Annotated in this window: 55 protein-coding genes and 2 tRNA genes (2 of these 57 cut by a window edge); 48 read left to right on the forward strand and 9 right to left on the reverse strand. The window is 34.0% G+C overall.

Going from position 1 to position 57,671, the window contains the following annotated elements; translation table 11 throughout:
• From gdhA to MLC35_RS04035, 3 genes are all read left to right on the forward strand, one after another.
• On the forward strand, nucleotides 1–321 hold the 3' end of the coding sequence (gene gdhA, locus MLC35_RS04025) for an NADP-specific glutamate dehydrogenase (RefSeq protein ID WP_347400469.1). 1,029 nt of this gene lie to the left of the window's left edge; the window shows 321 of its 1,350 coding nt (coding positions 1,030–1,350); its start codon lies off the left edge, out of view; it ends in the stop codon at nucleotides 319–321.
• A 67-nt stretch (nucleotides 322–388) separates the two neighbouring features.
• Nucleotides 389–2,173: a mechanosensitive ion channel family protein gene (locus MLC35_RS04030; RefSeq protein ID WP_230973245.1), complete on the forward strand. Its 1,785-nt coding sequence runs from the start codon at nucleotides 389–391 to the stop codon at nucleotides 2,171–2,173.
• Nucleotides 2,166–2,360, forward strand: coding sequence for a YwbE family protein (locus tag MLC35_RS04035; protein WP_151900733.1), 195 nt, complete (start codon nucleotides 2,166–2,168; stop codon nucleotides 2,358–2,360). Before MLC35_RS04030 ends, MLC35_RS04035 begins: the two co-directional genes overlap by 8 nt.
• 124 nt (nucleotides 2,361–2,484) lie before the next feature.
• Here MLC35_RS04035 and MLC35_RS04040 read toward each other — a convergent pair whose 3' ends face one another.
• Genes MLC35_RS04040 through MLC35_RS04055 form a run of 4 tightly spaced genes read right to left on the reverse strand, consistent with a single transcriptional unit; the run spans nucleotide 2,485 to nucleotide 6,181 of the window.
• Nucleotides 2,485–2,991 carry a phosphatidylglycerophosphatase A family protein gene (locus MLC35_RS04040; protein ID WP_151900732.1) on the reverse strand — a complete coding sequence of 169 codons (507 nt, stop codon included), beginning with the start codon at nucleotides 2,989–2,991 and terminating at the stop codon, nucleotides 2,485–2,487.
• An 8-nt stretch (nucleotides 2,992–2,999) separates the two neighbouring features.
• Nucleotides 3,000–4,190: a sulfate adenylyltransferase gene (locus MLC35_RS04045; RefSeq protein WP_151900731.1), complete on the reverse strand. Its 1,191-nt coding sequence runs from the start codon at nucleotides 4,188–4,190 to the stop codon at nucleotides 3,000–3,002.
• On the reverse strand, nucleotides 4,168–5,055 hold the full coding sequence (locus tag MLC35_RS04050) for a response regulator (protein WP_151900730.1): 888 nt from the start codon (nucleotides 5,053–5,055) through the stop codon (nucleotides 4,168–4,170). The genes MLC35_RS04045 and MLC35_RS04050 overlap by 23 nt, the downstream gene beginning before the upstream one ends.
• Before the next feature lies 1 nt (nucleotide 5,056).
• Nucleotides 5,057–6,181: a bifunctional 2-C-methyl-D-erythritol 4-phosphate cytidylyltransferase/2-C-methyl-D-erythritol 2,4-cyclodiphosphate synthase gene (locus MLC35_RS04055; protein WP_346388520.1), complete on the reverse strand. Its 1,125-nt coding sequence runs from the start codon at nucleotides 6,179–6,181 to the stop codon at nucleotides 5,057–5,059.
• A 218-nt stretch (nucleotides 6,182–6,399) separates the two neighbouring features.
• Between MLC35_RS04055 and thiC the strand changes: the two genes are divergently transcribed.
• Together thiC and MLC35_RS04065 are read left to right on the forward strand one after the other, a co-directional pair.
• Complete coding sequence (thiC, locus tag MLC35_RS04060) at nucleotides 6,400–7,800, forward strand: phosphomethylpyrimidine synthase ThiC (protein WP_346388521.1); 1,401 nt, start codon at nucleotides 6,400–6,402, stop codon at nucleotides 7,798–7,800.
• A 210-nt stretch (nucleotides 7,801–8,010) separates the two neighbouring features.
• Entirely contained in the window at nucleotides 8,011–9,168 is a 1,158-nt protein-coding gene (locus MLC35_RS04065; protein ID WP_346388522.1) for an Mrp/NBP35 family ATP-binding protein, read from the forward strand.
• A 54-nt stretch (nucleotides 9,169–9,222) separates the two neighbouring features.
• On the opposite strand, the gene MLC35_RS04070 is transcribed toward MLC35_RS04065, so the two are convergent.
• From MLC35_RS04070 to MLC35_RS04080, 3 genes are all read right to left on the reverse strand, one after another.
• Nucleotides 9,223–11,070, reverse strand: a complete 1,848-nt coding sequence (locus MLC35_RS04070; protein WP_434637921.1) for a GGDEF domain-containing protein — start codon at nucleotides 11,068–11,070, stop codon at nucleotides 9,223–9,225.
• Nucleotides 11,071–11,506: 436 nt separating this feature from the next.
• Nucleotides 11,507–13,321: a glutamine--fructose-6-phosphate transaminase (isomerizing) gene (glmS, locus tag MLC35_RS04075; RefSeq protein ID WP_434637923.1), complete on the reverse strand. Its 1,815-nt coding sequence runs from the start codon at nucleotides 13,319–13,321 to the stop codon at nucleotides 11,507–11,509.
• Between the two features lie 9 nt (nucleotides 13,322–13,330).
• Complete coding sequence (locus MLC35_RS04080) at nucleotides 13,331–15,844, reverse strand: HD domain-containing protein (protein ID WP_434637925.1); 2,514 nt, start codon at nucleotides 15,842–15,844, stop codon at nucleotides 13,331–13,333.
• 262 nt (nucleotides 15,845–16,106) lie between these two features.
• Here MLC35_RS04080 and MLC35_RS04085 point away from each other — a divergent pair, with 262 nt between their 5' ends.
• The 6 genes from MLC35_RS04085 (at nucleotide 16,107) to MLC35_RS04110 (ending at nucleotide 22,243) form a co-directional block, all read left to right on the forward strand.
• Nucleotides 16,107–16,394 (forward strand): putative quinol monooxygenase, encoded by a 288-nt coding sequence (locus MLC35_RS04085; RefSeq protein WP_151900724.1) that lies wholly within the window; start codon nucleotides 16,107–16,109, stop codon nucleotides 16,392–16,394.
• Between the two features lie 3 nt (nucleotides 16,395–16,397).
• Nucleotides 16,398–17,573 carry a class II aldolase/adducin family protein gene (locus MLC35_RS04090; RefSeq protein ID WP_151900723.1) on the forward strand — a complete coding sequence of 392 codons (1,176 nt, stop codon included), beginning with the start codon at nucleotides 16,398–16,400 and terminating at the stop codon, nucleotides 17,571–17,573.
• Between the two features lie 173 nt (nucleotides 17,574–17,746).
• Nucleotides 17,747–18,256, forward strand: a complete 510-nt coding sequence (locus tag MLC35_RS04095; protein ID WP_434637928.1) for a transposase — start codon at nucleotides 17,747–17,749, stop codon at nucleotides 18,254–18,256.
• Nucleotides 18,257–18,533: 277 nt separating this feature from the next.
• Nucleotides 18,534–20,096 (forward strand): autoinducer-2 kinase, encoded by a 1,563-nt coding sequence (lsrK, locus tag MLC35_RS04100; protein ID WP_434637930.1) that lies wholly within the window; start codon nucleotides 18,534–18,536, stop codon nucleotides 20,094–20,096.
• Between the two features lie 81 nt (nucleotides 20,097–20,177).
• Nucleotides 20,178–21,215 carry an aminofutalosine synthase MqnE gene (gene mqnE / locus MLC35_RS04105; RefSeq protein ID WP_346388529.1) on the forward strand — a complete coding sequence of 346 codons (1,038 nt, stop codon included), beginning with the start codon at nucleotides 20,178–20,180 and terminating at the stop codon, nucleotides 21,213–21,215.
• Between the two features lie 254 nt (nucleotides 21,216–21,469).
• Nucleotides 21,470–22,243, forward strand: a complete 774-nt coding sequence (locus MLC35_RS04110; RefSeq protein ID WP_434637933.1) for a glycosyltransferase family 2 protein — start codon at nucleotides 21,470–21,472, stop codon at nucleotides 22,241–22,243.
• A 549-nt stretch (nucleotides 22,244–22,792) separates the two neighbouring features.
• On the opposite strand, the gene MLC35_RS04115 is transcribed toward MLC35_RS04110, so the two are convergent.
• Nucleotides 22,793–23,764 (reverse strand): IS30 family transposase, encoded by a 972-nt coding sequence (locus MLC35_RS04115; RefSeq protein ID WP_434636706.1) that lies wholly within the window; start codon nucleotides 23,762–23,764, stop codon nucleotides 22,793–22,795.
• A 176-nt stretch (nucleotides 23,765–23,940) separates the two neighbouring features.
• Between MLC35_RS04115 and MLC35_RS04120 the strand changes: the two genes are divergently transcribed.
• A tRNA-Phe gene (locus MLC35_RS04120) sits at nucleotides 23,941–24,016 on the forward strand.
• Between the two features lie 98 nt (nucleotides 24,017–24,114).
• Nucleotides 24,115–24,663, forward strand: a complete 549-nt coding sequence (locus MLC35_RS04125) for a Uma2 family endonuclease (protein ID WP_151900717.1) — start codon at nucleotides 24,115–24,117, stop codon at nucleotides 24,661–24,663.
• A 138-nt stretch (nucleotides 24,664–24,801) separates the two neighbouring features.
• Here the strand turns inward: MLC35_RS04125 and MLC35_RS04130 are convergent, their stop codons facing one another.
• A complete protein-coding gene (locus MLC35_RS04130) occupies nucleotides 24,802–25,050 on the reverse strand; it encodes a ComEA family DNA-binding protein (RefSeq protein ID WP_434637935.1) in 249 nt (82 codons plus the stop codon).
• A 371-nt stretch (nucleotides 25,051–25,421) separates the two neighbouring features.
• On the opposite strand from MLC35_RS04130, the gene MLC35_RS04135 reads away from it, so the two are divergent.
• The 35 genes from MLC35_RS04135 to MLC35_RS04305 all read left to right on the forward strand — a co-directional run.
• Nucleotides 25,422–25,778, forward strand: coding sequence for a MarR family EPS-associated transcriptional regulator (locus MLC35_RS04135; protein WP_151900715.1), 357 nt, complete (start codon nucleotides 25,422–25,424; stop codon nucleotides 25,776–25,778).
• A 133-nt stretch (nucleotides 25,779–25,911) separates the two neighbouring features.
• Complete coding sequence (gene pseB / locus MLC35_RS04140) at nucleotides 25,912–26,898, forward strand: UDP-N-acetylglucosamine 4,6-dehydratase (inverting) (protein ID WP_434637937.1); 987 nt, start codon at nucleotides 25,912–25,914, stop codon at nucleotides 26,896–26,898.
• 1 nt (nucleotide 26,899) lies between these two features.
• Nucleotides 26,900–28,027 carry a UDP-4-amino-4,6-dideoxy-N-acetyl-beta-L-altrosamine transaminase gene (gene pseC, locus MLC35_RS04145; protein WP_434637939.1) on the forward strand — a complete coding sequence of 376 codons (1,128 nt, stop codon included), beginning with the start codon at nucleotides 26,900–26,902 and terminating at the stop codon, nucleotides 28,025–28,027.
• Between the two features lie 3 nt (nucleotides 28,028–28,030).
• Nucleotides 28,031–28,741 carry a pseudaminic acid cytidylyltransferase gene (pseF, locus tag MLC35_RS04150; protein ID WP_434637941.1) on the forward strand — a complete coding sequence of 237 codons (711 nt, stop codon included), beginning with the start codon at nucleotides 28,031–28,033 and terminating at the stop codon, nucleotides 28,739–28,741.
• Nucleotides 28,738–29,670: a UDP-2,4-diacetamido-2,4,6-trideoxy-beta-L-altropyranose hydrolase gene (gene pseG, locus MLC35_RS04155; RefSeq protein ID WP_434637943.1), complete on the forward strand. Its 933-nt coding sequence runs from the start codon at nucleotides 28,738–28,740 to the stop codon at nucleotides 29,668–29,670. Before pseF ends, pseG begins: the two co-directional genes overlap by 4 nt.
• A 1-nt stretch (nucleotide 29,671) precedes the next feature.
• Nucleotides 29,672–30,313, forward strand: coding sequence for a formyltransferase family protein (locus MLC35_RS04160; protein ID WP_434637945.1), 642 nt, complete (start codon nucleotides 29,672–29,674; stop codon nucleotides 30,311–30,313).
• Nucleotides 30,300–31,325 carry a pseudaminic acid synthase gene (gene pseI, locus MLC35_RS04165; RefSeq protein ID WP_434637947.1) on the forward strand — a complete coding sequence of 342 codons (1,026 nt, stop codon included), beginning with the start codon at nucleotides 30,300–30,302 and terminating at the stop codon, nucleotides 31,323–31,325. Before MLC35_RS04160 ends, pseI begins: the two co-directional genes overlap by 14 nt.
• A complete protein-coding gene (locus MLC35_RS04170; protein ID WP_434637949.1) occupies nucleotides 31,315–32,973 on the forward strand; it encodes a hypothetical protein in 1,659 nt (552 codons plus the stop codon). Before pseI ends, MLC35_RS04170 begins: the two co-directional genes overlap by 11 nt.
• Nucleotides 32,973–34,850 carry an asparagine synthase (glutamine-hydrolyzing) gene (gene asnB, locus MLC35_RS04175; protein WP_434637951.1) on the forward strand — a complete coding sequence of 626 codons (1,878 nt, stop codon included), beginning with the start codon at nucleotides 32,973–32,975 and terminating at the stop codon, nucleotides 34,848–34,850. Before MLC35_RS04170 ends, asnB begins: the two co-directional genes overlap by 1 nt.
• A complete protein-coding gene (locus MLC35_RS04180; protein ID WP_434637953.1) occupies nucleotides 34,851–36,347 on the forward strand; it encodes a lipopolysaccharide biosynthesis protein in 1,497 nt (498 codons plus the stop codon). It begins immediately after the preceding gene.
• Nucleotides 36,331–37,098: an HpcH/HpaI aldolase family protein gene (locus MLC35_RS04185; RefSeq protein WP_434637955.1), complete on the forward strand. Its 768-nt coding sequence runs from the start codon at nucleotides 36,331–36,333 to the stop codon at nucleotides 37,096–37,098. Before MLC35_RS04180 ends, MLC35_RS04185 begins: the two co-directional genes overlap by 17 nt.
• Nucleotides 37,095–37,862, forward strand: coding sequence for a 3-deoxy-manno-octulosonate cytidylyltransferase (kdsB, locus tag MLC35_RS04190; protein ID WP_434637957.1), 768 nt, complete (start codon nucleotides 37,095–37,097; stop codon nucleotides 37,860–37,862). Before MLC35_RS04185 ends, kdsB begins: the two co-directional genes overlap by 4 nt.
• Before the next feature lie 16 nt (nucleotides 37,863–37,878).
• Complete coding sequence (locus MLC35_RS04195; protein ID WP_434637959.1) at nucleotides 37,879–38,001, forward strand: hypothetical protein; 123 nt, start codon at nucleotides 37,879–37,881, stop codon at nucleotides 37,999–38,001.
• Nucleotides 37,973–38,170: a hypothetical protein gene (locus MLC35_RS04200; RefSeq protein WP_434637961.1), complete on the forward strand. Its 198-nt coding sequence runs from the start codon at nucleotides 37,973–37,975 to the stop codon at nucleotides 38,168–38,170. The genes MLC35_RS04195 and MLC35_RS04200 overlap by 29 nt, the downstream gene beginning before the upstream one ends.
• Before the next feature lie 280 nt (nucleotides 38,171–38,450).
• Nucleotides 38,451–39,305, forward strand: coding sequence for an FkbM family methyltransferase (locus MLC35_RS04205; protein WP_434637963.1), 855 nt, complete (start codon nucleotides 38,451–38,453; stop codon nucleotides 39,303–39,305).
• Between the two features lies 1 nt (nucleotide 39,306).
• Nucleotides 39,307–40,236, forward strand: coding sequence for an NAD-dependent epimerase/dehydratase family protein (locus MLC35_RS04210; protein WP_434637965.1), 930 nt, complete (start codon nucleotides 39,307–39,309; stop codon nucleotides 40,234–40,236).
• Nucleotides 40,226–40,840 (forward strand): CatB-related O-acetyltransferase, encoded by a 615-nt coding sequence (locus MLC35_RS04215; protein ID WP_434637967.1) that lies wholly within the window; start codon nucleotides 40,226–40,228, stop codon nucleotides 40,838–40,840. The genes MLC35_RS04210 and MLC35_RS04215 overlap by 11 nt, the downstream gene beginning before the upstream one ends.
• The gene (locus MLC35_RS04220) at nucleotides 40,837–41,757 is read left to right on the forward strand and encodes a phosphoglycerate dehydrogenase (RefSeq protein WP_434637969.1); all 921 of its coding nucleotides are present in this window, start codon (nucleotides 40,837–40,839) and stop codon (nucleotides 41,755–41,757) included. Before MLC35_RS04215 ends, MLC35_RS04220 begins: the two co-directional genes overlap by 4 nt.
• 66 nt (nucleotides 41,758–41,823) lie before the next feature.
• Nucleotides 41,824–42,711, forward strand: a complete 888-nt coding sequence (locus MLC35_RS04225) for an NAD-dependent epimerase/dehydratase family protein (RefSeq protein ID WP_418641222.1) — start codon at nucleotides 41,824–41,826, stop codon at nucleotides 42,709–42,711.
• The gene (locus MLC35_RS04230; RefSeq protein ID WP_418641223.1) at nucleotides 42,712–43,374 is read left to right on the forward strand and encodes a cyclase family protein; all 663 of its coding nucleotides are present in this window, start codon (nucleotides 42,712–42,714) and stop codon (nucleotides 43,372–43,374) included.
• Entirely contained in the window at nucleotides 43,367–43,984 is a 618-nt protein-coding gene (locus MLC35_RS04235) for an HAD family hydrolase (protein WP_434637972.1), read from the forward strand. Before MLC35_RS04230 ends, MLC35_RS04235 begins: the two co-directional genes overlap by 8 nt.
• Nucleotides 43,981–45,492: a hypothetical protein gene (locus MLC35_RS04240; RefSeq protein ID WP_434637974.1), complete on the forward strand. Its 1,512-nt coding sequence runs from the start codon at nucleotides 43,981–43,983 to the stop codon at nucleotides 45,490–45,492. Before MLC35_RS04235 ends, MLC35_RS04240 begins: the two co-directional genes overlap by 4 nt.
• Complete coding sequence (rfbF, locus tag MLC35_RS04245; RefSeq protein WP_151900693.1) at nucleotides 45,489–46,265, forward strand: glucose-1-phosphate cytidylyltransferase; 777 nt, start codon at nucleotides 45,489–45,491, stop codon at nucleotides 46,263–46,265. The genes MLC35_RS04240 and rfbF overlap by 4 nt, the downstream gene beginning before the upstream one ends.
• Nucleotides 46,266–46,267: 2 nt before the next feature.
• Nucleotides 46,268–47,368 (forward strand): CDP-glucose 4,6-dehydratase, encoded by a 1,101-nt coding sequence (rfbG, locus tag MLC35_RS04250; protein ID WP_151900692.1) that lies wholly within the window; start codon nucleotides 46,268–46,270, stop codon nucleotides 47,366–47,368.
• The gene (locus MLC35_RS04255; RefSeq protein WP_151900691.1) at nucleotides 47,356–47,763 is read left to right on the forward strand and encodes a WxcM-like domain-containing protein; all 408 of its coding nucleotides are present in this window, start codon (nucleotides 47,356–47,358) and stop codon (nucleotides 47,761–47,763) included. Before rfbG ends, MLC35_RS04255 begins: the two co-directional genes overlap by 13 nt.
• Nucleotides 47,753–48,658 carry an NAD-dependent epimerase/dehydratase family protein gene (locus MLC35_RS04260; RefSeq protein WP_434637977.1) on the forward strand — a complete coding sequence of 302 codons (906 nt, stop codon included), beginning with the start codon at nucleotides 47,753–47,755 and terminating at the stop codon, nucleotides 48,656–48,658. Before MLC35_RS04255 ends, MLC35_RS04260 begins: the two co-directional genes overlap by 11 nt.
• Before the next feature lies 1 nt (nucleotide 48,659).
• Nucleotides 48,660–49,460 (forward strand): glycosyltransferase family 2 protein, encoded by an 801-nt coding sequence (locus MLC35_RS04265; protein ID WP_434637979.1) that lies wholly within the window; start codon nucleotides 48,660–48,662, stop codon nucleotides 49,458–49,460.
• Nucleotides 49,453–50,271, forward strand: coding sequence for an SDR family oxidoreductase (locus MLC35_RS04270; RefSeq protein WP_434637981.1), 819 nt, complete (start codon nucleotides 49,453–49,455; stop codon nucleotides 50,269–50,271). Before MLC35_RS04265 ends, MLC35_RS04270 begins: the two co-directional genes overlap by 8 nt.
• Nucleotides 50,268–51,410 (forward strand): glycosyltransferase family 4 protein, encoded by a 1,143-nt coding sequence (locus tag MLC35_RS04275; protein ID WP_434637983.1) that lies wholly within the window; start codon nucleotides 50,268–50,270, stop codon nucleotides 51,408–51,410. The genes MLC35_RS04270 and MLC35_RS04275 overlap by 4 nt, the downstream gene beginning before the upstream one ends.
• Entirely contained in the window at nucleotides 51,411–52,301 is an 891-nt protein-coding gene (locus tag MLC35_RS04280; RefSeq protein WP_434637985.1) for an NAD-dependent epimerase/dehydratase family protein, read from the forward strand.
• On the forward strand, nucleotides 52,298–53,107 hold the full coding sequence (locus MLC35_RS04285) for a DNA ligase (protein ID WP_434637987.1): 810 nt from the start codon (nucleotides 52,298–52,300) through the stop codon (nucleotides 53,105–53,107). Before MLC35_RS04280 ends, MLC35_RS04285 begins: the two co-directional genes overlap by 4 nt.
• Nucleotides 53,104–53,991, forward strand: coding sequence for an MraY family glycosyltransferase (locus MLC35_RS04290; RefSeq protein WP_434637989.1), 888 nt, complete (start codon nucleotides 53,104–53,106; stop codon nucleotides 53,989–53,991). Before MLC35_RS04285 ends, MLC35_RS04290 begins: the two co-directional genes overlap by 4 nt.
• Before the next feature lie 238 nt (nucleotides 53,992–54,229).
• Complete coding sequence (locus tag MLC35_RS04295; protein WP_434637991.1) at nucleotides 54,230–55,960, forward strand: polysaccharide biosynthesis protein; 1,731 nt, start codon at nucleotides 54,230–54,232, stop codon at nucleotides 55,958–55,960.
• 55 nt (nucleotides 55,961–56,015) lie between these two features.
• Nucleotides 56,016–56,090 (forward strand) — tRNA-Asn (locus MLC35_RS04300).
• 45 nt (nucleotides 56,091–56,135) lie between these two features.
• Nucleotides 56,136–57,671: the 5' portion of an STT3 domain-containing protein gene (locus MLC35_RS04305; protein ID WP_434581408.1), read on the forward strand. Its footprint extends 633 nt past the window's final position; 1,536 of the gene's 2,169 nt are visible here — the first part of the coding sequence; the start codon lies at nucleotides 56,136–56,138; its stop codon lies off the right edge, out of view.

Raw genomic sequence — 57,671 nt, forward strand, 5'->3', positions numbered from 1 at the left:
AGTGTTTCTGAGGGTGCGAATATGCCATCGACTCCAAATGCTATTGCTTTGCTGCAATCGCATAAAGTATGCTTTGCACCGGCTAAAGCGGCCAATGCAGGGGGTGTGGCTGTGAGTGAATTTGAGATGAGTCAAAATGCTTCTATGAGTAAATGGAGTTATGAAAAGGTGAACTACAAGCTTCAGGAGACGATGCAGATGATCTGTAAACGGGTGGCGCTTACGGCAAAAGACTATGGAGTAGAGGGGAATTATGTTGATGGTGCAAATATTGCAGGATTTAAAAAAGTAGCTGATGCTATGATAGCTGAAGGTATATAATAAAGGATTTCCAATTAAAAAAGTTCAATTAATTTTACTGGCTTTTGTTTTTATATTTGCCGGGACATTGAGTGCAAAGGTAAAATACTCAGAGTTTATAGATGCACAGTTACAGCTGGTGTATCAAATGAATGATGCAAATCTCTCCCAGGAGCAGATAGAAAATTTACTGCAAAAACAGGAGTACATGTATGATCAGGAACTCAATACTATCATCTCAAACAAACAGCAGTATATTGAGAATGTGCAGGATTTCAGCAAGGAAATATTTTCACTGAAAAAAATCATTGCGATTAACAGACGGCTGGGTAACGGATATGCCGTAATCAGAGATGAGGCACAGTTGAAGTCGTATGAAATTGTCAAAAATCAGAATATATTGATTAAAAATGTACTTTTGTCGTTGGATGTACCGAATATTCAGGATTTTGAAGAAAAATTAAATGTTTATACGGCACAGAATCAAGAAGCCCTGAGTAAAATTACAGCAAAAGACTATAAACATATTTTGGCACTCAAAGATCCTTCTCCCATCTTAAAAGCGGCAAAAAAAAATATAGAGGAATACTATGCGCTGCAGGAGATAAACAGTGATTTTATAGCCTTTTTATACAAAGCAGAGAATAAACTCTACCGACTGAACAAATATGTCAAATACCATATAATCAAGCCTGTTGTTTTTATTAACTCCTTTACGGTGGTGAAAGCTGTAGATGGGTTTTTAGAGTCGTACGGACTGAGTGTTGTGAAGCTTATTATTATCTTTTTGCTGATTTTGGTAATTTATGTTTTAAGAAAAGTTTTTTATATCGCATTGCAAAAACTGTTTCTTCAAATAGACTTTTTAAGCAGATACTCTGAACAGATTCTTGAGAAACTGCGTAAAAGTATAGAGATCCTCATCCTGATTATTAATGTAAACATGGTCATATATGTTTACAATAATTTCAGCTCCATAGAGGAAGTAAGTCGTATATTTAACATGATATACGGCTTTTATTTTACATATATTATTTATATTATTGTCAATACGGCAGCCATTATCAAGCTCAATACTTTTGAAAAAGAAAAATCAAATATAAAAAGCGAACTGATTAATGTCGGATTGAAAATTATCAATTTCTTTATTGTTATTATCGGTTTGCTGATTGTTCTGTATTTTGCCGGTGTTGACTTGACCGCTGTACTTTCTGGTCTTGGAATTGGTGGTTTTGCGGTTGCTTTTGCAGCAAAAGATACAATTTCAAACTTTTTTGGAACACTCTCTGTCCTTTTCAGCGATGTATTTTCACAAGGCGACTGGATAGAAGTTGACGGCAAAGAGGGTGTTGTTGTTGAAATCGGTTTGCGTGTGACAACACTAAGAACCTTTGATAATGCTCTTATTGCCATTCCAAACGGCACCTTTGCATCCAAAGATATAAAAAACTGGAACAAAAGAAAACTTGGACGCAGAATAAAGATGAAACTGGGTGTAAAATATGACTCCAGACAGGAAGATATTAAAAATGCCATCAAGGAAATCAGAGAAATGCTGCAAAATCATCCGAAAATTGCAACAAAAAATACAAAATATGAGCATGAGATTGAGTATGGACATATAGCAAAACTTGTTTCTAAAGATGATCTTGAAGGTGTCAAAAAGACACTGCTTGTGTATCTTGACGAGTTTGCAGATTCAAGCATTAACATACTTGTATACTGTTTTTCAAAATCAGTGGAGTGGGAAGAGTGGCTGAAGACGAAGCAGGATGTTATGGAAAAAATAATGATAATTTTTGAAAGAAACTCTTTAGAATTTGCCTTTCCGTCTCTCTCAATTTATAATGAAACAAAGGATGAACATGAATAAGGGTACGAAAAGAGCAGATATCAAACAGGGTGCTTCTGTTGCCATCGTTTTAAAGCAGGATCAGGAAAGCGGCTATTTAACAGACGGGATTGTCAGAGATATTCTTACAAAATCTGCAACACACCCTCACGGTATTAAAGTCCGTTTGATGAGTGGCGAAGTAGGACGGGTAAAGGAGATATATTGATTTTTCGCAACACGGACTTTAGTCCGGGCTGAGAGTGGAAAGACTATTGTAACAGCCGGCACTGAAGTACCGGTTCCGAGAAAGTATTGATTTGCTTAACTTAATGGCATTGACGGGGGATGTTTTATATCATTTTACTGATGTAGAGCCATCCCTGCCAAAGCGCAGCTGAGGAGATTCCGGCCGCAAAACCTGCAATAATATCATCTCCCATCACGCCGACGCCGCCTTTTGCTTCACGGTCTATTCTCCCTATAATAGAGGGTTTTGTTATATCAAAATATCGAAAAAGAACAAAAGAGAGAAGTGCCTGCACCAAAAACCCATTTTGAAGATCCGTTATCTCAGTGCTTGCAACACCGACAGCGGGTGCAACACTGAGTGCAAACCACATCCCGGCAAGTTCATCTATCACTATTCTTTGGTCATCATGATTGCCTGTTTCATCTTCATATTTGTTAATAACTTTAATGGCTATAATCGAAATAAGCAGTGCCGCCAAAAAAAGTGTAGTTGCATCAAAGTAGACAAGTATTGCCATACCAAGCGGCAGTGAAGCCAGTGTTCCCATAGTTCCGGGAGCTTTAGGAGAGAGTCCGCTGTAGCCTAAAGTGAGAAAAAACCAGTTCATTGTTTTCCTTATGTCAGTGATGTTGTTTGATAGAGTTTCATTAACTCAAGATAAAAATCTTTTTCTGTATGTTCTTCAAGCAAACCTTTTACCGGAAAAGTGTCATAATAGAGTTTTTCAAGATTTTTAAACCTGTTCGGAAAGAGTTTAGAAAGTAAAAATGATGAAATTTCTTTCCGTATAAGAACAGCAGGAGGTAAAAGTCCTGCCTCCAAAAGTGCCAAAATTGAGTCCGCATGGTAAGAGATCTGATGATGCTGTCCGTGAGGACAGGTATTTTTGCTCACAAGCGTTTTGCACTCATCACAGTACACATACTCACTTGCAACGGTAATCTCGATATCTATGCCTGTAACTTTGTCTATGATCGATTTGTTTGAATTACAGTCATAAAACATGCCTAAACCGGCATGATTACGGCCAATGGTCAGTCTGTCGCAGCCATAGTTTTTTGCGACAATTGCATCGACAATAATTTCATTGTAGCCTGCAAAGATATAGCTGTTTTCAAGAGGAATAATAATTACCCGGTTTTTAGGAAGAAAATTATTGATAAAATACTCTAATGCTTCTTTTCGTACTTCATACTTTAAATTTGCATTGTCATAAGGTTTGAGTAAAAATATAACAAGCAGATCGGTACTTTCAAGTGTTTGGCGAATCAGCCTTTCATGGGCACGGTGAAGCGGGTTGACTCCCATCATCAAAGAGGAGGTGTGTTTTGCTCCTATGAGTTCTTTTGCTTTTTGGATTTTTATTTTGTTTTTGTGTTTTGTTTTACTGAGAATGGTATAGTTTCCGCTAAGTGCCCAGGTGCCTATTCTTTTAATGGTGGCCATGACACCCGGATGGGTGAGGTCATCAGTGCCGTAAATATGCTTTACCCGTTCCTTGGGATTAATTTGAAAAGTTTCTTCGACACACAGCACAGCAAACTCTTTACCATTGCAGATAATAGTAACTTCTTCGCCCGGCTCCAAGGTAGGAATGATTTTTTCATTTTTTTTGCCCGAAGGAGCCAATATAAAAGGGAAGGGAAAAGACTGACCGTTTACAAGACCGGTTTGCAGGACTTCCTTGGATTCCTGTTCATTCATAAGTTTTGTTACAGGGGCCAAAAGGCCTTCTGTAACGAGTTCAAGAACAGAAGCAGCCTCTTTGTCTATATAAATTGTTTTATTTTTTCTTGATGATGTCATATTTTTTTCTTTTTTCCCATAAACTCTTGCGGCTTATCCCAAGTTTTTTTGACAATTCTGTATCCGGATATTTGTCTTGATAGTTTAAAACAATAAATTTGACATAATCTTCTATTGGCAGGATTTCTCCTTTGTCAAAAACATTGCTGTCGCTTTTTATCTCTATAACAGGGTAGGCGACTTCCTCAATTTTATCACTGCTGGCGATAATGGCTTTTTTCCCCTGTATCAGGTCACAAAAACGTTTTTTATCACTTTTTTTGAGTGCCTGATAATCAATGATATATATAATTGAATTTTGTGGCAGCGAAGCTATCTCATTTAATGCTTTTGAATCACTTAATGATAAAAAATGTATGGGAAGATTTTTCTTTTGGGCATATTCAAAGGCGAATGCATCCGCATATTTTTGAAAATTGGATGATACGAAAAGCGGCAACTCAATTTCATCCAAATTCTGTTCATGTTTTGTATTGGAAAATGTGTGTGCAAGATATTTTTCATAGGCTTCAGTGCGTTTTTTGAGTTTTTCATAATCCTGATAATGGTCAATTTTCCGTACAAGCTCTTCAATCATGAAAGGTTTGAGGATATAGTCCTTTGCCCCGGCACTCAGTGGTTTTGAAACCGTGTCATTGCTAATGTAGGAAACCATTAAAATAACGATAGAGTTCTTAAATGTTTCTATAAGCGGGTTAAAATCCTGTCCGTTGATGTTTGTCGAGAGTAAAACAACATCATAGTTGTTGCTCCCGATGGCATCTCTGGTGGATGTACACATTTCACATGTGTGACCAAGTTCACCTAGTTTTGTTGCAATACTCTGGGCTAAATACACTTCATTTTCTATAATTAATATCTTCATGTTATCCTATTATCTTCCAGTTAAAATATTTTAAATTTGCATTGGCAATGACTCCAACACCTTCACTTCTGCCTATAAAACCAAGTTTCTCTGTGGTTGTTGCTTTGACATTGACTCTTGCTTTGTCGATTTTGAGTATTTCTGCAATAGTTTTTCTCATTGCATCTTTATAGTTTGCAAGTCTTGGTTTTTGTGCGGCTATTGTAATGTCTGCATTGACAATTTCAAAACCGTAGTTATAGATTTTTGTCACGACTGTCCGTAACAGTTCTTTTGAATCTATACCTTTGTAGGCACTGTTGTTGTCCGGAAAAAGCATGCCTATATCACCCATGCCTGCAGCCCCTAAAAGGGCGTCTATAAGTGCGTGCAGAGCAACGTCTCCGTCACTGTGGGCTTTAAATCCGTAATCAGCATCTATCTCTACACCACCAAGAAACATTTTTCCTTTTTCGTCAAAAGCATGGACATCAAAACCGTTGCCGCTTAAAATGTCACTTGATGGTGCTTCGAGGCATGGAAGCCTGTTTAAATCATGGGTAAAAGTTATCTTGCAGGCATCTTCATCCCCTGCAACAAAGGTGCGGGTTCCTCCGTAGGCAACAATGGCACTGCTCTCATCTGTAAATTCAGTAGGTGTCTGCAGGGCTTTTTGAAGTATTTTAGTGCGGGAGAGTTGGGGTGTTTGGATTTTTTTGACTTTGTCTCTGTCTATTGTCGTATTTTCATATACTATGGTGTCTGTTACGGGTAAAAAAGGAACGATACAGTCAGCTTCTTCTTTTTGCGCAAGTATTCTTTGAAGCAAATCTTCGCTGATACAGGCTCTTGCTATATCACTGACAAGAACATATTCACTCTTTACATGTAGTAAGGCATTTTGCAAAGAGTCTTGTCTGGAACTGCCTCCTTTTACAAAAGAGTAATCGGCATAGTTTTGCATAAAGGCAATATCTTCTTCGGATGAAACAATAATAATTTTTGAAAAAAGCCCGCTGTGAGCAAACCTGTCTGCTACAAACTGCCATAAAGGTTTGTGCTGTATCCGCAACCACTGTTTTTTTACAGAGGTGTCAAAGCGACTAGAACTACCGGCTGACAATAGTACAAGCGTTAAATCAGACAAATAGTCTCCTACATATATAAAAGTGTTACGAAATTATACACATAGAAAGCTTTTTTTTATCTTGAATGTGTAAATTTGTCATTTTTATGTTCACATTTTTTGACTAAGCACTTACATAAATAATCTCATCAATTGTTTCACTTTATGTTAGATTAACTTTATTTGATTATATTTCCATCATATATAAAGAATGAAAATATAATATTGAGGAGTAACTTATGAGATCTTCATGGGTAAAAGAGCGAGAGGGTGATTCTGTAAGAACACAGATGCACTACGCAAAGAAAGGCATCATCACACAAGAAATGGAGTATGTTGCAAAAGTAGAAGATTTGTCTCCTGAACTGGTTCGTAGCGAGATAGCACGCGGTAGACTGATTATACCGGCAAATATAAATCATACTTCATTGGAACCAATGGCTATCGGAATTGCAAGTAAATGTAAAATAAATGCAAATATCGGTTCTTCTGCCATTGCCTCTGATGTACAGGGTGAAGTAGAAAAGATGGAGGTCTCTCAACACTATAAGGCAGATACAGCAATGGATCTCTCAACCGGCGGCGACCTGGATGAAATCAGAAAAGCTGTTATTGCTTCTTCAAAGATTCCTATCGGAACAGTGCCTATTTATCAGATTTTGCATGATGTCGGGAATAAAATCGAAGATTTGACTATAGAGGTTATGCTTGAAGTGCTGGAACGTCAGGCAAAACAAGGGGTTTCTTACTTTACAATTCATGCGGGTTTCCTGCTTGAGACTATGCCTAAAGTTGCAAAACGCAAAATGGGTATTGTCTCTCGCGGGGGATCTTTAATGGCTGCCTGGATGATGCATTATCACAGAGAAAACCCTTTTTATACGGCATTTGATGATATTTTGGATATCTGCGCAAAGTATGATGTTTCTCTTTCATTAGGAGACTCTCTTCGTCCCGGTTGTCTGGCAGATGCGTCTGATGAAGCACAGCTTGGTGAACTCAAAGTGCTTGGAGATTTAACGCTTCGTGCCTGGGAAAAAGATGTGCAGGTTATGATTGAAGGTCCGGGACATGTTCCAATCAACCAGATTGAACGTAACATGAAGATACAAAGAGAACTCTGCCACGAAGCGCCTTTTTATATTTTAGGTCCTTTGGTTACTGATATTGCAGCGGGATATGATCATATCTCTTCTGCAATCGGTGCGGCTGTCGGCGGATGGCACGGTGCAAGTATGCTTTGTTATGTAACACCAAAAGAGCATCTTGGTCTTCCAAATGCCGATGATGTCCGCGAGGGAATTATCGCTTATAAAATTGCGGCACATGCTGCTGATATCGCCCGTGGCCGTAAAGGTGCACGTGATGTTGATGATGCTATGAGTGATGCACGTTATACATTTGACTGGGAAAAACAGTTTGAATTGGCACTTGACAGCGAACGCGCTCGCGAATACCATGATGAAACACTGCCTCAGGATGTATTTAAAGAAGCAGAATTCTGTTCTATGTGCGGGCCTAAATTTTGTTCATACAAAATTACACAGGAAATTATGGACAACCCTGAGGGAATAGAAAGAATTATTCAAGACAACAAAGATAAAGAAGCGGCAGAGGCTGAAGCAGAAGCTTTAGTTTAAAGTCTGGCTTAAAAAGAAATTGATTTTAAACAAGACAATATTTATCTTATTTAGATATAGTACACTTTTAAAGCAAAAATTGTCAAAAAGTTTAAATAGTCGGCACTATCCTTTAGGGTCAATGCCAATAAGTTAAGCGACTCTTTGGGAACCCGTACTTTAGTGCGGGCTGAGAATGGCAAAAAAATTAAATAAATTAAAGGAAAACGAATGACTGAAGAAATTGTAAAATCGGCACTCTCAAAAGTTATGTATCCAGGATTCACCAAAGATATCGTAACATTTGGTTTTGTAAAAGATATAGCAATAAAGGGAAATGATGTAAGTTTCACTGTTGAAATTACATCATCAGCTCCGGAAGTAGCACAACAAATTAAAGATGAAGCTACAGAAGCTTTAAAATCAGCAGGTGCAGAAAATGTTACTGTAAATATAAAAGCACCGCAAATGCCAAAAGAAAGTTCGTCTCAAGGCAAAAACATCGCACCGCAAATCAAAAACTTTTTGATGGTGAGTTCAGGCAAAGGCGGTGTCGGAAAATCAACTACTGCTGTAAATATTGCAATTGCACTTGCGCAACAAGGCAAGAAAGTAGGTCTTTTGGATGCTGACATTTATGGTCCGAATATCCCTCGTATGTTAGGTATTTCTGATCAAAAACCGGAAGTAACCGGAAATAAAGTACTTCCGATGAAAGCATACGGTATTGAAGTTATGTCTATGGGATCACTCATGGAAGAAGGACAGTCGTTAATCTGGCGCGGTGCTATGATTATGAAAGCGATAGAACAGTTCTTACGTGATATTTTATGGTCAGAACTGGATGTTTTAGTGATTGATATGCCGCCGGGAACTGGTGATGCACAGCTTTCACTTGCACAGGCTGTTCCTGTAACTGCGGGTCTGACTGTAACAACACCACAGTCTGTTTCACTTGATGATTCACGCCGTTCACTCGATATGTTTAGAAAATTAAACATTCCTATAGCCGGAATTGTTGAAAATATGAGCGGATTTATTGCACCTGATACCGGTGTTGAGTATGATATTTTCGGAAAAGGCACATCTCAGCCAATGGCGGATGAGTTTGATACGAAAATAATTGCCGAAATCCCAATTGAGCCGGCTATCCGTACCGGTGGAGATGAAGGAAAACCAATTATTTTTGCAGACCCGTCATCAGAAACAGCAAAACGTTATATGAAAGCTGCTGAATCTATCTGGAGTACAATTGAAGAGATCAATGCAAACGGCGGAGTGGACAATCAGTCTGTTCAGCCGACAACACCACCGGGTGTAAGTGCATGTTCAACAGGTGCTGCTTCTGCACCTAAAGAGCAAAGCGGCGGCGGATGCGGCTGTAGCTAAAAACTTATAAACAAGCAACGCTTTTTGCGTTGCTTAAGCTTCCTCTATATCTGTTTATCGTAAGTGCTCATCCTCTGACATCTCCGGTTTATACTCAACAATTTTATTTCTTCCTGTCGTTTTTGCCACATACAAAGCAGTATCTGCGTATTTGATACATTTCCAAATAGTATCACCGTCTTTGGGAAATTTGGATATACCTATACTCATGGTTTTTTGTATGGTTTTTCCGTTGCCGACATCAAAAACAAGTTTTGAAAATTCAGAGTGAATTTTTGAAGCGATCATTTTTGTTCCTTCATCTGTGGCATTGTGCAGCAGGACAACAAACTCTTCTCCGCCGTATCGAATAGCCAGGTCTGATTCTCTGATACTGCTGCGGAGTACTTCTCCTATTTTGGCAATGACTTTGTCTCCTACATCATGCCCGTAGGTGTCATTGACTTTTTTAAAGAAATCAACATCAAGCATTAAAACACTGTATGTTGTATTGTCCCGTTTTGCCTGATTTGCAAAAGTGTCTATAAATTCTTCGAGAAATCTTCTGTTATAAAGTCCTGTCATTGCGTCTCTGAGAGAGGTGTCACGGAGTTTGGACATTAAAATTTTACTCTCTATAACCGGTTTAGCCGCTTCAAGATAGTTTTCAATACTTTTAATAAAACTATTGACTCTGTTTAATTCATTTTTTTCTTTGGTTGTAATAGAAATGACAAGAGAGTTTTCATCATTAATGGTAAAAGGAATACATATATATTCCAATCCTTCACAACTGCATTCTCGGCATAAATTGACAAATTCACTTGAGATTACTGCCGTATTTGTTCTGTGTGCTCTGCATAATGATGCATCTTCATCCACTTTGTCATTGCAGACACTTTTGCCGTTGGAGATGTAAATAAGCTTTCTTACAGCCTTGAGTGTATCTATTTCATAAAATGCAAAATGCGAAAGTTCATATTTATTACTCAGTACATCTACAATTCTTTGATAGACTATCTCTTTTGTAAGATCATGCTCAATCGTCTTTTTAAATTTATATATATCTGAGAGTTCTCCGATGATTGTTTTTGCCTCTTGAAGAGGATCACTTGAAGAGACACATCCCTGGGGAATAAATGTTGCAAGGTTGTATTTTATGTCGCCAAAGGTCTCTTGCATTTTTCTAAAGAGCGTATTAAGCTGATCGACAATGTTTTTGGCATCACCTTTCACTTTTGTGGTAAATTCATAGGAAAAGTCTCCCTTGTAGGCTTTTCTTATTCCTTTTTGCATATTGGAGAAAAGCTCCATATAGGGTGTTACATAATGGTTGATCAGCAGTAATACAATGACAATGAAAAGAAGATTTATTCCAAGTATTTTCAAAATGGTAAACATCCCTGCATTACGCATATCTGTAATGTCAAACTCCATACTGATGGCTCCGAGTGTATCTCCTCGCTGAACATTGTGACAGGAGAGACAGTTTGGACCGTTTGCAACTGTGGCTTTATAGGGAATAGTAATTCTAAGCATAGAGTTTTCAGTCGATTCTGAAATTTTTTGAACCATCTTTCCTGTTTTTAAAACTTCTTCATCAATCGCATCTCTTGCTGTTTCACTGTTAAAGCCTTTTCCATATTGTTTGATGACTTTATCAGATCGGACAATCCACAAGTTTTTTATTTTATCATTGTTGGAGCTGATTTGGTTGAGGAAATAACTTCTTTTGTCCATAATGCCGTTGACCATATGTGCTGTCAACCCATCTTTGACGATAGCTGCAGCCATTGTAGCTTTTTGTGTGGCATCTTTTATGCTGTATTCCCTGAAATTTAAAGAGACATTTACGATAGTGGCCAGGCCAAGACCCAAAAGCATTAAAGCGACAAAGAGTAGGAGTTTTGATTTTGTTTGCATAGTGTTCACTTATAATAGGATTGTTTTTAATATATTAGCCAGAAACAAATTAATTTAAAGTGAAAAATGTTATTTTTGTCTATAAGTTACATTTTAGTGATAAAACAGAGGTTTCGAAGAACCAATGCAGTGCGGGCTGAGAGTGGCAAAAAAGTAACAACAGTCGGCACTGAAGTACCGATTCCGAGGAGTCACTATTTTTCGGAACCCATCCTTTAGGGTGGGCGAGAGTGGCAAAAAAGTTCAAAGAGTCGGCACTGAAGTACCGATTCCGAGGAGTCACTATTTTTCGGAACCCATCCTTTAGGGTGGGCGAGAGTGGCAAAAAAGTTCAAAGAGTCGGCACTAAAGTACCGATTCCGGGAGTCACTGCATTCCGGAACCCGTACTTCAGTGCGGGCTTGCAGGCAGAGAAAGTACCGATTTCAAGAAATATCTATTCTACCGTAACACTTTTTGCAAGGTTTCTTGGCATATCAACATCATTTCCAAGACGAATCGAAATTTCTAAGGATAAGAGTTGTAAAACAACCATCATTTCAAAAAACTCCAGCATATAGTGTTCATGTTTTTTTGTCTGGATGAAGTCATCCGCCTTGTCAAATTCCAAAGGACTGATGGCACAGATAGTAGAATCTCTTGCACTCAGCTCCTCAGCATTGCTTTTTGATTTTTCATAAAGCATATGCTGCGGCAGCAGGGCAATGGTGAAGAGTTCCGGATCGGCCAGAGCAATAGGTCCGTGCTTCATCTCTCCGCTTGGATACCCTTCGGCATGGAGATAAGAGATCTCTTTGAGTTTTAAAGCACCCTCAAGGGCCAATGGAAAAAAGACATCCCTGCCGATAAAGAAAAAACCGTGTCCGTGCAAGTAGCGTTTTGACAACCGTTTGATGCGTTCATGCAGGGTATCACTGACTTTTACACTTGCAGGAATGCTGCGCAGATGGTGTATATGTTGTGCTATTGCAGCTTTGGTGAGTGTTTTTTTGCTTTGTGCTACATGTAAAGCAAGCATCCAAAAAACCGTGACCTGAGTTGCAAAGGCTTTTGTCGAAGCCACTCCTTTTTCAATGCCTGCCCGCGTGAGTATCGTTTTGTCGGCAATGCGGACCATGGAAGAGTTGTCAACATTACATATAACAAGCGTTTTTAATCCTGCTTTTTTGGCCATTTTGAGTGTCTCAAGTGTATCTGCAGTCTCACCGCTTTGTGATATAACAACAAAGAGTGTATCTTCACTCATGAGAGGTGAACGGTAGCGAAACTCTGAAGCAACTTCAACAGAAGTTTTTATTTTTGCATAGCGTTCAAACAGGTAGGAGGCTGTCAGGGCCGAATGGTATGAAGTACCGCAGGCACATAGTTTTATCTCGTTGATACCTTCGAAAAAATCCTTTCCCAGTTCATCAAAAATGATTGCATCATCACTCAAACGTCCTAAAAGCGTATCGGCAACAACAGAACTCTGTTCATATATCTCCTTTTCCATAAAAAAACGGTATCCCTCTTTTTGTGCGGAGAGTTTGTTGTTTGTAAGCTGTATGAAATGAGGTTCTTTTTTTTCACGGTTCTTGTCAAAAATAACAAGCTCATCATGTGTTGCATAGCCGTAATCACCGTCTTCAAAGTAATTGACTTCACCACACTGTCCGATAAGCGGTGTGTCCGAGGATGCAAAATATTTTTCATTTGCTTCGTTGATGCCTACAAGCATGGGAGAACCGTTTTTTGCAAAAAATATTTTATTTTTTTCTTCTTTCGTGACTAAAAGAATCGCATAGGCCCCTTTGAGTTCAAAAATTGTTTTTTCAAAGGCTTCAAAAGCATTTTTGGTATTTTTCAGGTTTTTTTCAAATTGATGTACAATCACTTCGGTATCTGTCTGGCTTAAAAAAATGCTACCTTCTTTGAGGAGTTCTTTTTTTAACTCCGCATAGTTTTCTATAATGCCGTTATGCACGACATAAGAGTGTATTCCAGTATGGGGATGGGCGTTGAGTTCTGTTGGTTTGCCGTGTGTTGCCCAGCGGGTATGTCCGATACCGACTGCAAATTTGTCGGTCACAAAATCTTTTGTTTTTTCTTCAAGGTTGACAAGTTTGCCTACGGATTTGAAATTGGAAAATTCTCCATTACTCAACACTGCAATGCCGGCAGAATCATAACCTCTGTATTCGAGCTCTTTCAAACCGTTTAATAAAATTTCTTTTGTATTTTTGTTTCCTATATATCCGACAATTCCGCACATGCAGACCCTTTATTTTGTATTTTCTGATAATAATTCATAGATTTTTTCAACATTATTACATATATTGTTTTGTTTTTCCATTAAAAAACTGTCTCGGACTTTGTATTTGCTTGAGTGGATTTTTGCTGTGATGATATTGATATGCAGCTCTTCAAACTTGTGCATGACATAGGCCAAAAGCCCTATCTGGTTTGCCGTATGAATTGTCAGTTCGGCATGCGTCATTGAGTGTTCACAGTCAATTGCAATCTCTTCTCTTTTAATGTGAATTTTTTTGAGTTTGACCTCTTTACTCATGTCAAAAGCATTGTCAATGGTGTCTTGAATTTCAACGAGTACATTAGAGTCTACATTTTGTATAAACTCGATTTTAAAATATTTAATGCCGTCAAAGAGAGTGAAAATTTCCATCGAAGCAACATTGAGATGTGCCAGGGTAGCTAGAAGATAACCGATATTTAAAGGGATACGCCGATAAATTTCTATACTCAAAGAGTTGATGTTTTTGACTCGAAAACTGTACTCTTTTGTCTCTTTTGCAATTTTGGCAATACTGATAATGTCCTGGGGTGCATGTTTAAAGAAAAAAAGATTGGATTCTATTGTTAAAACTTTTTTCTGCAACAGACTCGGCAGTTCTTTAAACTCGTCAAGATTTCTGACTCTTGCTTCTATGAGCAGTCTTTTTTTTGCATCGGTAATTCTTCCAGTGTTTTGGGCAATCTCAAGAGCACTTAAATACAAATCATGTAAAAGTTTTGCATTAAAAGCGTTGTAGATATCTCCGCCGACACCGCTGATATCGGCATAGGTGAGGATGTAAAGCAGTTGAAGGTTTTTGGCATCGCCCACTTTTGACATAAATTTATAGAGTGTTTTTTCATTGTGTATGTTTTCTTTGAAGGCTACACTGCTCATAAGAATATGCTGCCGAACAAGAGTGACTGCTCTTTTTGTCTGCTCTTCATTCAAATGGATATGTTTTGCAAACTGCACAACAAGTTTTGCGCCGACTTCACTGTGATCCTGCCTTCTTCCCTTGCCGCTGTCATGGAAAAATACGACAATTTTGAGAATCAGTTTTTCTTCTTCGCTCAGTGTATCAAAAAGATTTTGCAAAAAAGGCTCTGTAATGTTTTCCAGGGCTTGGACACATTTGATGGAATGAATATCAACAGGGTAGTGATGGTAGCCGTCAAACTGTGGCAGATGCATGACTTTTCGAAAATTCGGAAAAATTTTTGGAAGGATTCCCGCATCATAAAAAAGTTTTAAAAAGGAAGCTATATGGGCTTTTGTAAAGAGTTTTTTTATGAGAAAATAGGTTTTTTCACTCAGTGGATGGGAAACTTTTGCAACAGTAAACTGATGCAAAAAACCGGCATCAAAACGGTAGTCTTTGTCTTCCAGGTCAAGAAGCAGTTGCAGTAAATCTGAAATTTTTTGCTGAGGCAGCTTGAAGGAAGCATAGAGTCTTGCATTGTACTGATAAAAACCTTTTTTGAGCCTGTTTCGTTTGAAAGATGCTATATGTTTGGCATCATAGATATAGGGACGTACCATTTTTTTTACAAAAATCTGTGTGAAGTTATTGATACGCCATCCGGCTTCCAAAACTTTACCGGCAAGTTTTTTTTGGTCTTTGAATCCTAATAGTTTACTCACTTGAGGAATATACTCAAGAAGCAGTCTGTCTTCTTGTTTGTTTGCTATGAGGTGCAGGGCGCTTCTGACTCTGTAGAGGAGTTCAAGGGCTATACGGAATTCTTTGTATTCTTCATCACTGAAAACAGTACCGCTGAGTTCTTTGATACTGTTAATGCCATAAATTGTTTTGGCTACCCAGTAGATGAGATGGGCATCCCGTAAGCCTCCAACACTCTCTTTTATGTTTGGTTGCATAGAGGTCGGGTATTTTTTTCTTCTTTTTTGTGCTTCTTCTATTTTGGCAAGGAGAAACTCTTTTTGTTCATGCAGACGAATTCTGCCAAGTTCTCTCTGCGTTGCATGCCAGGTAAAGGGAGATCCTGTGATAAACCTGGATTCCATTAAAGAGGTTTTAATGGTTATATCCTGTATGCTTGCTTTAAAGAGGTCGTCAACCTCGTGGACTCTGTGTCCGAGTTTCATCCCTGCATCAAGGGCAAGATAAAACAGTTTTTCGATAATGAGTTCAGAGTTGTACCCTTCAACATCCTGGTAAACGATGAGCAGGTCAATATCACTGTGTACACAGAGCTGTTCTCTGCCATAACTTCCAAGGGCTATAATGGCTATGGGTATGGAACTGCGCATAGGCAGGTAGTTGCCAAATGCTCGACGCAGGACAGTTTTATACATCAGTTCGATGATGGAGTCGAGTTTTTTTGTGTGGCGGACAAGGAAGTCTTTGCCCTGGTTTTTTGTAAAAAGTTCGGGAAGCGATTCTTTATACTCTTTTATGTATTGTTTAAAAAGTTTGGACAGCTCAAAGTCTGAGCCTTTTTTTTCTAATACATTTTCTATTTCTAAAAGTAAATTCATAATTGATTATATTGAATTTTTGCTATAATTTATCTTTAAAATTTAAAAAAGCAAAAATAGTCGACAATGGAACCTATTTTTGGAGGGTCAATGCCGTTAGGTTAAGAAAAAAAGTTCGATATTCTTTCGGAATCTAGGCCTTAGTTTTGAAAGACACAAAGCCCGCACTGAAGTACGGGTTCCGAAAAAGCCGCTTAACTTAATGGAACCCATCCTTTAGGGTGGGCTGAGAGCGGCAGTAAAAATAAAAAGGGAAAATAAAATGACAATTACAAAAAGCGTAACATTCATAGCAAAAGAGGGCTGTGAAGAAAAAATGAAAGAACTGCTGTCTGCAATGGTAGCACCGAGCAAGGCAGAAAAAGGCTGTATTTTTTATGAAATATTTCAATACAAAAACGATAAAAAAAGATTTATGGCAGTTGAGACCTGGGAAAATGAAGCTGCACTGAACGGGCATAAAGCCTCTGCCCATTATAAAGTATATAAATCTTCATACGAGCCATACTGTGAAGACAAATACACAGATGAATTAGAAGTGTTGGGCTAAATCATGGACAATTTATGGAATGAAAAAAAAGCGGCTGCATGTAAAAGTGATTTGGATTTGAGGGTATACAGCTCAAACCTGTTGGGACAAAATGATGAACTGGTACTGCACGGAGGCGGCAATACCTCACTCAAAAGCAAAATAAACGGCGAAGATGTCTTACATGTAAAGGGAAGTGGCTGGGACTTGGCAAGCATAGAAGCAGAAGGTTTTGCACCTGTGAAACTGGATGTACTTTTAGAAATGGCAAAACGTGAGCATTTGAGTGACAGTGAAATGGTACACCTGCAACGAGAGGCGATGACGGATAAATCTGCGCCGAATCCTTCGGTGGAAGCGATACTGCATGCGCTGATTCCCTACAAATTTGTGGACCATACCCATGCGGATGCTATTGTAACGATTTCAAATTCAGTGAACGGGGATGAGCATATTGTCAAGCTTTTTCCAAATTTTTTAATTGTTGATTATATTATGCCGGGCTTTGAACTGGCACATACAATTTATAAAATGACAAAAGATTTGGACTGGGAGAGTATAGACGGCATCATTTTGCATCATCACGGGATTTTTACTTTCGACAATGATGCCAAAAAATCTTATGACAAAATGATAGAAGCCGTCACAAAAGCAGAAAATTTTTTGGACGAACAGGCTGTTGTGCATATTGAACATAATTATGTCCACAGTGACTGTGATATCGGAAAAATAACAAAGGTACTTTCTGCCGCGAAAGGCTATGAAGTCTCTATCAATATCAATCAGTCGCCTTTGGCAGCATATTATGCGTCACAGCCGAATTTAAAAGAGTTTGCATCACGCGGTGTCTTGACTCCTGAGCATATCATACGCACAAAAAGAGTACCGCTTGTGATGGAAGATACAAATTTGGAAGCAGCAGTAGAAAAATATATGCAAGAGTATAAAACCTATTTTGAAAAATATGCCACTGATGAGGTGATGCTGAATCCTGCCCCCAATTATATGATTATAAAAAATCTCGCAGTCATCTCTTTTGGAAAAAACAGAAAAGAAGCGGCAATAATCAATGATATAGTAAACCATACCATGTTGGCAGTATTGCGCTCAGACAAATTAGGCGGCTACCAAAGCATCAGTGAAAAAGAGAGCTTTGCGATGGAGTACTGGGAACTGGAACAGGCGAAACTGAAAAAGTAACAAAGGCGGCACGAAAGCGTAATTTATCCCGGAACCCGTACTTCAGTGCGGGCGAGAGTGGCAAGAAAGTAACAGCAGTCGGCACTAAAGTACCGATTCCGGGAAATTTCGGAACCCGTACTTCAGTGCGGGCTAAACTGAGTAAAAATTTAAAGAGGGCTTTACAATAAAAAATGAACCACACAAAACTGCATCATATCAGTCTGAAAGAACATTACCAATTTATAACATTTCGTACACAAGACAGCGTAGATGCTTATGTACAAAAAATTCTGGCAAATGATGAAAAAGAACATATAAAACAGTTTCAAATAGACAGTTATTTGGACATGTCAAAAAATGGTGCCTATCTGTTTGATGAAGCTATTGATGTCTTTGTAGATGTTATTTTAGAAGAAGACGAAAAACTTTATGATGTGGAAATGATGGCAGTTATGCCAAATCATATTCATTTGTTATTCAAGCAAAATGAGGATTTAGGTAAAATTATGCAATATATCAAAGGTAAAAGTGCGGTTGAACTCAATAAACTTTTGCAAAAATCAGGAAAATTTTGGGCAGACGGGTATTATGACAAACTTATAAGAGATGAAGAACATTATGTAAAAGTTTATAATTACATAAAAAATAACCCTCTCAAAGCCGGACTCACAGATGAGCGGGTTTTTAGTAAATATGAGTAACAAAAGTCGGCACTGAAGTACCGATTCCGGGAGTCACTGCATTCTGGAACCCATCCTTTAGGGTGGGCGGGAGCGGCAAAAAAGTTCAAAGAATCGGCACTGAAGTACCAATTCCGGGAGTCACTGCATTCTGGAACCCATCCTTTAGGGTGGGCGGGAGCGGCAAAAAAGTTCAAAGAGTCGGCACTGAAGTACCGATTCCGAGGAGACACTGCATTTTGGAACCCGTACTTCAGTGCGGGCAAGCGTGGTAGGAAAGTTAATGAAAAGGAAAAATATGGCATATCTTTTAGCAATAGATGCAGGTACAGGAAGTATTCGTGCTGTACTTTTTGATACGCAGGGGAAGCAAATTGCCGCAGAGCAAAAAGAGTGGACACACCTCGAAGAAACAGGTGTAGCAAACTCCATGGCTTTTGATTTTGAAAAGAACTGGCTGCTTACATGTAACTGTATCAAAAATGTCATTGCAAAATCAAAGATTAATCCTGCAGATATTTTGGCACTCAGTGCTACAAGTATGCGTGAGGGAATTGTCCTGTATGATAAAAACGGCAAGGAACTCTGGGGCGTTGCCAATGTTGATGCCCGTGCTTCAAAAGAAGTAAAATATTTAAAAGAAAAATTTCCGGAAATCGAAGAAGATTTTTACCAAAAAAGCGGACAGACCTTTGCTCTAGGTGCTTTGCCCCGTTTGCTGTGGCTTAAAAACAAGAGACCAAAAATCTATGAAAAAGTGGCAAATATTTCTATGATAGGTGATTGGATTTTGGCACGTTTGAGCGGAGTAATAGCCGTTGACCCAAGTAACGGCGGCACTACAGGAATTTTTTCTCTTGCTTCGCGCAGCTGGGAAAAAGAGATGGCAAAAAAAGTCGGTATAAAAGAGGAGATATTCCCTCCTGTGCTGGAAACGGGAACGATTCTTGGCAATGTAAGTGAAAAAGTTGCAGATGAAACAGGATTGAGCCCCTTGACGAAAGTTGTGATGGGCGGAGGAGATGTGCAACTTGGTTCTGCCGGACTCGGGGTTGTCAAAGAGGGTGATGTGGCAGTTTTGGGTGGAAGTTTTTGGCAACAGGTGGTCAATATTCCAAGCAGTGTCAAACCGCCAAAAGATATGAGTATACGCGTCAATCCGCATGTTATAGAAGGGCTTTCTCAGGCGGAGGGCATAACATTTTTTTCTGGGCTTGTTATGCGCTGGTTTCGCGACGCTTTTTGTCAGACAGAAAAAGAAGAGGCAAGTCTGTGTGGTAAAGACGTTTATGAAGTTTTAGAAGAAAAAGCACAGAAAATTCCCGCAGGTTCTTATGATATTTTACCGATATTTTCAGATGTGATGAAATACGGCAAGTGGTACCATGCCGCGCCGAGTTTTTTAAATCTCGGACTTGACGCTGAGAAATATAATCATATCTCGATGTTTCGGAGTTTGGAGGAAAATGCTGCCATTGTTTCAAGCATTAATCTGCAAAATATAGAGGTATTCAGCGGTATAAAAATAAAAGAGATTGTCTTTGCAGGCGGAGCAAGCAAAGGAAAACTGTGGGCACAGATTTTAGCGGATGTAACGGGCTGTGTGGTGAAAATTCCAAAAGTGACCGAGGCAACCGCACTTGGTGCGGCAATGGCAGCAGGTGTAGGTGTCGGTGTTTATAAAAGTTTAGCAGAAGCGGCAAAAGAGTTGGTGGTCTGGGATAAAAAACATATGCCCAACGAGAAGAATAAAGAAGTTTATGCAAAGTTAAAAGAAAGATGGCAAAAGGCGTATGAAGTGCAATTAAAGCTAGTTGATGATAATATCACGACTTCAATGTGGAAAGCCCCCGGACTTTGAAGAAGTAAAGTCGGCACTGAAGTACCGATTCCGGAGCCATTCTTGGAGTGGGCTGCAAGCGCTAAAAAAACAGGTAAAAGAATGAATAACAGAATAAATTTTGAAGATGCAATAAAACTTTATGAAAGAGACCTTTTTGAACTTGGTGAACTTGCCGATGCAAAGCGTCAGGAATTACATGGTAAAAAGACATATTTTAATATTAACCGGCATATAAACCCTACAAACGTCTGTGCAGATGTTTGTAAATTTTGCGCCTATTCGGCAACACGCAAAAATCCTAACCAGTATACAATGAGCCATGAAGAAATTATGAATATAGTCGACAACATAGTGGCACATGATGCAAAAGAGGTTCACATAGTTTCTGCCCATAATCCTAATGTAACGCTCGATTGGTATTTGGGTATTTTTAAAAAAATCAAAGAGAAGTATCCAGCCTTACATGTAAAGGCATTGACTGCTGCAGAAGTGGACTTCTTGTCTCGTCATCATGGACTTACATATGATGAAGTGCTTGATTTGATGGTAGAAAACGGTGTAGATTCTATGCCCGGCGGGGGAGCGGAGATTTTTGATGAAAAGGTCAGAGATTACATCTGTAAAGGCAAAGTGACATCAGATCAATGGTTTGAAATTCATCGTAAATGGCATGAACGCGGGAAAAAATCTAATGTTACTATGCTTTTTGGACATGTAGAATCTCGTGAAAACCGCATAGATCATATGATGCGAATTCGTGAGTTGCAAGATATAACGGGTGGATTTAATGCTTTTATACCGCTTGTTTATCAGACAGAAAATAATTACCTTAATATCGACAAACCGATTACGGCAAACGAAATACTCAAAACCTATGCCATTGCAAGGCTGGTTCTTGACAATGTGCCGAATTTAAAAGCGTACTGGGTGACATCGACTGTGAATCTTGCACTTGTCGCACAGGAATTCGGGGCAAATGATTTGGATGGGACGATAGAAAAAGAGTCCATCAACTCTGCAGCAGGAGCCGCGAGTGCCAATGGGGTGGATGTGAAAGAATTTACGGGATTGATAAAAAATTCTGGCTTTATTCCTGTTGAGCGTGACAGTGTGTATAATGAGATAAAGGTCTGGTAAACTGGTCGGCACTAAAGTACCGATTCCGAAGAATATGCAGTTATTTCGGAACCCGTACTTCAGTGCGGGCGGGAGTGGCAGGAGAGTAAAATACCGATTCCGGGAAGCTATTGTTTTTGGACCCCATCCTTTAGGGTGGGCTGGGAGTGGCACGACAGAAACAACAGTCGGCACTAAAGTGCCGATTCCGAAGAATATGCAGTTATTTTGGAACCCGTACTTCAGTGCGGGCGAGAGTGGCAGGAGAGTGAAAAATGGACATATCGGTAATCATTCCAACATATAACCGATACAAACTTTTAAAAAGAGCCATAAAATCAGTACTCGCTCAAACATACACACCAAAAGAAATTATAGTGATAGATGACGGTTCTACCGATACTACATGTAACATACAAAATGATTTTCCAAACATTATATACATTTATCAAAAAAACAGTGGAGTTTCTGCTGCCCGGAACAAAGGTATAGAAATCGCCAAAAGCGAATGGATAGCTTTTTTGGACTCAGATGATGAATTCTGCCCTCAAAAGCTGCAAAAACAAGTAGATTTTCATACACATAATCTGGATATTTTAATGAGTTATACGCACGAAAAATGGGTGAGAAACGGAATTACGGTAAAAATACCTAAAAAATATAGAAAAATAGGAAAAGATGCTTTTTTAGAAAATCTGTCATATTGTAATATTGCTCCGTCATCCGTAATACTTCATAAAAGTTTACTCGAAACAGTAGGGCTTTTTGATGAGCATTTAGAAGTCTGTGAAGATTATGACCTGTGGCTTCGTATTACATGTAAGCATAAAATAGGGCTTATAGATGAAACACTTATTATAAAATATGCCGGGCATGATGCACAACTCGGATTTCGAAAAAATATGGATGTATACAGAATAAAAGTGCTCAAAAAACTGCTGCTTACATGTAATAGTGAAGAAAAAAGGCTTTTAATTCAGTATGAGTTAGATGGAAAAATTTTAGAGCAACAAAAAAGACAGAGGCATAAAATACTACATCACAGTTGACCTGCAGGAAAAAAATGCAAAAGTGTATAAGCTTCAAAATAACAAATATATAAAAATGTGTGATGTAAGTGACGGGGTTGTAGTATTTAAAATAGATGCATGCAACAAAGAACTGCCGTTTAATTTTAGCAAGATTTGGAAACAGTCGGCACTGAAGTACCGATTCCGAGAGATGTGCAGTTTTTCGGAACCTATCCTTTAGGGCAATGCCATTAAGTTAAGCGGCTTTTTCGGAACCCGTACTTCAGTGCGGGCTTTGTGTCTTTCAAGACTAAAACCTAGGTTCCAAGAAAACATCAAGTTTTTTTCTCACAAGTCATGCTTTAATATAGAAAGTAGCGATTCCGAATGTCACATCCTGCAGGGTAGGTTGAGATAGTAGCAAGAAGGTTGGTAAGCAACGGTAAATATGTAGAAGATAATGCCAGTGTGTATTTACAAAAGATCTGGATAAATACAGAAATATTGTTTTAAAAAAACTATACAAAAGCTGTTGGGACAAAGAAAAAAGAACGCCAATTCTAATATCAAGTGCAATTTCCACCTAATTTAACTAGCTAACTTTTTACTCATTTCACTAAAAAACACCTCATATGGAGTTTTATATCCAAGGATTTTTCTAGGTCGATTGTTAAGTCTGTTCTGAATCATAATGATTTCATCCTTTGAGACATTTAAAAAGGTGCTTTTCTTGGGTAAATACTGCCTGATTAATCCGTTAGTATGTTCATTCAATCCTCTCTCCCAAGAGTGATATGGATTAGCAAAGTAAAAATCTGTGTTCAGTGCAGCTACTACTTGTTTATGATATGCGAATTCCTTGCCGTTGTCACTTGTAATTGTATGAGTGATCTTTTTCATTGGTGTGAGCATCTCTATAAGCGCTTGGGTTACTACTTCGGCATGTTTAGTTGGTACATTTTTAATGATAGCAAATTTTGATTTTCTGTCAACTACAGTAACTAAAAATCCTTTATGATCTTTACCAACTACAGTGTCAATTTCCCAATCTCCGATGCGAGACTTTTTCTCTACAATCTTTGGTCTCTTATCTATCATGATACGGTCTATAATAGTACCTCTCGCCATATAGTCATTACTTCGCTTATGATACTTCTTGTTTTTGTGTCGGAGGTACTGGTAAAGTTTACCACCATTCTTTTTGTTGGTATAAATGTAGCGATAGATAGTCTCATGAACTACTGATACCCCAGTATCGAGTTTCATACGACCTGATATCTGTTCTGGCGACCAGTCCTGTTTTAGCTTCGCTCTGATATATTTCTCGATAGGTTTCGTGAGTGAGTGTCTCTTTCTTTTTTGCATCTCAGTTTTTGTTGAAATAATCTGAGCTAGCTCTGCATTATAGCCTCTTATCTTATCATTATTTCTTCTAAGCTCTCTGCTTATTGTTGATGGGTGCACACCAAGTTCATTTGCAACTTCTTTTTGGTTTAATCCAGCCTTTTGCAAAGCTGAAATATGGTATCGTTTCTCTAGGGTTAATTGTTTATATCTCATGCTACTTCTTATTTTTTGGTTGAAATAGATTAGCAGGTTATCAGTTAACCCTACCTTTCAACTTACTTTTAAAAAATTGCACTTGATATTAGAATTGGCGGAAAAAAACCGCTGAAGAGCTTCATACTAAGCAACTATTCAGTTAAGTATGACTATAATTCCAACTCTTTCACAAAGGCCTGTTAGCTCAGTCGGTAGAGCAAGTGACTGAAAATCACTGTGTCCTTGGTTCGATTCCGAGACAGGCCACCACCTCATGAACATCATTACAAAATAAATATTATCAATATCTCATTCAAATAAAAAGTAAAACTTTGTTATAATGAACAATAATTTTACAAGGATTTATTATGGGTGCTTTAAAAGTAGAAGAAATACCACGATATACGTATGATGATTATAAATTATGGGATGGAAAGTGGGAACTGATAGCTGGGTATCCGTACGCTATGTCTCCTGCTCCTATGATTAAACATCAGAAAATAAGTAATAATATTGGATGGGAATTGAAAAGTATTTTTCAAGACTGTCCAAAATGTCAGGTTTTGCTTCCTGTTGATTGGAAAATTGCAGAAGATACTGTTGTTCAGCCAGACAACAGTGTGATATGTCATGAACCCAAAAATGATGCTTACATTACACAGGCTCCAAAAATTATTTTTGAAGTATTGTCCAAGGCAACTGCCAAAAAAGACAGAGGTGTAAAATATGATTTGTATGAAAAAGAGGGTGTGAACTACTACATCATGGTTGATCCTCAAGAAGAAAATGCAAAAGTGTACCAGCTTCAAAATGGCAAATATATAAAAATGTGTGATATTAGCGATGGGATTGTGACATTTAAAATTGATGAATGCAACAAAGAACTGCCGTTTGATTTTAGTAAAATTTGGAAATAGTCGGCACTAAAGTACTGATTCCACAGTATTTGGGAACCCGTACTTTTAGTGCGGGCGAGAGTGGCAAAAAAGTTCAAACAGCTGAGATTGTATGGTTTATTAGCCAATATTTTTAATATAAGAATTTGTGGAATTAAGTTATTTTTTACATTTTCCGACTGTTAAATTAGCTCTGTTCTTTTCTACAGTTTTAGTACTTATACCTTTGACTGCTGTTAAATCATCTACATTTTTAAAACAGTGATTTGTTCTGTAGGCTAAAACTGCTTCAGCTTTTTTCGCACCGATGCCGCTTAGTGTTGTCAACTCTGTTTTACTTGCATTGTTTATATCTACTGCACTAAAAAGCAGTGTAGCACTTATGGCTAATATAGCTAAAAATTTCATGGAAATCCTTTTTTTGATTTGAATACAGTGTACATAAAAAAATATTATTTAGCTAATTTTATTGTAAATTGTCAGAATATTGTGTGTGCTTTTAATAGTAATGGGTATTTTTGTAACCTGGAATTGTTAGTCGGCACTGAAGTACCGATTCCGGGAAGCTATTGTTTTTGGAACCCATCCTTTAGGGTGGGCTGGGAGTGGCATGACAAAAACAACAGTCGGCACTACAGAAAAAAATTTAGTTTTTTTCTGTAGTTTGTTTTAGCATAGAAAGTACAGATTCCAGAAAAATTGAAATGAAAGAGAACATTTTATAACTATATAAGTAAAAAAAGATTATAATTCAAAAAATGAATTTTAGGAATACCGTATTGCAAAATGATGAATTGATACTGAATGTACTTAGAAAGATAGAAAGCTCAAGAAGTCAAAAATCTTTGGCTGATGAATTGGGATACAGTGTAGGAAAAGTAAACTATGTTCTTAAAGCCCTCATAGAAAAAGGCTTGGTAAAAGCCGAAAACTTTTTCGCTAACAAACATAAAAACCAGTACAAATACCTCTTGACAGAAGATGGCATAAAAACCAAAATAGACCTTACAAAAAAGTTTATCGCCAGAAAAAAAGCTGAGTATGAAGAACTGCAAAGAGAGTTGGAAACAGTCTATGACAATAGCAATAGAAAAAACAGATTATGTAATACTAACAGAAAATTTTTCACCTTTTAAGATAATAAGAAATAAATTTTTTACTACAATTCAAATTTTAGATATACTGAGTACTGCTCTTATAAAAAATACGAAAAACTCTTAGTAAACTATACAAATATGTAATTTAATATTATGAGAACAAAGGAACAAAATGTTTAACAATAAAAATATATTAATCACAGGCGGAACAGGTAGTTTCGGGAAAAAGTATACAGAAATGATACTTGCAAAGTACAAACCTAACAAAATAATTATTTTTAGTCGTGATGAATTAAAACAGTATGAAATGGCACAATCTTTTAATGATGATTGCATGAGGTATTTTATAGGGGATGTTCGCGATGCACAGCGTGTTGAATATGCTATGGATGGTGTTGATTATGTTATTCATGCGGCTGCTTTAAAGCATGTTCCTGCAGCTGAATATAATCCAACAGAGTGTATTAAAACAAATATTGATGGTGCTCAAAATGTGATAAATGCTGCTATTAAAAATGAGGTTGAAAAAGTAATAGCACTTTCTACGGATAAGGCATCGAGTCCAATTAATCTTTATGGAGCAACTAAACTGGCGTCTGATAAACTTTTTATAGCTGCAAATAATATAGTAGGAAAACGAAAAACAAGATTTGCAGTAGTTCGTTATGGGAATGTTGTTGGAAGTCGGGGTTCAGTAGTTCCTTTTTTTAAAAATCTTATTGAGACAGGTGCATCTGAATTACCTATAACCGATGCCGATATGACAAGATTTTTAATTACCCTTAAAGATGGTGTACAGTTTGTTTTAAATAATTTTGAGAGAATGCATGGAGGAGAGATATTTATTCCTAAAATTCCTTCAATGAAGATGACTGATTTAGCCAAAGCCTTAGCTCCAAATTTGCCACATAAGATTATAGGTATTCGACCGGGAGAGAAGATGCATGAGGTGATGATAACAGCTGATGACAGGGTAGTCGAATATGAAACCTATTATGTTATTACCCCAACAATTCAATTTAACCATCATGTTGATTATACAGCTAATGCTTTAGGTGAGGAAGGTAAAGATATAGGTATAGGGTTTGAGTATAACTCATTAAACAATACACAATGGATAAGTAAAAAAGAGTTTTTAGCAATGGAACAAAGTTTATAAGATGAAACAATTTATTCCTTATGGTAAACAATTTATAGAGCAAGATGATATTGATGCTGTCGTAGATGTATTAAAATCAGACTATTTAACAACGGGTCCGGTAGTAAAAGTATTTGAAAAGGCTCTTAGTAATTATTGTGGAGCGAAATATTGTATTGCTGTTGCTAATGGTACCGCTGCTTTACATTTGGCTTCATTGGTTTTATTAAATAAGGATGAAAAAGTTTTAACTACACCAAACTCATTTTTGGCTACTTCCAATGCTATTTTGTATGCAGGGGCTAAACCAATTTTTGTCGATATTGCAAAAGACGGGAATATTGATTTGGATCTGTGTGAAGAGGAGCTTAAAAAAGACAGTTCTATCAAAGCCATATATGCTGTTTCCTTTTCAGGTCGCATGGTCAATCAAGAGAAGTTGAAATATCTAAAAGATACCTATAGTATTAGAATTTTAGAAGACAATGCTCATGCTATTGGAGCCGTGTATAATGGCATCAAAGCAGGGAGTTGTACAAACTCTGATGTTTCTATCTTCTCTTTTCATCCTGTGAAGCATTTGACTACGGCTGAAGGTGGAGCGATTACTACAAATTCAAAAGAGCTTTATGAAAAGATGCTTACATTGCGAGGTCACGGAATGGTTAAAACCCCCGATATGAAACCTTGGGAATACGAGATGCGGGAACTTGGATTTAACTACCGTATTACCGATATGCAGTGTGCTTTAGGTGTCTCTCAACTTAAAAAGCTACCTCAATTTGTAAAGAGAAGATTTACAATAGCAAAAAAATATGATGATGCCTTTAAAGATTCTATAGTTAAACCACTTTATACTTTTGATGGCAAGTCATCGTATCATCTCTATGTAGTGCAAGTTGATTTCTCAAAACTTACTCTTTCAAAAGAAGAATTGTTTCATAGGCTTAGAGAAAAAAATATTGGTATTCAGTTGCATTATATGCCCATTAATAAGCAACCTTATTATCAAAGTTTAGGTTATGGAGATGAATACACGCCTAATATGGATAACTATTACAAAGAGTGTTTCTCTCTTCCAATGTATCCGCTTTTGAGTGATGATGAACAAGCGTATGTTATAGAAACTTTACTAGAGGTTTTAAAGTAGATGATGAAAAAAGATGCAATAGCTATTATCCCGGCACGAGGTGGCAGTAAACGAATACCGAAAAAAAATATAAAAGATTTTTTTGGTAAGCCTCTTATTGCGTACTCTATACAAACAGCTTTAGAATCCAAATTGTTTGACAAGATTATAGTAAGTACTGACGATGAAGAGATAGCTAAAGTAGCTAAAAGATATGGTGTTGAGATTATCAACAGACCAAAAGAACTAGCAGATGACTTTACAGGTACTGATGCAGTTATGGAACATTCAGTCCAACATTTAAAAGACCATGGAGAGATTTTTGAATATGTATGTACTATTTATGCGACTGCTCCACTTTTACAAAAAGAATATCTTGTAGAGGGATTTGAAAGACTAAAAGATTCGGATGCTATCAATGCTTTTAGTGCTACCTCCATGCCTTTCCCTATTCAAAGAACTTTTAAATTGACTGAGGATGGCAGATGTAAAATGTTTTATCCTGAATACTATATGATACGCAGTCAAGATTTAGAAGAGGCGTATCAAGATGCAGGTCAGTTTTACTGGAAAAAGTTAGGTGAAAAGTCTGATGAAGTTATGTTTGGTAAAGATTCTATTCCCATATTGTTGCCTAGATACTTAGTGCAAGATATAGATACTTTAGAGGATTGGAAAAGAGCCGAACTTATGTACAAAGTCATACAGCAAGATTTTAATGAAGGAAAAAGATGAAAAATAATAAAAAAATTCTTTTTCGAGCAGATTCATCATCAATTATAGGGATAGGTCATATTATGCGAGACCTTGTTTTAGCAAAGCAATTTAAAGGTGCAGATATCACTTTTGCTATACAAAATTTAGAAGGTAATATAAACCAAAAAATAATTGATTCTGGATATAGAGTTGAGATACTAAACTCAAATGACTTTGAAGAGTTTAATAAGCTTGTGAACTCTTTACATGTAGAGATGGTAGTGATAGATCATTATGAGATCGATTTTGAATTTGAAAAAAAATTAAAAAAGTATAATCCAAATATCAAGCTGATGGTACTTGATGATACCTATGAAAAACACTATTGTGATATACTTTTAAATCATAATATTAGTGCGGATGAAAAAAAGTATAAAAATCTTGTTCTAAAAAACTGTAAACTTAAATGTGGTAGTAAGTATACACTTTTACGAGATGAATTTATAACAGAAAAAAAACGACTGCAAAAGAGTCCAAAAAAGAAAGTTAAAATAACAATGATATTTGTAGCCATGGGTGGAGCAGACCATAGCAACATAAACATAAAAATACTAAAGGTTCTCCAAAATTTTAAAGATATAAAAGTAAATTTAGTAACAACAACTGCCAATAGAAACTTAGAAGCAGTGCAAAAATATTGTAAAGATAAAAAATGGATAAAGCTTCATATAAACTCAAATAAAATAGCAAAACTTATGGGTAAGAGTGATTTTGCGATTGTTACTCCTAGCGTGACAGTGAATGAAGTATGTTTTATGAAACTCCCATTAATAGCTATTAAAACAGCTTCTAATCAAGATGATATATATAAATATCTTAAAAAGAAAAAATGTTTTGTACTCAAGCAATTTTCTGAAAGTATACTTAATATTAAACTAAATTTAATAATCAAAAGAATAAAGAAATAAAATGAAAATAGCTATTTTAACATCACAGAATCAATGGTTTATTCCTTATGCAGAAGAACTAAATAAAAAAATTCAAAATTCAAAATTATTTTTTAATCATTTTCTTATAAATGATAACTTTGATATTCTTTTCATATTAAGTTATCATAAAATAATTGAAGAAAAATATTTAAAAAACAATAAACATAATATTGTTGTTCATGCAAGTGATTTACCTGCAGGTAAAGGTTGGGCACCTATGTTTTGGCAGATTTTAGAAGGTAAAAATGATATAGTATTTTCTATGTTTGAGGCATCTAATGGTGTTGATGATGGCGATATTTATATGAAAAAAACTCTTCATTTAGATGGTGATGAATTAAATCATGAGTTAAGGGACAAGCAGGCCCTTTTTACAATAGATATGTGTTTAGAATTTATAAATAATTATGAAATATATAAACATCCTAAAGCACAAAAAGGTGAGGAAAGTTTTTACCCTAAGCGAAGTACAAAAGACAGTGAACTGGATATACAGAAAACAATTAATGAACAATTTAACCTATTAAGAATCGTTGACAATGAAGAATATCCGGCATTTTTTTATAAAAATGGTCAAAAGTATATCCTAAAAATTGAAAAGGCAGATAATGAAAATAGGTAATTTTGATTTAACAAAAGATAGAACTTATATCATAGCAGAGTTGAGCGCAAACCATAACGGAGATATTGAGATTGCAAAAGATACTATAAAAGCAGCTAAAGAGATAGGAGCAAATGCTATAAAGCTTCAAACATATACAGCTGATACAATGACACTTGATTGTAAAAAAGATGATTTTATAGTAAAAGGCGGTACTCTTTGGGATGGAAAAAGTTTGTATGAACTTTATAAATGGGCATATACCCCTTGGGAATGGCATAAAGAGCTATTTAAGTATGCTAGAAGCATTGGTATAGATATTTTTTCATCTCCATTTGATAAAAGTGCTGTTGATTTTTTAGAACAGTTTCATCCATCAGCATATAAGATAGCTTCTTTTGAGATAACAGACTACGAACTTATTCGATACACTGCAAGTAAAGGTAAACCTATTATCATATCAACTGGAATTGCTACAATAGATGAAATACAGGATGCAGTAGATATCTGTAGGGGTGTGGGAAATGATGATATAGTTTTATTAAAATGTACTTCAGCTTACCCAGCGCCATTAGAAGATGCAAACTTGCAAATGGTACCAAACTTAGCACAAACTTTTGGAGTTATTAGTGGTTTTAGTGACCATACTTTAGGTTTAACTGCTCCTATAGCAGCGGTTACTCTTGGTGCGAAAGTGATTGAAAAACACTTTATACTAGATAAAAGCATAGGTGGAGCTGATGCTGATTTTAGTCTTGATAAACAAGAATTTAGTGATATGGTAAAAGCTATAAGAGATACTGAGAAATTGCTTGGAAAAGTTGACTATAGTATGAATGAAAAAAAGAAAAAATCTCGTCAATTTGCACGAAGTCTTTATGTGGCTAAAAATATAAAAAAAGGTGAAAAATTTAATGAAGAAAATGTAAGAAGTGTAAGACCAGGATATGGAATACATCCTAAGTATTTGAAAGATGTTTTGGGTGAAATATCTGATAAAGACTATAAGTTTGGGGATAGATTTGAAAGATAAATATTTATATATTGTTGATATGAGATTTAAACAAAATAGTTTTGATTTAAGTAGTTATCTAAAAGATATTAATGCAAATATATTATCATTGACCCCTTATTCTAGCTTTTTATTGAATCAAGCTAAGAAAAAATTTATTACTTTTCATGATATAGTAAAGATTGAAGAATTTCATAAAAATGTATTTAAAGAATATAAAGAGTTTGAAGAAATTTTTATTGACTTTAAAGAATTGAGTTTTTTATTTAGAGATTTTGCTTTTTTGATAACTTTTGAAAAATATTTTAATCAGCTCAAAAGTTATTTAAAATTAGCCAAAAAAGAAAATAGACAAATTTTTTATCTTACAGATGTAGATGGTATAAAAAGAGAAGAGAATTGTTTTTTATATAAAAGTTGTTTATTTGATAATCAATATGTGGATAAAATTATAAACATAAAAAATAAAGATGCAAGTTTTTATAAAAAGAATAAACTACAAAATATTTTTAATACTTTAAAATATAAAAAAGATATATTTGAAAATATTATAAATAAATATATTTTAAGAAAAGATACAAGCTTACCATATGATATGATACATTTTTTAGATGTCTATAATGATTTGAATCCGGTAACGAGAAAAGAGAGTATTGAAAAAAAACAAATTTTTGATTTCATAGGAAGAATAAACAAAACTATAATAGATAAAAAAAACAGTCTATTTAAAAATCAATATATGAAATTATTAGATGATATTACTGCTCATCTAGCCAAATATGATGAAAAATATATAATTATAAAACCTTTTTCTTTTTTATCCAAGATGCAAAACTATCGACAAATACTTATAAATAAAAAAAATTCAATTCCAAATATATTTATGCAACATGGCAGTTATTTACAGGAAAATATTTTTTTAAAATACAATGAAATATATCCTGCTGATATAAACTTTGTATTTAATGACTTTACTAAAGAATTATTTCAGCACAGAGGAGCTAAAAAAATTGAATCTATAGGTAGTATAAATTTTAACTATTCTATAAAAAAGAAGAAACAAGAGTTTGACTTTTTATATATTACATATTGTACATCTTATGCTTATTCAGGAGTACATATCTTTTCATATGAAAATAGACTGTCAATCGATGCAAACAATATATATAGAAGACACAAAGGTATTATAAAACTTTTTGGAACTAAATTTAAAGATAAAAATATATGTATCAAAATCCAACCTGGTATTATGCTTGGGACAATGTTATATATACCATTTTTAGAATTAAGTCAGAATTATCCAAATGTAACTATAGAATTTAGTATTCCAATTCAAAATTTAATTCCGAAAAGTAAATACATAATTAGTGACTATTTTTCGTCAGAGTTTATAAATAGAGAATTGCACTATAAAAGAGATATAATCTTGTTTAGTGGGCAACCTCTCTCCTTACCAGAAGACACATTGGAAGATATGAAAAAAATGTTCATTTTAGTTGATTCAGTTGATGATTTAGAAGAAAAAGTTAGAAATATTGAAAATATAACAAAAAACAGAAAACGATATGATGACATTATAGAGTATTACTCTTCAAAGCAATGTGATACAAAAAAAGTAGTTACTGAAATATTAAAAAAAGAATTAAACAAAAGTGAGATGAAAATATAATGTGTGGATTTGTAGGATATTTTGGGAACGAAAATATAGATTTAGAAAATGCACGTAAAAGTATCAATAGTCGTGGACCAGATATGTCTAGTATTGAAAGTGGGCTAGAATGGAAGGTGGCTTTTAATAGATTGTCGATACATGATTTATCTGAAAAAGGAATGCAACCTTTTCGATATAACGATATAGTAGTGTATATGAATGGTGAAATTTTTAATTATATTGAATTATTGGAAGAACATAAAAGTGAATTTATCTCTAAAAGCGGTTCAGATGTTGAGATAATACCATTTTTATATAATAAATATGGCATTGATTTTTTAAATAAATTAAATGGTATGTTTGCAATAGTGCTGATTGATGAAGAAAATGATGTTAAGTATCTAATAAGAGATAGATTTGCTGAAAAACCTTTATACTATTTTTATGAAAAAAACATACTTACATTTGCATCAGAAGTTAAGGCTATTAAAAAAATAAAAAAATTAGAAATAGATAAAACTAATATTCAGATTAATTTTGCTTGTTGGTTTCTACCACAACCGTTTTCTCTCTATAAAAATACTTTTAATGTAAATCCTGGGTCATATATTAAATTTAAAGATGGAAAGATAGAAGAAACTAGGTGGTATAATCCATGCATAGAGACTTGTAATAATAGCGAGGAAGAGATAGAAAATAGATTTATAAAACTTTATAAATCTGCGATTGAACTAAGATTGAGGAGTGATGTGCCAGTTGGAGTATTTTTAAGTGGTGGTTTAGATTCTACATCAATTGCAAAATTTGCTAAAGAAGCTACAAACAATGATTTCTATGCTTTTGGAGCAGATATATCAGGTAAAGATTTACAAGAAAATAACAATACAGATGTAGAAATACCTATTAAATTAGCTAATGAATTAAATATAAAATATGAAAAGAGTGTATTAGACTATAAATATTATAATGAAAATATTGTAAAAATTATTCATCATTATGATGAAATCTTTATAAACTCAGGTATTTTAGTGTTTTATGAACTTGCAAATTTAGCTATAAAGAATGATACTAAAGTAATATTAACAGGTGTTGGAGGAGATGAATTATTTGGTGGATACCCTTGGCAAGCTGGATTGGCTAGAAAAATTGATAAAATATTTAGATTTACATATAATAAACTTCCTTATAGTGAATTTATATCAAAATTTACTATTAATTTAAATCGTAAAATAGCTACTGCTTATCAGCTATTGTTTGATTATAAAGTCTGGCATGTTGAAACACTATCTAGTTTTAGATATGACTTTAAAAAAGATAAAGAAACAATAGAGAAGCGTTTAAGAGATAATGCTTCTATCTATTTTAAAATTTCAAATAATCATTTTCAAGAATATGATATATATAATATAATGGGATATGTTAATACATTTACATTGATAGGTTCAGGTAATCATTTTGTAGACATTGCAACCATGAATTTTTCTGTAGAGAATAGAAGCCCCTTTTTGGATTATAGACTCTATGAGTTTCTTATGTCAGTTCCCGACACCTTGAAAAGTAAATATGGACAGAAGGGTTTATTAAGAAAAATTTTAAAAAAACATTTACCAGGTTATGTGACAAAAGCAAAAAAAAGTGGACCAACGATGCCTATTAATACATGGTTTTACGATAAAAAAATTAATGAAAATATACTCAAATTTATTAATAAACATCAAAAATATCTTGATGAATATTTATCGTTAGGTATTCAATTAGATAAAGAGTGGGTATCAAATAAAAAAAACTCATTAAAACTTTTTGCAATAATTAGTTTTATAATATGGCTGAAATTTAATGTTTTAGAAGATATAAGTAATGAGAATATAACATTTGAAGAATTGATTACAAACTAAATGCAAGAACATAGCCTAAAAAAACGATACAGCATTAAACTCTTTGCAAATATCATAAGTGCTATTATAGGTGCTATTTTAGTAGCTATTGTACCAAAAGCATTAGGTCCTGTTGCTTACGGGCAGTTTGTATATCTTCAAGATTTTTTTATGAAAGCGATTGGTTTTTTAGATATGGGAAGTTCTATCGCTTTTTTTACAAAACTCTCAGCTAAGCATACTAGAAAAGAGCTTATCTCATTTTATTTCTTATATTCTATTGCAGTATTGTTTATAGTATTACTTTTTGTATATGGTGTTAAAAGCTTGGGTTACAGTGAAAAACTTTTGCCAAATATACCAAGTGAATATATTTTTATGGGTTTACTGTTTGGTTTTCTTTCATGGTTTACTCAAATATTTATTAAAATATCAGATGCCTATGCATTGACTGTATCAGTGGAACTTATAAAAATAGGGCATAAAATAGCATCTCTTTTGTTGCTTTTGTATTTTGTTTATGTTACTGTTTTTGATTTGCATAAATATTTTTATTTTCAATATATTGCATTAGTATCTTTTTTATTGATAATTTCTTGGCTGTTTGTTAAAAAAAGGATATTTGAAAATGTTTTTAGTCTTAAATTTTCAATTCTAAATCTCTCAAAAGAGTTTATAGAATATTGTCATCCTCTTGTGATATACAGCATAGTAGGACTAATTGCCGGTTTTTTTGACATTTGGCTACTTCAAAAAATAGCTGGAAGTGAACAAACCGGGTTTTATGGTCTTGCTTATAGTTTAGCAGCTATGTGTTTTTTATTTACCTCTGCTATGACACCTATCATCACTAGAGAATTTAGTAAATCTTATGAGAAAAAAGATTTAGAAAATATGAGAAAACTTTTTTATAGATATATACCTATGCTTTATAGTATAGCTGCATATTTTGCGGTATTTATTTCTATACAGAGTGAAAATGTATTGGCAATATTTACAGATGAAAAATTTCAAAATGCTTATCCGGTTTTAATGATAATGGCATTGTACCCTATTCATCAAACTTATGGACAGCTTAGTGGAAGTGTATTTTATGCTACTGGGAAGACGAAACTTATGCGCAATATATCTTTATTTACACAGCCACTAGGGATGTTTATATCTTTTGGACTGATATATATTTTAGACTTTGGGGCTATAGGACTTGCCGGTAAAATACTTATTCTTCAACTAATTGGTGTAAATATTCAACTTTATTTTAATGCTAAATTTTTAAACTTTAAGATGAAGTCATTTGTATATCATCAAATTTATTCCATAGTGTTTTTTGTAGTCATCGCTTATATATCAAGTCATGTTTTTAGTTTTACCTCTCCTTTGATAAATTTTTTGACATCAGGTACACTATATACAGGTTTTGTTATAATAGGGGCATATATATTTCCAAAAGTTTTTGCAACTAATCGAGATGAGATAAACACACTTTTTTTAAGGTTAAAAAATGTCACTAAAAAATAAACTAAAAAACAATGAGTTAACTATTGGTAGTTGGATAATGATAGGCAATACCATGAGTGTTGAAGTTATGGCTTTGGCTGGTTTTGAATGGCTTGTAGTAGATACAGAGCATACTTCAATAGACTTAAAAACAATTCAAGATTTAATAGCGACCATTCAATCAAGTGGAATAAAAGCACTTGTAAGAGTAAGTAAAAATGAAGAAGTAATCATAAAAAAAGTTTTAGATATGGGAGCTGATGGCATCATAGTGCCCATGGTAAATTCAAAAGAAGATGCGCTGCAGGCAGTAGAGTTTGCAAAGTACCCACCAATAGGCAAAAGAGGTGTTGGACTATACAGAGCTTCTAAATATGGAACAGGTTTTGAAGAATATAAAAAATGGGTGGAAGAAGAGCTTGTAATCATAGCTCAAATAGAGCATATAGATGCAATAAATAATATAAATGAAATTATAAGTGTAGAAGGAATAGATGGTACTATTATAGGTCCGTATGACTTAAGCGGTAGTATAGGTCATCCTGGAGAGTTTGAACGAGATGATGTAAAGGATGCTGTGCAAACTGTACTCGATAGTTGCAAAAAAAACAATATCCCCTCAGGTTTTCATGTAGTAGATACAGACCCATCAAAATTACAAGAGAAGATAGAACAAGGTTGTACATTCTTAGCTTACGGGATAGATTACTTTTTTATGCGAGATTTGGCTATAAAAGGGATGGAAACAATTAAAAAAGGATTAAAATCATGAATATCATTTCGATAATTCCAGCAAGAATGGGCTCAAGTAGGTTTCCAGGTAAACCGATGGCAGATATACTTGGAATGCCAATGATAGGACATGTTTACAAAAGGGTAAAAATGTCTAAACTTTTGAGTGAAGTGTATGTAGCTACATGTGATGAAGAAATTTATAATTATGTAGAATCCATAGGCGGAAAAGCTGTTATGACAAGTGATTGCCATGAGAGATGCAGTGACAGGTGTGCGGAGGCTATGCTTAAAATAGAACAAGATGAAAATATCAAAGTTGACATCATGATAATGGTGCAGGGTGATGAGCCTTTGACATTTCCTCAGATGATAGATGAAGCAGTAGAACCTATGCTTCAAGATAAAAGCATAAAAATTACAAACTTAGTAGCCGATTTAAACACGGTAGAAGAGTTTGAAAATCCAAATGAAGTAAAAGTTGCTATGGATAAGAATAATAATGCCCTTTATTTTTCAAGAGAACCAATACCAAGTAGAAAAAAAGGTGTTTTGGATGTTCCTATGAAAAAACAAGTGTGTGTCATACCGTTTACTAGAGATTTTTTACTAGAGTACAATGAAATGGAACCAACACCTTTAGAAATAATAGAATCAGTTGATATGATGAGAATTCTTGAAAATGGGGGCAAAGTTAAAATGATAGACACAGAGTATGAAACAAAAGCCGTTGATACAAAGGAAGACTTGGAAAAGGTTGTGAAGATTATGAAAGATGATGAGTTATTTGAGAGCTATATATAAGTTAAGGTATGAATAGATGAGACTCGCTGATGATGAAGTAAGCTTAATAAAAAAAGCTTTTTTTGAAACTTTTAAAGATGGTGAAATTTATCTTTTTGGAAGTCGTGTAGATGGTACAAAAAGAGGTGGGGGATATTGATCTGTATATTATTCCCAAAAATCAAGATGAGTTAAGAAAAAAGAAGATTGATTTTTTAGTAAAATCAGATGAGTATATAGGTGAGCAAAAAATTGATGTAGTAAAGCTAATGGGAGAAGAGATGAAAAGTAAACCATTTATAAACAGACTCAATAGACTAGAAGAATGAGGACTTGTAGATAAAAATGAATGGTTGAAGTTGAGCAAAGATAGAAATGAGATAGCTTATGCGTATAGTTTCAATCAAGATGAAGTAGTAGATAGTATCAATCTTATTTATGACATTACTTATAAACTTTTATCTTTTTATGATATTTTTTATAAATATTGTATTGATAAATTTGACTTTATAAGAGATAGCGAGGTATTAAAGAGATAATGGTGAATATAGAAATTTTAGAGAGGATTATAGATATGGTTAAAAAGGATGAGTTAATGAAGGAGAGTGCATGTCATTGAAAAAAGCTGTGTTTGTTTTAGTTAAAAATATATATTCTAGTATACCTAAAATAATACCAGGATATATGGGTAAAAGATTTCGTGCGGAGAGTGCAGAATCTTTAGTTGTTGTTGATGAAGTTACCACAAAATATGGTAAATTAAAATATTATTGCATGGGTTGGATTCCTTTGTGGCGTTCACAAACTCTGTTTATTAAAGAGCCTGAGATGATAGAGTGGATAGATAAAATGGATAAAAATGAAACGCTATGGGATATTGGAGCAAATGTAGGCTTATATTCTGTTTATGCAGGGTTAAAAGGCATGCAAGTTTTTGCTTTTGAACCATCGGCACTGAATACATTTTTAATTTCAAAAAATATTGAAATAAATAATTTAAAAGATAATGTTTTTTTATTTCCCGTAGCTGTATCTGATAAAAATGAATTTGGTTATTTAAACATGACAAGTACTGATTTAGGGGGGGCATTGAACGAATTTAATGAAACAGACATACAAACTGTTGGAGAAGGTAGTTATAAAGCAGAAGTGGTTTTTAAACAAGGTATGTTTGCATATTCAACAGATGAATTGATAGAAAAATATGGTTTTGAAGTTCCTGATTATATAAAAATAGATGTAGATAGTATTGAAGATAGAATAGTTTATGGTGCAAATAAAACATTGTCAAATAAAAAGCTCAAAGGAGTATTTTTAGAACTTGATGAAACAGAAGAACGGACACAGAAACTGATAGATTTTTTATCAGACCGAGGGCTGAAATTAAAAGAAAAAAGACAGTCTCCTTATTTTAAAGATAGTAAGTTCAGTACACAGTTTAATTATATTTTTGAAAGAGTATAAAATGGTTTATTTGGTAACAGGAGGTGCTGGATTTATAGGGAGTGCAATAGCAAGCAAACTCTTGTTTGAAAGACATCAAGTGTATATTATTGATAATTTGAAAACAGGATATAAAGAAAGCGTACCATCAGAAGCCATATTTATCGAGGGAGATTTTAGTAAAAATGAGACGATTGCTAAATTAAATAATACAAAATTTGATGTAATTTTTCATATAGGTGGTCAAAGTTCTGGGGAGATAAGTTTTGAAGACCCAGAATATGATTTAAATACTAATACATTATCTACTTTGAAGTTATTGCAATATTGTGTAAAAACAGGATGTAAAAAATTTGTATATGCTTCTACTATGTCTGTATATGGGGAACAATTCAGTAAAGAACAATTTTCTGAAGATGATGTTGAAAATCCAAAATCATTTTATGCTGTTGGCAAATTGGCAAGTGAAAAATATATGAAAATTTTTGCACAACAATATGATATAGAGTATGTAGCATTAAGATACTTTAATGTGTATGGTCCGGGGCAAAATCTTGAAAATTTAAAACAGGGCATGGTTAGTATATATCTGAAACAATTTTTAGATGATTCTTTTGAAAAGGTACTTGTAAAAGGTGATTTAAATCGTTTTAGGGATTTAATATATATTGATGATGTTGTTGACATCACTATAGAGTCTTCAAGAAATGATAAATTTAAAAACAAAATCTTAAATATTGGGACAGGTAAAAAAACAACAGTCAAACAGATATTGACTTTAATAAAAGATAATTTACAAAGTACAAAAGATATTGTCATATCAAAAGGTACTCCTGGTGATCAGTTTGGGATATATGCAAATAATCAATTATTACTCAGTATATATGATAGACCATTAACAAGTTTTGAGCAAGGTTTAAAAAAAATGATTGAGTGGATATATGCAAAATAAAGTAGGCAAAAAAGTTGTTATTTCTGCTAGAACAAGAATAACAAATTCTAAACTAAAATTTTATTCACGAGTAAAAGATTATGCAGAATTGCATAGTAGCGTACTGGGTAAATACAGTTATGTTTCTCAATATTCAATTGTGAATAAAACAAAAATAGGGAAATTTTGTTCAATTGCAAATGGTTGTTATATAGGACTTTGGGAGCATAATACAGATGTCAGTACACATTCTTTTTACTTATATGAGCATAGTGGTAACTTTGTTAAAGGCTATAGAAACTATAAGAAGGATGATATAGAAACAATTATCGGTAATGATGTTTGGATTGGTGCTAATGTAGTTGTCAAAAAAGGTATTGAAATTGGTGATGGTGCAATTGTCGGTGCTAGTGCAGTTGTGACAAAAAATGTTCCTCCTTATGCAGTTGTTGTTGGAAATCCTGCAAAGGTTATCAAGTATAGATATAATAGAAAAGATATAGAGTGGTTAGCGTCATTACAATGGTGGAATTTTTCAAGAAAAAAGCTTAAAACGCTCATAAATAAAGGTGCTTTTGATGATTTTACAGTATTTAAACAATTATTGAAGGATAAACATATATGAATATAGTAGCAACAAGTCCAAGTTTTTCAAAAAATAAAATCTTACAAGAAGAAGTATATAAATATTTTCCAGAGGCTAAGTTAAATTTAGATGGCAAAAGATTTAATCAAGATGATTTGATAGAGTATATCAAAGATGCTGAGGCTTTGATTGTTGGACTGGAACCTGTGAATGAAGAAGTGCTTCATCATTGTAAAAATTTAAAAATAATTTCAAAATATGGTGTTGGTCTTAATAATATAGATAAAAAAGCATGTAAAAAAAGGGGCATAGCTATTGGCTGGACAGGAGGAGTAAATCGTCTTTCAGTAGCAGAGATGGCACTCGGGTTTATGCTTATGTTTAGTCGTAATCTTTTTATGACAACAAATGAACTTAAAAGTGGTGTCTGGAATAAGTCCGGAGGATTTCAACTGAGCGGAAAAACAGTTGGTATAGTTGGCGTGGGTTACATAGGCAAAGAATTAGTGAGACTGTTGAAGCCTTTTGGGTGCAAAATACTTGTGAATGATATTATAAATCAAGATGAATACTATACTCAAAACGATTTGATAGAAGTGAGTAAAGAAGAACTTTACAGAGAGTCTGATTTTATAACAGTGCACACACCACAAGATGAAAGCACATATAATTTCATAACTTTAAATGAAATGAAAATGATGAAAAAAACAGCATATTTGTTAAATACGGCCAGAGGTGGTCTGATAAATGAAAATGATTTAAAATATGCTTTAAAAAACGGCATAATCGCAGGTGCTGCGATAGATGCTTATGTTGAAGAACCACCTACAGATAAAGAATTTTTAGAACTTCCAAATCTTATATGCACACCGCACATTGGTGGAAACGCAAAGGAAGCTGTAGAAGCTATGGGTATGAGCGCTATAAAACATTTAAGAGAGTATTATAAATTATGATAAGAATTCAAAGTGGAGAGTGCCATATGTTAGTACTCCTAAAAATTCAGTGCAGTGAGGTATTAAATGCCAAATCGTAAGAAAGTTGTTATTTTCGGTGGAAGTGGTTTTTTAGGTTCGTATGTCGCTGATGAACTGTCTCGTAGAAACTATGATGTAGTTATTGCTGATATTCATAAGTCAAAGTATTTACAAGTAAATCAAGAGTTTCAAACTGTAGATATATTAGATATGAACAGTATAAAAAATGTAATTAATGGCGCTGATATTGTATATAATTTTGTAGCGATAGCAAATCTTGATGATGCTATCCACGACCCAATCAATACTATGAATATAAATGTTATGGGGAATCTAAATATACTTGAAGTATGTAAAACAAGAAAAGTAGAAAGATTTGTGTATGCAAGCAGTGCTTATGCCCTTAGTAATGAGGGTTCTTTTTATGGCATTAGTAAGCAAACATCAGAGAAGCTAACGGAAGAATATTATAAAAGGTATGGTTTGAAATATACGGTTATTCGTTACGGCTCCTTGTATGGAGAGCGGGCGAGTCATAACAATTATATTTATAATCTTTTATATGATGCCTTAAAAAATGGAGAACTTCACTACAAAGGTGATGGTCAAGATCTAAGAGAATACATTCACGCAGCAGATGCAGCAAAACTTTCAGTCGACATTTTAGAGGATGAAAGTTACGAAAATGAGCATATTATCTTAACAGGAACTGAAAGACTAAAACGTATAGAACTCCTTACAATGATAAATGAGATCATGCAAAACAAGCTAGAGCTGAAGCAAATTACAGATAATAACATGGGACACTATAAAATTACTCCTTATTCGTATCATCCAACTGTTGCCAAAAAGTTGGTGGCAAATCCGTATATTGATTTAGGTCAGGGTCTTTTGGAATGTATTCAAGTTATTCATGAAGAGCTGGAAGCGTAGATGTTGTTTTTGTCTTATATATTAGATGAACACACACCTGCTTACGGGAATAAAAATAAATTTGTACAAATAAAAAAAAGTGATATTTTAAAAGGGGATGTTGCTAATGATACAACAATATCTACTACTGTTCATATAGGTACACATATAGATATGCCCTACCACTTTTATGAAAAGGGACAGACTGTTAAGGATTTTAATGCTGATTTTTGGGTATTTAAAAAACCACTAATTGTAGAGATAGTTCAAGAAGAGTTAATTATAAACGAAAAATTGACAGCAAGATTAAAAAACATCACAGATATTGGTTATGATATTTTAATTGTAAAAACAGGTATTTGTAATAGTCGAAATAGTGAAAAATTCTGGAAAGAGAATTATGGTTTTCATGGAGATATTTATAATTTTTTAATAGAAAATTTTCCATCTATCAGAGTGTTTGGATTTGATTCTATATCGGTTTCTAGTTTTGCTTACAGAATGATAGGAAGAGAATCTCATAAAAGATTTTTAAATCCTCAAAAACCTATACTTTTACTTGAAGATATGGACTTGAAAAATATCAGCGAAAATGTACAGTTTAAAGAAATTATAGTGTCACCGCTTAGAATATCTCAGTGTGATGGCTTACCATGTACTGTATTTGGAATATTACATGATTAAAACAATTTTATGGGATTTTGATGGTGTTATACTTGATAGTATGAAGATTAAGGGGGATGGTTTTGTAGAATTGTTCCATGGTTATGACAAAAAATATTTACAACAGATTGAGAAATATCATTATGAAAACGGTGGTGTTTCAAGATTTGATAAAATTAGATATTTTTATACTGATATTTTGCATCAAGATATTTTAGAAGATGAAATTGTAAAACTAGCAGATAAATTTGCTCGGATTATTAAAATGAAATTATCTAACAAAGAAAACTTAATTATGGAAACCATTGAATTTATAAAAGCGAATTACAAAGAATATAATTTTCATATCGTCTCAGGTGCAGAAAATCGTGAACTTAATGATTTGTGTAAACAGTTTGAAATCACATGCTATTTTTTATCAATCAATGGAAGTCCAACTAAAAAAGATATTTTAATAGCTAATATTATGGAGAAATATAATTACAAAACTGATGAAACAATATTAATCGGTGATGCCATCACAGACTATAATGCGGCTAAAAAGAATAAGATAAATTTTTATGGGTATAATAATTCAGAGTTAAAACAGTATGGAAATTATATTGATACATTTTTGGAGTTTAAACTTTGAATCCAAAGGAATTAGAGGAGAATTACCAAAATAAAAAAAGTAATTTTCATGCCTACATTGATAAGATAAAAAGAAATGCCAGATGGGATATCTATACAATAATTAATGCTACTTTAGTTAAAAATCCATATGCAAGTGTGTTTCCTAAAAACTTTTTTACAAATAATATTCAAAAAGACAATAATCTGTTTTTATTCACAAGAAAATTAGTGAAATATTATATAAAAAATATTTATCTTTATTTTTCATATGTTACTGCTTTTTTTATCTATAAAATTTATTATAAGAAACAAAGAAAAAACAGATTAGAAATTATTATTGATACTTTTGGACTTATAGATAAGACAAATGAAAAGGGTCAATTTAGTGAAAATTATTTAACCGGTATCTATGAAATATTTGAAAAATATCATACTCAGTATGCTATTTTATTAAGACCTTATGGCGTTGGTCAAAATCCATTAAAGTTAAAACACTTTTTTAAAATAATAAATCAAGATAAAAAGGATTTTGTATTTGAGTATGAATTTTTGAAATTAAGTGATTTTGTGAAACTGTTTGGACTTATAGTAGTGTATCCGTTTAAAACATTAAGACTGTTACAAAAAGAAGAGAATGATATTGATAAAATATTTAATAATGCTGTAGTTAATGATATTAAATATTTTAGTTTTGATAGTTTAACAAGATATATTTTAGGTAAAAATTTAGCTCAAATTGAGAGTATAAAAACAATATATTCCTGGAGTGAATTTCAAGTGATTGAGAGAAGTTTTAACTATGGAATTAGAAATCATAATGATAAAATAACATTAAACGCATTACAGTTTTATTTAAATTATGAAACTTATTTTAATGCTTATATAGATGATTTAGATTATGATATGCTTGCATCACCTCATAAGGTATCTGTTAATGGAAAATATTATGTATTAGATAGAGAAAAAGTGAAATATGATGTTGGAGTTTCATTAAGATATAAAGGAGTTTTTGAATTTCAGGGTATCAAAGAAGAAAAAAATGTACTTTTGCTCGGTTCTTATATAGAAAATGATACAAAATATATGATAGAAAGGATAGAACATTTAGATAATGTGATATTTAAAAACCATCCAGCAGTTAATATACATAAACTTGGTAATATCCCAAATAATATTGAAATTTCGAATAGCAATATTTATAAACTTTTTGAAAACACAAAACTAGTAATAAGTACTGCTTCTGGGACTTCTCTTGAGGCAGTAACCTGTGGATTATCTGTAATAATAATAGCCAGTCAAGATAATCTTACCGCTAATCCATTAGTGACCCATGGAAAAGGGAAGATTTGGGATATTGCGTTTACTAAAGATGATATTGAGAAATTGTATAATAAGTTATTGGTATATAGAAAAAATTATAAAGATGAAATAAAGCAAATTTCTTTGTGGTACAAGGAAAACTTTTTTAGAGAGCCAACAGAAGAAAGAATTAAAAATATATTTGGAATTGAGGAAAATAATTTATGAAAGTATTACTGTTAGCAGGCGGTTTTGGAACAAGACTCAGTGAAGAGACAGACATAAGGCCAAAACCTATGGTTGAAATAGGGGGTAAGCCTATTTTATGGCATATTATGAAAATATATTCAGAGTATGGTTTTAATGATTTTGTTATTCTCTTAGGATATAAAGGCTATTATATTAAAGAGTATTTTGCAAACTATTTTTTACATCAAAGTGATATAACTATAGATATGTCAAATGGTAAAATGGAAGTGTTAAATAATTCAAGTGAACCATGGAAGGTAACATTGCTTGATACAGGGCTGAACTCTATGACAGGAGGACGAATTAAACAGGCACAAAAAGTTATTGGTAATGAAGCGTTTATGCTCACTTATGGAGATGGGGTAAGTGATGTAAATATAAAAGAATTGGTAGCATTTCATAAAAAACACGGTAAAGCAATGACTATGACCTCTGCTCAACCAGATGGACGTTTTGGTGCACTTAATATCTCTGAATCACATCAGGTAACAGATTTTTTAGAGAAGCCAAAGGGTGACGGTGGTTGGATAAATGCAGGGTTTTTTGTTTGCGAACCGAAAGTTTTTGACTACATTACAGGTGGAGATGCAACTGTTTTTGAGCAAGAACCACTGCAAAAACTTGCTAAAGATGGAGAAATATTTACTTTCAAACATGAAGGCTTTTGGAAGCCGATGGATAGCTTAAAAGATAAAAATGATCTTAATAAACTTTGGGATGAAGGTGTTGCCCCTTGGAAGGTATGGGAATAGCAATGTTCAAAAATGTATACAAAGATAAAAAAGTACTTGTTACCGGGCATACAGGATTTAAAGGCACATGGCTTACTCTGTGGCTTTTAAAACTTGGGGCAAAAGTTATAGGCATCTCAAAAGATATTCCGACAAATCCTTCAATGTTTGAAGAGTTACAGCTACAAAAAAAGATAAAGCATTATCAAGAGGATATAAGAAATTTATCTAAAATGAATGAAATTATAGCCGCAGAAGCGCCGGAGTTTCTTTTTCATCTGGCAGCACAGCCGATAGTTTCAACATCTTATGAAAATCCAATTGACACAATATCCTCAAATGTAATGGGAACGGCAAATATTTTAGAAGCTCTTAAAAACTCAAATCATAAATGCAGCGTTATAATTATCACAAGTGATAAAGCGTATGCCAATGTAGAACAGGTATGGGGCTACAAAGAGGATGATAAAATGGGTGGTAAAGATATTTACAGTGGTAGCAAGGGTGCTGCTGAGCTTATTATAAAATCATATTATCACTCATTTTTTAAAAAAGACAATTGTAATGTTAAGTTAGCCATTGGTAGAGCCGGAAATGTTATAGGTGGCGGAGATTGGGCAAAAGACAGGATTGTAGTTGACTGCATGCACGCTTGGAGTAAAAATCAAAGTGTGGAGATACGAAGCCCAGAAGCTACGAGACCTTGGCAGCATGTGCTTGAACCTTTAAGTGGATATTTAAATCTAGGGCAGGTTTTGTATGAAAACAACTCTTTGCATGGGGAAGCGTTTAACTTTGGACCAAGGGCAGAACAAAATCACACAGTTAAACAATTGCTTGCAGATTTAAGTCAGTATTGGCATTTTACAAATGCCAAAGATGCTTTTACTATTACAGGGAACATACCTTTTCATGAGGCAGGATTGCTAAAACTCAATTGTGACAAAGCTCTCTTTTATCTGAAATGGCAGGCAAATTTAGAGTATAAAGATACTATTAGATTTACCAGTGAGTGGTATTATGACTTTTATAACAATAATAACAATATTTTAGAAAAAACTTTGGAACAGATAAATGAATATGAAAGTATGGCAAAAACGCGAGGTTTGCAATGGACGGAGTAATTTTAACACCGCTAAAACAGATTTATAATCCAAAAGGTGATATTTTTCATGCCATGAAAAAAAGTGATGAGGGGTTTGATGGATTTGGAGAAGCTTATTTTTCAACTATATACCTAAATGATATCAAGGGATGGAAGAAACATACTCAAATGACTTTAAATCTTGTAGTGGTTGTTGGAGAAATAGAATTTGTTGTGTATGATGAAATAAATAAAGAGTTTTTTAGTGTAAAACTTTCTCAAAAAAATTACCAAAGACTTACTGTAAAACCAAATTTGTGGATGGCTTTTAAAGGTTTAAGCGAAAGCAGTATGTTATTAAATATCGCTTCAATTGAGCATAATCCAGACGAAGCAATAAATTTAGATATTAATGAGATAAACTATGAATGGTAAAAAAAGAGTTCTTGTAACTGGCGGAACCGGCTATGTTGGTTCAGATCTTGTGAATAAACTTTTAATCAATCATAATATAGAAATTGCACTGGTTGTTCGAGATTCAAAAAGTGCCATAAAAATATTTGGGAATGCGGTTATATATATCGAATGTAATAACCTAACTGAGTTTAATGACAGTGTTTTACAATTTTCACCTGAAATTGTAGTTCATCTGGCTGCATATTCAACAAGTTCAGATGAACCAAAAGATATAGTTAAGCTAATAGAATCAAATATTGTATTTACCTCTAATCTGTTAATTGCATTATCAGGTTGCAAGTTGCAATTGTTTATAAATACAGGTTCTTTTTCCGAATATCATATCAACAATATAATAAGCCCAACATATTTTTATTCTGCTACAAAAACTTCTGCAAAATATATAATTGAGTACTATGCCAAAAAGAACTCTTTTAAATTTTTAAATATGATTTTGTTTACAGTTTATGGAAAGAAAAATGCCAATAAAAAGATTATTGATTATGCTATAGATTCTCTAGACTCGGATGAGGCTGTTAATATGAGTGATGGTAAGCAGATATTGGATTTTGTACATATAGATGATGTTGTAAACCTTTATTATAACCTTATTCTTGATTTTAATAATATTAAAGCTTCTAAAATTGACTATGACGTGGGAACAGGAAAATGTATATCAATAAGAGATTTGGTAAAGACTTTAGAAAGTATTACAAATAAAAAAGCAAATATTGCATGGGGTGCGAATAAAAGTCGTAAAATTGATACAATCAGAGCATGTGCAGATATAGAAATGTCGCAAAAAGAGTTGAATTATAAAGTGAATATTTCTTTGGAAAGTGGTTTGAAAAAATATATTAAGGATAAAATTTAATATGAAAAATCCTTTGATTAGTGTCATTATTCCAATATATAATGCAGAAAATTATCTAGATGAAACAATACAGTCAGTGTTGAAACAAACTTATGAGGTTTTTGAACTACTGCTTATAAATCATAATTCAACAGATAAAAGTGTTTCTATTATTGAGGAATATCAGCAGCAAGATAAAAGGATCAAGGTTGTAAATTTGAATATGAACAAAGGCGGACCCGCTTATCCTAGAAATGAGGGTTTAAAAATTGCAAAAGGTGAATATATAGCTTTCTTGGATTCTGATGATGTATGGTTACCGGAAAAGTTAGAAAAACAATTAGCATTTTTACAAAAAAATAATGCTGACGTAGTTCATACATTGGCATATGAAATTGATGAAAAATCTGAATTACAAGGAAATTTTGATAATCAAAAACTGGTTAATTTTTTAAAAACTGTTATAAGTATGAAAAATATTATTTATTATATCAATTATATAAATGTAAATTCTGTATTGTTAAAAAAAAGTGCTTTAGTTAATTTTGAAGAAGAGAAAAATTTGATTGCGGTAGAAGATTGGCAACTTTGGATAAAATTAATTAGAAATGAAAAAAAAATTGTTTTGCTCAAAGAAAAGCTGTTGAATTATAGAGTTCATAATGCTTCAATTTCAAACAGAGAGACAGATATAGGTTACAGAAAAGCATTGTATTTGCTTTCATTGATTTTTTTAAAAAAAGAGATACCGATGAGACATTATGTATTTAGTTCTTTGTTACAAATTTGTAAGATTATTTTTAAGAGATACAGTTATGCCTAAAAATTTAATTATTGGGAAAAATAGTAATCTTTCTAAAAGAATGAATAGGTATATAGATAATTCCATATTACTGTCTTCAAGAGAAATATTGGAAAATATAAATATTTTACAAGAGTATAAAAATCAAAAAATTAATATTATTTTTAATAACTTTCAACCTGCAACACAGCTAAATAATTTCGATAGCAGTAGTAGTTACATCACTAATGCCATTTTAATTACTTCTTTAGTGCTTGATTACTTTAAAAATGCAGACATCAACAAAATAATATACACAAGTAGCAGTTCTGTATATGGAAATAATATTTTATGTAATGAATCAGATGAATTAAAACCTATGAACTTGCATGCCTCTTTAAAAGTTGCAAATGAGAAATTGATTGAAAAATATTGTAATGAGTATAAGATAGACTATACGATTACCAGGATTTTTAACATGTATGGCGGAAATGATAAATTTTCTGTTATCAGTAAAATTATAAATGCTCATAAAAACAATCAAGAAATAAAAATAGTAAACAATGGAAATGCCATTAGAGATTTTATACATATTGATGATGTGGTTTTTATATATAGTAAACTGTTAAAGATACAAAATATTAAAATACTTAATGTAGGTACTGGTTTTGGCAGTTCAATAAAAGGGATCTTGGAATTTTTGTCAAATAATCAGATCGAAATTAAAACAAGCAATATATTTAGAGATGAGTTAAAAGTTTCAACCTCTGATGCAAGATTACTGGTTGAAGTAATTCAAAAAAATGATTTTATCAATGTGAAAGAATATTTACAACAAGAATTTAATTTATGAAAAAAATTGTAATAATGGTTACTGTTCCTGTTGTTTTAGAAACTTGGCTAAAAGGACAGGCAAAATTTTTATCTAATTATTATGAAGTTGAAATAGTTACATCATATTCAGATAAAATCCAAAGTATTAAAGAGTATGAAAATGTATCTGTAAAAATAGTGGATTTTAATAGAAAAATTAATATTTTTAAAGATTTAAAAGTTTTGATACAGCTTACAGTGTATCTGTTAAAAAAGAAGCCTTTGATTGTTTATACACTTACTCCAAAAGCCGGATTACTTGGAATGATTTCATCATGGATAACTAGAGTTCCGCATAGACTGCACAGTGTTGTGGGCCTTCCTCATTTGGAAGCGACAGGAATAAGAAAAAAAATATTGACAATAACAGAAAAGACTACATATTTTTTTTCCTCTAAAATATATTGTAATAGCAAAATTTTGACTGCAATAGTTAAAAACATGACAGCGAAAGAGGTTGCTATAATTGGAAATGGTTCAGTTAACGGTGTTGATACCGAGTTTTTTAAAGATAAGTTTTCGGAGAGTCAAAAAAATAAAATCAAGGATGATTTAAAGTTTAAGAAAGATGACTTTATAATAACTTTTGTAGGAAGAATTGTAAAAGATAAAGGTATTAATGAGTTGTTAAGTGTATTTGATTTGTTAAGTGATAAATATCCTAAAATTAAATTATTATTGATAGGCGATTATAAAAATGAATCAGACCCGATTTCTAAACAAAGCCATCAAATAATAAAAGAAAATAATTCTGTAAAATATATAGAATTTCAGGATGATATAAGAAAATATCTTTGCATTACTAACCTATTTGTTCTTCCTTCATACAGGGAGGGACTGCCAAATGTTCTCATAGAAGCAGGTAGTTTTAATATACCACTGCTTGCAACTGATATAAATGGGTGTAATGAAGTAATAAAACACAATATAAATGGAATGCTGGTAAAGAAAAAAGATGAAGTAGCTTTGTTCCATGCAATGGAAAAATTTATTATAGATGAAAAATTTTACAATTTTGTTAGATGCAATGTAAGAGATAGTATTGTCAAAAAGTATGATCAAAAATATTTTTGGAATGAACTGTTAGGTGAGTTAAAGAAACTAGACATGGATATATAGATGAAAACTATTTTATTAACAGGGGTAAGAGGTTTTATCGGGAGTTATTTCCAGTTAAAATATTCTCAACACTATAAGATAAGAACTTTTTCTTTTTTACAGGAGAATTTTGATGCTCTACATGTAAAGGGCGTTGATGTTGTTGTACATTTGTCTGCTTTGGTACATCAGATGGGTGGAGCGAGTAAAGAGGCGTATGAAAAGATAAATGTTACGCAAACTTTGGATCTGGCCAAAAAAGCAAAAGCATCTGGCGTGAAGCATTTTGTGTTTATGAGCAGTGTGAAAGTATATGGGGAAGAGAGTGATGTTTGTTATACAGAAAGTACACCATGTTACCCTCAGGATGAATACGGTAAAAGTAAATTAAAAGCCGAGCAGGAACTTCAAAAAATCGAAGATGATAATTTTATTGTTTCTATTATAAGAACGCCTATTGTTTATGGGTATGGGGTGAAAGCTAACATAAAAAATCTTATTAATTTGGTTCGCAAAGTGCCTGTGTTGCCTTTTGGAGGAATTGAGAACAGACGCAGTATGATCTACATTGGGAATTTATGTTTTTTTATGGATGCTGTCATTGAGCGGCAAAAAGATGGCATATTTTTAGTGAGCGATGATAAACCGTTTAGTACCATAAAACTTATAGAGCTTATAGCTGAAAATTTAGGAAAAAAAGTTTATCTTGTTCGGGTGCCGTTTTTTGAGAGTTTGTTGAAGGTTTTAAAGCCATCGTTTCATAAGAGGCTTTATGGGAGTTTGGAAGTTGACAATAAGGATGCAATGAAAAAACTTTTTGGCAAGGCTGAAGCATCGCTTCCGTTTGGTGCGGAAGAAGGGATTGATTTTATGATAAACGGTGAGAAAAGTTTAAAGGACTTAATGATATGAAACTGTACCTAATATTACTCCTGCCATTTGTACTGTTTGCGCAAAAACCACAACTTTTACTTTTGCAAGTCTATAAAGATCAAAATATTACAAATTGGGTAATGAGTGAAAAACTTGATGGAATCCGTGCTTACTGGGATGGGAAACAACTTATAAGTCGTGGAGGAAAGCATATTTATGCTCCAAAGTTTTTTATAAAAGATTTCCCCCCTTTTGAATTAGATGGGGAGTTGTGGAGCAAAAGGGATGATTTTGAAAATATATCTTCTATAGTGCGAGATAAAGTACCATCTGAAAAATGGAAAGAAATTACATATTACATTTTTGAAGTACCTCATGCAAAAGAAGGTCTTTTGAAGCGTTTAGAAAAAGTAAAACCATATGAAAGTGATATCTTACATGTAATAGTTCAAAGAGAGGTGAATTCAAAAGATGAACTTTTTAGATTTTTATCCGTAGTAGAATCAAAAGGCGGTGAGGGTGTTGTGGTGCGAGACCCAAATATGGCATATATAGACAAAAGAACATCAAAAGCCTTAAAAGTAAAATCATTTAAAGATGCCGAATGCAGAGTTGTCGCTGTCAACCATGGTAAAGGAAAACTTGCAAATATGATGGGATCGCTAACCTGTCGTTTAGATAACAACGCAACCTTTAAAATAGGCAGTGGATTTACAAATAAAGAGAGAATGGATCCTCCTAAAGTCGGTGATATTGTAACATTTAAGTACCAAGAGTTTACAAAATACAAAAAGCCAAGATTTCCTGTGTTTTTGAGAGTTAGATATAAAGGAAGCGATCTGTGATCTATATATTTTTATTTTTATTGTCATTTATGCTCACTTATTTTATCAAGAATTATGCCATTGAAAAATCCTTGGTTGCCGAGGTAAATGAACGGAGTTCTCACACGGTGCCTACGCCTCATGGTGGGGGGATTGCTATAGCTGTTACTTGGTTTATGGGGTTGAGTTATCTTTTTTTCAGGGGAGAGATTGTTTCATCTTTGTATTATGCTTTAATGGCGGGGGTTGTGCTTGCTGTTGTAAGTTACTTGGATGACTTGTATGAACTTTCTCCTAAAGTAAGGCTTGTCACACAGAGCAGTGTCGCTGTTGGTGGGTTAATGGCTCTGGGTGGTTTAGGTAGCTTGGACTTTTGGCTTTTTAGCATTGAAAATCAACTGGTTGCTAATATCATTGCTTTTGTGGCGATTATCTGGTTTATCAATCTTTACAATTTTTTAGATGGAATTGACGGCTATGCCGGAAGTGAAGCTGTTTTTCTTGGAGTTGCCGGTTTTTTACTTTTTGGCGGGGTGCATTTTTTAGTTTTGATTGTGTCTGTGTTAGGATTTTTAGTCTGGAACTGGCATAGAGCGAAGATATTTATGGGAGATGTCGGGAGTACTTTGCTTGGGTATACTGTAGCGATTTTTGCTATATATTATGCAAATCAAGATGCTGTAAATTTATGGATATGGATTATCTTATTTGGCGTGTTTTGGTTTGATGCGACGTATACTTTAGTCAAGCGGTACCTCAATGGAGAAAGGCTTTTGGTGGCACATAAAAAGCATCTATACCAAAGGCTGACGCAGGCCGGATTTTCCCATGACAGAGTTGTGTTTATGGCTATGGGGGCGAATATGGTTTTATTTGTCTTGGCGTATTTTATCAGTCGGCACTGAAGTACCGATTCCGAGAAATTGTTGCATTTGGAATCCGTACTTCAGTGCGGGCGAGAATGCCAGGAAAGTACCGATTTCTGTGAATGTGTACAGTTTTTTGGAACCCACTCTTTATGGTGCGCTGCACATATAGAGTGAAAACTGTGAGTTTACAAATGTGTTATAATGATGTTTATAATAAGAGAGGAAAGTATAGTATGAGCGTATTAAAACTTAAAGATCCAGAGAATAATAAACAGTGCGAATAGATAAAAAAATATTAAACTTTTTAGTAATTATAGTACTCTCTTTTATTACGTTTTGGTGGACATTTTTTATCTATCATATGCCGTTTGAGTTTGAGGTTGTGGCAAGCGTCATCGTCATTCGTATGCTTGCATCACGCTTTATACTGCGAGACTACTCTCTCTCTTGGTCAAAAGCCTCACAAAAGACTTTTCTTATTAAAAGTGTTGTTTATTTCGCCGCATTTTTTGTCTATGTGCCTATATTCTATGGCAAGGTTCGTTTGTCATTTTTGGCATCAGAACTCTTTTTATATCTTTTTAGCATTAATTTTTTGATGTATGCATATTATTATTTTACCAACAAATCAAAAGTAAAGAAGACAAAATCAGTGGTAATTTACGGTGCAGGGAAGGCTGGAATAAAACTGGCATCCGAGTTTCATGATTCTAAGTATAAAATAGAATATTTTGTGGATGATGACAAGGCTTTGCAAAACCGTTCTGTAGATTCTGTAAATATACTTTCTGAGCAACAGCTCAAAACAGTTATGAAAGATAAAAAGTATGATTTGCTTGTTATTGCCATGCCGTCTGTTCCAAAAGAGCGTATCAGAACGATATATGACAATCTCTCAAATTACTTTGAAGTTATTCAGATTCTTCCTTCTATTGATGAAATTTTAACGGGAAAAAATCTTTCGACACAGTTAAAAGATCTCTCTGTAGAAGATTTGCTTGCACGCCATCCAAAAGATTTGGACAAAAAAAAGATAAAAGCATTCATAAAAGACAAAACTGTTTTGGTTACAGGTGCCGGTGGGAGCATCGGGAGTGAAATATGTCGTCAATGTGAAAAATACGGAGCGAAGAAACTTATACTTTTAGACCACAGCGAATACAATTTGTATGCTATTTTGGAAGAGATTAAGAATGTGGATGCTGTACCTGTTATGCAAAGTGTAGTAAATTCGGAACTTTTAGATGAAACATTTCAAAAGTATAAACCTCAGATAGTTATACATGCCGCAGCATACAAACATGTACCGCTTGTTGAATCAAACATATATGAAGGCATCGTCAATAATGTCATAGGCACTAAAAATGTTATAGATGCGTCTATAAAGCATGGCGTGCAAAAGTTTGTGATGATATCTACCGATAAGGCAGTGCGTCCTACAAATGTTATGGGAACGACTAAGCGTATTTGCGAACTGTATGCCCAAAATTCAAATGGACAGGGAACAGACATAGTCGCTGTGAGGTTTGGTAATGTTTTAGGCTCTAGCGGAAGTGTTATTCCAAAATTTAAAAAACAGATAGAAGCAGGCGGACCTGTTACCGTAACACATCCTGATATCACACGATATTTTATGTTGATACCCGAAGCCTGTGAACTGGTTTTGCAGGCAGGTGCTATAGGAAGCGGCGGTGAGATTTTCATACTTGATATGGGTGAACCGATAAGGATAGTTGATTTGGCAAAAAAAATGATTGACCTGAGCGGAAGTCAAAACATTGACATTACATATACAGGTTTACGACCGGGTGAAAAACTCTATGAAGAGCTTTTGATAGACGAGAGTGACACAAAAACAGAATATGAATCCATAACCGTGACAAAACCTACACCGTATGATTTGAAAAGATTGAATGAAGATATAGAAGCACTGCTTACATGTAATGATACGCTGAAAAAACTCAAAGAGATAGTGCCGGAGTTTAATCATCAAACAAATTCCTAAATTATCAAAATTTTAGGTTATTTTAAAATTGTTTGGATAGAATTCTGCCATACATTCCGGATTAGCTCAGCGGTAGAGTAGGTGACTGTTAATCACTTGGTCACTGGTTCGAATCCAGTATCCGGAGCCACTTCTTTTTATGTTATAATTCCTCAACTTTTTAGAGGACTAAAACTTGACAGATACTTCCCATGAAACAAAATTAACACTTCTTTATATTTTTATAGCTTTTGCTTTTTCTATTGGTATGCGCCTTGTTTGGGTATATCATTTTAACGGATATGCACCGTTTTATTTTAACGGGCAGTTTATGATTAATACCAATGATGGTTATGTTTGGGCGGAAGGTGCTCGTGATTTACTTTCCGGAACCGGAACAAATCCGGATGCAAAAGAGTATTTTGATAAATTTCATCAGTTGCATGACCTCTCACCTGTTTCAAGTGCTGCTTCCCAACTTACAGCATTCTTTGCAAAAATCCTGCCTTTTTCTTTTGAGAGTGTTATTTTTTATTTACCGGTATTTTTGAGTTCTCTTGTCGTTATTCCCATCATTTTGATAGCCAAAGCGCTGAAAAATCTTGAGATGGGGTTTATTGCCGCAATATTTGCATCTGTTGCATGGAGTTATTATAACCGTACAATGGCAGGGTATTATGATACCGATATGCTCAACATTGTGCTTCCTATGTTTTTGCTCTGGTCTGTTATTTGGGCGATTAAAACCAATAAAGACATATATCTGCTCTTTACCGCTTTAGATATCCTGGTTTACAGATGGTGGTACCCTCAGTCTTACTCTTTGGAGTTTTCATTTTTCGGATTGATTCTTTTTTATACTTTGGTGTTTGATCGAAAAAATGTATTTAATTATAAACTGCTTGCCATTATGCTGTTTGCTATGATGAATACAGACGGATTGGTTCGTCTGGGTTTTGTTTTAGCCGCTTTTTATACATTTAAGCAGGAAAAATATGATAAGTATATTTACTATATCTTAGGGACTTCAATTATTGCATTTTTTGCAACCGGTGGATTTGATCCGATCTGGTCGCAGTTAAAAGGCTATATTTTTAGAGAGAGTGTCAGTGCGGGGACTAAAGGACTGGGACTTCATTTTTTCACGGTAATGCAAACAGTCCGAGAAGCAGGGCATATTCCTTTTGAGACTTTTGCAAATCGTATCAGTGGCAATACTGTTACATTTGTCATTTCTTTGCTTGGTTACATGTATCTGCTGTACAAACACCGTATTATGCTCTTTTCACTGCCTCTTGTCGGGCTTGGATTTTTAGCCTATGTCGGTGGACTTCGTTTTACAATCTATGCCGTACCGATTTTAGCTTTCGGCATTGCCTTTTTAATTACGCAGATTGCTTCAAAAATGCCTACGCAGAAGTTGAAAGTTTTAAGCATGAGTGCTTTTACTCTGCTGGCACTGTATCCAAACTATAAACATATAGAGGCGTATAAAGTACCTACTGTTTTTAATGCGAATGAAGTGAAAGTTTTAACTACCCTGGGAAAAAAAGCAAGTCGTGAAGATTATGTTGTAGCATGGTGGGACTATGGCTATCCAATTCGATACTATGCAGATGTCAAAACTTTGGCCGATGGCGGAAAACACAGTGGAAGCGTGAATTTTCCACTAAGCTTTATGCTGACGCACACACAGGAAGAGGCTGCAAAAATGGCACGGCTTGATGTAGAG

It is taken from the genome of Sulfurimonas sp. NW7 (assembly GCF_051132265.1).
Taxonomy (GTDB): domain Bacteria; phylum Campylobacterota; class Campylobacteria; order Campylobacterales; family Sulfurimonadaceae; genus Sulfurimonas; species Sulfurimonas hydrogeniphila.

What these genes read in the sequence shown, in the direction of transcription:
- MLC35_RS04035 (WP_151900733.1), top strand. Translation starts at nt 2,166, where the DNA reads ATGAATAAGGGTACGAAAAGAGCAGATATCAAACAGGGTGCTTCTGTT.
- MLC35_RS04040 (WP_151900732.1), bottom strand. Translation starts at nt 2,991, where the DNA reads ATGAACTGGTTTTTTCTCACTTTAGGCTACAGCGGACTCTCTCCTAAA.
- MLC35_RS04045 (WP_151900731.1), bottom strand. Translation starts at nt 4,190, where the DNA reads ATGACATCATCAAGAAAAAATAAAACAATTTATATAGACAAAGAGGCT.
- MLC35_RS04050 (WP_151900730.1), bottom strand. Translation starts at nt 5,055, where the DNA reads ATGAAGATATTAATTATAGAAAATGAAGTGTATTTAGCCCAGAGTATT.
- thiC (WP_346388521.1), top strand. Translation starts at nt 6,400, where the DNA reads ATGAGATCTTCATGGGTAAAAGAGCGAGAGGGTGATTCTGTAAGAACA.
- MLC35_RS04065 (WP_346388522.1), top strand. Translation starts at nt 8,011, where the DNA reads ATGACTGAAGAAATTGTAAAATCGGCACTCTCAAAAGTTATGTATCCA.
- MLC35_RS04070 (WP_434637921.1), bottom strand. Translation starts at nt 11,070, where the DNA reads ATGCAAACAAAATCAAAACTCCTACTCTTTGTCGCTTTAATGCTTTTG.
- glmS (WP_434637923.1), bottom strand. Translation starts at nt 13,321, where the DNA reads ATGTGCGGAATTGTCGGATATATAGGAAACAAAAATACAAAAGAAATT.
- MLC35_RS04080 (WP_434637925.1), bottom strand. Translation starts at nt 15,844, where the DNA reads ATGAATTTACTTTTAGAAATAGAAAATGTATTAGAAAAAAAAGGCTCA.
- MLC35_RS04085 (WP_151900724.1), top strand. Translation starts at nt 16,107, where the DNA reads ATGACAATTACAAAAAGCGTAACATTCATAGCAAAAGAGGGCTGTGAA.
- MLC35_RS04090 (WP_151900723.1), top strand. Translation starts at nt 16,398, where the DNA reads ATGGACAATTTATGGAATGAAAAAAAAGCGGCTGCATGTAAAAGTGAT.
- MLC35_RS04095 (WP_434637928.1), top strand. Translation starts at nt 17,747, where the DNA reads ATGAACCACACAAAACTGCATCATATCAGTCTGAAAGAACATTACCAA.
- lsrK (WP_434637930.1), top strand. Translation starts at nt 18,534, where the DNA reads ATGGCATATCTTTTAGCAATAGATGCAGGTACAGGAAGTATTCGTGCT.
- mqnE (WP_346388529.1), top strand. Translation starts at nt 20,178, where the DNA reads ATGAATAACAGAATAAATTTTGAAGATGCAATAAAACTTTATGAAAGA.
- MLC35_RS04110 (WP_434637933.1), top strand. Translation starts at nt 21,470, where the DNA reads ATGGACATATCGGTAATCATTCCAACATATAACCGATACAAACTTTTA.
- MLC35_RS04115 (WP_434636706.1), bottom strand. Translation starts at nt 23,764, where the DNA reads ATGAGATATAAACAATTAACCCTAGAGAAACGATACCATATTTCAGCT.
- MLC35_RS04125 (WP_151900717.1), top strand. Translation starts at nt 24,115, where the DNA reads ATGGGTGCTTTAAAAGTAGAAGAAATACCACGATATACGTATGATGAT.
- MLC35_RS04130 (WP_434637935.1), bottom strand. Translation starts at nt 25,050, where the DNA reads ATGAAATTTTTAGCTATATTAGCCATAAGTGCTACACTGCTTTTTAGT.
- pseB (WP_434637937.1), top strand. Translation starts at nt 25,912, where the DNA reads ATGTTTAACAATAAAAATATATTAATCACAGGCGGAACAGGTAGTTTC.
- pseC (WP_434637939.1), top strand. Translation starts at nt 26,900, where the DNA reads ATGAAACAATTTATTCCTTATGGTAAACAATTTATAGAGCAAGATGAT.
- pseF (WP_434637941.1), top strand. Translation starts at nt 28,031, where the DNA reads ATGAAAAAAGATGCAATAGCTATTATCCCGGCACGAGGTGGCAGTAAA.
- pseG (WP_434637943.1), top strand. Translation starts at nt 28,738, where the DNA reads ATGAAAAATAATAAAAAAATTCTTTTTCGAGCAGATTCATCATCAATT.
- MLC35_RS04160 (WP_434637945.1), top strand. Translation starts at nt 29,672, where the DNA reads ATGAAAATAGCTATTTTAACATCACAGAATCAATGGTTTATTCCTTAT.
- pseI (WP_434637947.1), top strand. Translation starts at nt 30,300, where the DNA reads ATGAAAATAGGTAATTTTGATTTAACAAAAGATAGAACTTATATCATA.
- asnB (WP_434637951.1), top strand. Translation starts at nt 32,973, where the DNA reads ATGTGTGGATTTGTAGGATATTTTGGGAACGAAAATATAGATTTAGAA.
- MLC35_RS04180 (WP_434637953.1), top strand. Translation starts at nt 34,851, where the DNA reads ATGCAAGAACATAGCCTAAAAAAACGATACAGCATTAAACTCTTTGCA.
- MLC35_RS04185 (WP_434637955.1), top strand. Translation starts at nt 36,331, where the DNA reads ATGTCACTAAAAAATAAACTAAAAAACAATGAGTTAACTATTGGTAGT.
- kdsB (WP_434637957.1), top strand. Translation starts at nt 37,095, where the DNA reads ATGAATATCATTTCGATAATTCCAGCAAGAATGGGCTCAAGTAGGTTT.
- MLC35_RS04195 (WP_434637959.1), top strand. Translation starts at nt 37,879, where the DNA reads ATGAGACTCGCTGATGATGAAGTAAGCTTAATAAAAAAAGCTTTTTTT.
- MLC35_RS04200 (WP_434637961.1), top strand. Translation starts at nt 37,973, where the DNA reads ATGGTACAAAAAGAGGTGGGGGATATTGATCTGTATATTATTCCCAAA.
- MLC35_RS04205 (WP_434637963.1), top strand. Translation starts at nt 38,451, where the DNA reads ATGTCATTGAAAAAAGCTGTGTTTGTTTTAGTTAAAAATATATATTCT.
- MLC35_RS04210 (WP_434637965.1), top strand. Translation starts at nt 39,307, where the DNA reads ATGGTTTATTTGGTAACAGGAGGTGCTGGATTTATAGGGAGTGCAATA.
- MLC35_RS04215 (WP_434637967.1), top strand. Translation starts at nt 40,226, where the DNA reads ATGCAAAATAAAGTAGGCAAAAAAGTTGTTATTTCTGCTAGAACAAGA.
- MLC35_RS04220 (WP_434637969.1), top strand. Translation starts at nt 40,837, where the DNA reads ATGAATATAGTAGCAACAAGTCCAAGTTTTTCAAAAAATAAAATCTTA.
- MLC35_RS04225 (WP_418641222.1), top strand. Translation starts at nt 41,824, where the DNA reads ATGCCAAATCGTAAGAAAGTTGTTATTTTCGGTGGAAGTGGTTTTTTA.
- MLC35_RS04230 (WP_418641223.1), top strand. Translation starts at nt 42,712, where the DNA reads ATGTTGTTTTTGTCTTATATATTAGATGAACACACACCTGCTTACGGG.
- MLC35_RS04235 (WP_434637972.1), top strand. Translation starts at nt 43,367, where the DNA reads ATGATTAAAACAATTTTATGGGATTTTGATGGTGTTATACTTGATAGT.
- rfbF (WP_151900693.1), top strand. Translation starts at nt 45,489, where the DNA reads ATGAAAGTATTACTGTTAGCAGGCGGTTTTGGAACAAGACTCAGTGAA.
- rfbG (WP_151900692.1), top strand. Translation starts at nt 46,268, where the DNA reads ATGTTCAAAAATGTATACAAAGATAAAAAAGTACTTGTTACCGGGCAT.
- MLC35_RS04255 (WP_151900691.1), top strand. Translation starts at nt 47,356, where the DNA reads ATGGACGGAGTAATTTTAACACCGCTAAAACAGATTTATAATCCAAAA.
- MLC35_RS04260 (WP_434637977.1), top strand. Translation starts at nt 47,753, where the DNA reads ATGAATGGTAAAAAAAGAGTTCTTGTAACTGGCGGAACCGGCTATGTT.
- MLC35_RS04265 (WP_434637979.1), top strand. Translation starts at nt 48,660, where the DNA reads ATGAAAAATCCTTTGATTAGTGTCATTATTCCAATATATAATGCAGAA.
- MLC35_RS04270 (WP_434637981.1), top strand. Translation starts at nt 49,453, where the DNA reads ATGCCTAAAAATTTAATTATTGGGAAAAATAGTAATCTTTCTAAAAGA.
- MLC35_RS04275 (WP_434637983.1), top strand. Translation starts at nt 50,268, where the DNA reads ATGAAAAAAATTGTAATAATGGTTACTGTTCCTGTTGTTTTAGAAACT.
- MLC35_RS04280 (WP_434637985.1), top strand. Translation starts at nt 51,411, where the DNA reads ATGAAAACTATTTTATTAACAGGGGTAAGAGGTTTTATCGGGAGTTAT.
- MLC35_RS04285 (WP_434637987.1), top strand. Translation starts at nt 52,298, where the DNA reads ATGAAACTGTACCTAATATTACTCCTGCCATTTGTACTGTTTGCGCAA.